This window comes from Pseudomonas fungipugnans, from assembly GCF_029955235.1.
In the GTDB taxonomy this organism is placed as follows: Bacteria; Pseudomonadota; Gammaproteobacteria; order Pseudomonadales; family Pseudomonadaceae; genus Aquipseudomonas; species Aquipseudomonas fungipugnans.
Window position 1 is genome coordinate 1,437,898 of record NZ_JARBWL010000002.1, and the last position, 56,792, is coordinate 1,494,689.

Consider the following 56,792-nt stretch of genomic DNA (forward strand, 5'->3'; position numbering starts at 1 on the left):
GTGCGTTCGGCTCTTGCGCAGGAACTGCTCGCGGTCGTTCTTCAACAGGCCGTTCAAGCGTTTCAGGTAGAGCTGTTCGGTGGAGGGCTTTTGCTCCGGCACCAGTGCGGTATCGGTGTTGAACAGATGATGGCCAATCTGATTGAGATAGTTTTTTATCTCGTCAAAAGACGGTTTGGTCGAGGGCGTGCTCATCGGCACAGTCTCCATGCGGGTGGAAAGAATCGGCAGCATGGAGTGAGAGGGAAGGAGTTTGGCGGTATATAAGTATCGCCTGATGATGTTTTTAGGCGTGTATGGTTTAGGCGCAGGCCTCTCTATGAAATGTGCGCTTACGCATTTAGCGCTGATTTGAAAAAAAATTAATTCATATACATATATATCGTACTGGTTGCTCCTTGTTTCCATACATTTCCCTATCGGCTGAGCAATAGAGGCAATTGTTATCGTTAACGGGGTTGCCAGGTTGCTCTGCTTTCAAGGCAAAAATAATGTGGTTAGGGAGTTTTTAATGTCAGGTAACGGAATTACGCTTGCGGCGACGGTGGTGCGCCCAGATAAGCAGGATGAGTATATACACTATCTGGGTTCTGGCGATGGTTCGGGGCCAGACATGGATTTTGCTCCGCTGAATGAAATATTGGAAATGTAGATTGTTTATAAGGAATTGTCCATCAATATTGCCAATATCGTGGAAGTTGAACTTGCGCAAGTCAGGGCTGAGGGGGATACAAGTGTATTGCCCCCCTTGGAGACAATGGCGCGCGAAATGCGTTTCAGAGAATCGCTGATTGCCAGAAAGTTCGGCTCCCTGCTATCGGCGAGGGATATCGCCTTTCAGAGGTTTAGCCATACACAGGTAGAAAGATTTTTTGACAGTGGCCGCTTGCCGCAGATCAATCGTCGTGTGACGGGTGTCAATACGCGTCAAGCCTTTACGGCGTTGTTCAACGCGAAGTTGCTGGTTGAAGGTATTGGGCTGTTGAACAGCCAATCCGATACGGTCAGGGGCGTGATTGCCATTGTGCAGGCACAGGAGGCCGATCGGATCGCACAGGCGCAATCTCGACTGGCGGCGGAGCACGCCAGGCAGGTCGCGCTGGAACAGACCCGTATTGCACAGGAGCAAGCCCGAAGACTGGCCGAAGAGTTGGCGCGCGTTGCCGCTGAAAACGAAGCCAGACGAGTGGCGCAAGAGCAGGCTCGTATCGCCGCGCAGATGCTCGAACAACAACGGGCCGAAGAACATGCCCGGCTTGAGGCCGCCGAGCAAGTGAAGCGTTTGCTTGAAGAGCAACGACAGCGTCGAGACCAGGCTTTCAGAGCCGCCAATACCTACCTGATGCGAGGCGGTACTGCGCACGCCCAGCTGGTGTTTACGACTGCAAATGGCGCCGTCGCCGTTGCCGAAGGGGCGATGGCAGGCCTGCAAGCGGCGATTCGCTCCGCTATTGCTGCGTTATCCGGCCTTGTCGCAGGAACGGCAACGGGGTTCATGGTTGGCGTTGGCGCGTTGATCTATTCACCCGAGCTGGCCAATGGCGAGTTGCCTGAACGGTACATGTTCAGTTATCCGTTGGCGGACCTCACGAACGGTCCCTTGCCCGACCTTGACCAACTGGCAAGGAACGGCGGTCTGCTAGACGTACCGGTACGTTTCACTTCCAGAGCCACGGAGCAGGATCAGTCGGAGTTGCTGGTGGTTCCGGTCGGTGGCAACCATCTGCCTTCGGGCGTGCCGGTGGTGGCTGCGGCCTACAACGCACAGACGAAAACTTACGACGCCATCATTCCGGATGTTCCTCCCAGGACGTTGATATGGACGCCGCTGGCGACGGCGGATAATAGTTCGACTGAACTGCTGGTCGAGGAGCCGAATCCTGCTCCGTATACGGGTGGCTTCCTCATCCGAACGAAGGACGAATCGACAGCCATCCGGAGGTAGGCGAAACCGGCTTCGACGATTACATTATTGTTTTCCCGGCGCAATCCGGCCTGCCCTCGCAGTACGTGATGTTCCGCGATCCTCGCGAGGGAGCCGGCGTCGTCAGCGGGTATGGAGAACCGGTTGCCGACAGGTGGCTGGACGCTGCTTCGCAAGGTAATGGCGCACCTGTTCCAGCGCAGATTGCCGCTCAGATGAGGGGCAAGCGATACAGCAGTTTCAGGGCGTTCAGAAGGGCGTTTTGGAGAGCGGTTTCTCAAGATATGGACTTGGCCAAGTCTTTCAATCAGGCGAGTTTGAATGAAATGGGGAAAAAGCGGGCTCCGTTTGTAAAAATGGCTGATACCTCAGGAAAGCGGTTAAAAGTTGAACTGCATCACAACACTGCGCTGGAAAACGGTGGGGAATTATATGATATGGATAACCTCCGTTTGCTAACTCCAAAAAATCATATAGAAGTTCATAGGAGTCATTGATGAGTCAGTTGATCAGTGAAATGTCTGAAGAAGAGTTCTTGGGATTTGTACGAAAAATATATCAATCTGAATACGTTACTGAAGAGCAACAGATTGATGCGGTTCTGGAGTTTAGGCGGCTGTCTGAACATCCTTCTGGATCTGACTTGTTGTATTTTCCGGATCCGGGAAAGGACGGTCCGGAAGCAGTAGTCGCGGAGGTGAAAAGTTGGCGTGCCGCCAATGGCAAACCCGGCTTCAAGCAATAATATTAATCAGTAGCGATTTGTTTGTTGATTCGGGTAGATGTGAGGCCCGCAGGAGTAACTGAAAAGACAAAAGCCCGTTGAACCGGTAATGGTCAGCGGGCTTCAGTTATTGCGTTGTCATTGCCGGCCTCTTCGCGAGCAGGCTCAGACGCTGATGATCTAAACCTTGGCACTCACCTCGCCACGACTCACCAACGCCGCCAGCGCCCCGGTCAGGTTCGCGGCCTTGTCGCCGATCAGCAGGTGCCACACACCGCCGTCCAGCTGGCTGACGCCCTGGCAACCCAGCGCCTTCAGATCACTTTCCGACAAGCCTTTGCCATCGGCCAGTTGCAGTCGAATCCGGGTCATGGCAATGCAGTCCATTTGCAGCACATTGTCGCTGCCGCCCAATGCGCTCAGCCATTGCTGCGCTTCCGGCGCCGCTACGGTTTTCGGCGTGTCGATCACCACCGCATCCGCAATGACCACCGCCGTGCGGCCCAGCGCGGGCATCGCCAGGCGAATCTCGTCGGCAATGCTGTCAGCCATCGGCCCGACCACCACCTGCAAACTGCCGCCCTTGCCCGGACGCACCACCGCCATTGCGCCCAGTGTCTTCAATTCGGCATCGTTGGCCTTGTTGCGGTCCACCATGTCCAGTCTTAAGCGCGTGGTGCAGGCGCCGACCGTGATCAGATTTGCTGCGCCGCCGAGTGCCTTGATGTAGGCGCCGGCGCGCTCGTTTTCAGCGAACACCACTTTGTCGCCGGTCGCGATGTCCTCACGCCCTGGCGTCTTGAGGTTGAACGTGCGAATGCAAAAATCAAACACGAAGTAGTAGATCGCCGCATACGCCAGCCCCACCGGCACCACCAGCCAGCCGTTGGTGGATTTGCCCCAGCCGAGCACCATGTCGATGAAGCCGCCGGAGAAGGTAAAGCCGAGGTGGATGTTCAGCATGTTGGTAATGGCCATGGACAGGCCGGTCAACAAGGCGTGCAGCAGATACAGCATCGGCGCGAGGAACATGAAGGCGAACTCGATCGGCTCGGTCACACCCGTCAAGAACGAGGTCAGCGCCATCGACAGGAAAATCCCGCCCATCACTTTGCGCCGTTCCGGCAGGGCGTTGCGGTACATCGCCAAACAGGCGGCTGGCAGGCCGAAGATCATCATCGGGAACATGCCGGTCATGAACTGGCCGCCTTTCGGGTCGCCGGCAAAATAGCGCGACAGGTCGCCAGTGACGACGGCGCCGGTGGTCGGGTCGGTGAAGTTGCCGAAGACGAACCACGCCATGTTGTTGAGGATGTGGTGCAGCCCGGTGACGATCAGCAGGCGGTTGAACACGCCGAAGACGAACGCGCCGAAGCTGCCGCTTTCCATCATCAACGCACCGAAACTGTTGATGCCTTGCTGGATCGGCGGCCAGATCAGGCCAAACACCAGCCCCAGGCCAACAGCGCTGAACCCGGTGACGATCGGCACGAAACGTCGGCCACCAAAGAACGCCAGGTACTCCGGCAGCTTGATGTCCTTGAAGCGGTTGTACAGCGCGCCGGCCATCAAGCCGCTGACGATCCCGGCGAGCATGCCCATGTTGATGCTGGCATCCAGCACCTTGAGGGTGGAGATCATCACCAGATAGCCGATCACCCCGGCCAGCCCGGCGGTGCCGTTATTGTCCTTGGCGAAACCGACCGCGATGCCGATCGCGAAGATCATCGCCAGGTTGGCGAAAATCACCTGGCCGGCGTCGTGGATGATCGCGATGTTCAGCAGGTCGGTGTCGCCCAGACGCAGCAGCAGGCCGGCAATCGGCAGGATCGCGATTGGCAGCATCAGCGCGCGGCCGAGGCGTTGCAGGCCTTCGATGAAATATTGGTACATGGCGTTTCTCCCTGACTTCTTGTTGTTTTAGCGCAGAGGCCAATGTTGTTGGCAGGCGTGACGTACCGCGCTGGCGCTGCTCAACCTGAGCAGGTCGCGACTGACGCTTCGGCATTGCCTGGCGTCCAGATGACGGACGCGGTCCTTGATTTCACCGATCTGCACCGGGCTGACGGACAACTCGCTGACCCCAAGACCGATCAGAACCGGCGTGGCCAGCGGATCGGAGGCCAGTGCACCGCACACCCCGACCCAGCGTTTGTGCACCGCCGCACCGGCACAGGTCTGGGCGATCAGCCGCAGCAATGCCGGGTGCAATGCGTCGACACGGGAGGCCAGGCCCGCGTGGTCGCGGTCCATGGCCAGGGTGTACTGGGACAAGTCGTTGGTGCCGATGGACAGGAAGTCCGCGTGCTCTGCCAGCTGTTCGGCCAGCAACGCGGCGGCGGGCACTTCGATCATCACCCCCAGTTCCGGTCGCTGGTTCAGGCCCAGTTCACTGCACAATTCATCAAGACGCTGGCGGATGTGCAGCAGCTCGTCCACTTCAGTGACCATCGGCAACAGGATGCGGCAACGGGACAGCGGGCTGACATGCAGCAAGGCGCGCAACTGCTGATCGAGGATGTCGGGACGAGCCTGCGCCAGCCGAATACCCCGCAAGCCGAGTACCGGATTGGCTTCCACCGGCAGCGGCAAATAGTCGAGTTGCTTGTCGCCACCCACGTCGATGGTGCGGATGATCACCGACTTGTCGCCCATGGCATCGAGCACGGCTTGATAGGCCAGGCGTTGTTCCTGTTCGTCGGGCGCGGTGCTGCGGTCGACAAACAGAAACTCGGTGCGCAACAGGCCGACGCCATCGGCGCCATTGGCCAGCGCATCGGCGGCCTCAAGGCTGGAGGCCACGTTGGCGGCGATTTCGATGTGCACGCCATCAACGGTCAAGGCCGGGGTATGGGCTTGAGCCTGTTGCCGAGCGCGGCGTTGCTGATGATCGAGTTGCGCCTGCCGAACCTCGGCCAGGCGTTCGGCAGACGGCGTCAGTTCAAGGCGACCACCGTCGGCATCCAGCACCACCACCTGGCCTTGCGGCTGATCCAGCAGCGCCGATCCCAGCGCCACCATGCACGGCAAGCCTTTGCCCCGCGCCAGAATGGCCACATGGGACGTCGCGCCACCTTCAGCCATGCACAACCCGGCAACACCTTGCTGGCTCAGTTGCAGCAGGTCGGAGGGGGTCAGTTCATCGGCGGCGACGATGGCACCGGCCGGCACATCGTAGTGCCAGGTTTCGCCGAGCAGGGCGCGCAGTACGCGTTGCTTGAGGTCGCGCAAATCGTTGGCGCGCTCGGCCAGTAGCGTGCTGCCGAGTTGCTGCAGCACCTCGCACTGCACGTCGATGGAATGGCTCCAGGCATGTGTCGCGGCCATGCCCTGATCAATTGAAAGCGCGGCGGCATCGAGCAAGGCCGGGTCTTCGAGCAGGGCGAGGTGGGCGGCGAAGATCGCTTCTTCGTCAGTGTGTTTGTGTCTTTTGGCTTGAATCAGTGTGCCGTCGATTTCGCTGCGCACCTGCGTCAGTGCCTTGTCGAGGACTTGCAACTGTTGTTCGGCATCGTGATTGCCGGCATCCGCCGGCAAGTTGATCGCGTTCAGGCGAAACAATGGGCCCGCCACCAGGCCGGGTGCAGCGCAGACACCGTGTAACACGCCCGCTTCGGCTGGGCGTTGACGTTGGGTGACGGGTACAGGTGCGGCGGCGTGGCTGTCTTCGGCCAGCGCTGTGGATAACGCGGCCAACAGCGCTTGCAGTGCGGCTTCGGCGTCCGGTCCCTGGGCGCTGACCTGAATCTGGTCCTGCTCGCCGATCGCCAGGCTCATCAAACCGATCAGGCTGTTGCAGGAGGCCGATTTACCGGCGAAATGCAGCTGCGACTTGCTCTTGAAACCCTGTGCCGTCTGCCGGATCAGCGCCGCCGGACGCGCATGCAAGCCGCCTCGATGAGCGATGCGCACCTCGGCGCGAACCTCGATACCGGTCGCTTCAGTCTCGACCTGGGCGCCGTTGTTCAGGCGCGCCACGATGTGCAGGAGTGGCTCGCCGACCCGCACCGATTTCAGGGTAATGGGCCGCGCCTGAAACGCCTGGCTGTTGGTCAGAATGATCAAGCTCACCAGGCTTTTGCATTGCTGCGCGACCTTGTCCAGGTCATAGCGCAGCAAGGGCTGGCCATTACTGACCCGGGCGCCTTCCTTGACCAGCACCCTGAAACCTTCGCCCTGCAGCTCGACGGTGTCGAGGCCCAGGTGCAGCAGCAATTCGGCGCCGTTGTCGGCACGCAAGGTGATCGCGTGCCCGGTGCGGGCGACATGGATGACCACGCCGGCGCAAGGTGCATGCAAGGTGTCGTTCAACGGGTCGATGGCGATCCCGTCGCCCATGGCACCGCTGGCGAACACCGGGTCCGGGACTTTGGCGAGCGTGAGCACCGGGCCGCTGAGCGGGGCGCTTAAAGTCAGCTCTTTATTGTTGTTGTGCATGGCTCGGTACTCATCAGGAAAACGGTCGGTTTCGACTCAGTGGGTGCGGGTCACTTTGCTCAGGTGTCGTGGCTGGTCCGGGTCCATGCCGCGGGCGACGGCCAGACCGGCGGCCATCACGTAGAAACTCTGGATCGCCAGGATCGGGTCAAGGGCCGGGTGTTCGGCGCGGGTCAGGGTCAGGTCGCGTTCGCTGACATCGTCCGGGGCGGCCAGCAATACGCGGGCACCGCGCTGGCGCATGTCGGCGGCGAGGCTCAACAAGCCGGCCTGCTCGGCGCCGCGCGGGGCGAACACCAACAGCGGGTATTGCTCGCCGATCAATGCCATCGGGCCGTGACGGACTTCGGCGCTGCTGAAGGCTTCGGCCTGGATTGCCGAGGTTTCCTTGAATTTCAGTGCCGCTTCCTGAGCGATGGCAAACCCGGCGCCACGGCCGATCACCATCAGGCGCTGGCAATCGCGCAGGGCGTCGATGGCCAGGCTCCAGTCCTGTTGCGCCGCGTCTCGCAGACCTTCTGGCAGGGCATTGCCGGCTTCGAGCAGTTCCACGTCGTCTTTCCAGTGGGCGATCAGCCGGGCGCTGGCGCTGAGGGTGGCGATAAAACTCTTGGTCGCGGCGACGCTACTTTCAGTGCCGGCCAACAGTGGCAGGCTGAACTCACACGCGGCTTCCAATGGCGAGTTTTCGGCGTTGACCATGGAAATGCTCAGGGCGCCGCGCTTGCGCAACAGACGCAGGCTGTTCACCAGGTCCGGACTCTGCCCAGATTGCGAGAAAGCGAACGCCACCTGGCCGCTGACCTTCAACGGTGCCTGCTGCATGGTCACCACCGACATTGGCAGCGACGCCACCGGGATGCCCAGTTGCTGCATGGTCAGGTAGGCGAAATAGCTGGCGGCATGGTCGGAACTGCCGCGAGCGATGGTCATTGCCACTTGCGGCGGCTGACGGCGCAGGCGCCCGGCGATCTCGATCATCTGCGGGTCGAGTTGCTGCAGTTGCGCTTCTACGGCCTCGAACGAGGACAGCGCCTCTTCAAGCATTTTTGAAGTCAATGTCTTCTCCTTCGACCATGACGGCGGTCAGTGTGAGTGAGCGGTCCAGCCGCACGCAGTCGGCCCAGGCACCCGGTGCCAGGCGCCCGCGTTCGGTGATGCCGAGGTAGTCGGCGGGAAATTGCGAAAGACGTTGCGAGGCTTCGGCAATCGGCAAACCGATCTTCACCAGATTGCGCAACGCCTGATCCATGGTCAGGGTGCTGCCCGCCAGGGTGCCGTCGGCCAGGCGTACACCGCCCAGACATTTGGTCACGGTGTGGCTGCCGAGCTTGTATTCACCGTCGGGCATGCCAGCGGCGGCGGTCGAATCGGTGACGCAATACAGGCACGGGATCGAACGCAGGGCCACGCGCATGGCGCCGGGGTGAACGTGCAGCAAGTCGGGAATCAATTCTGCGTATTTGGCGTGGGCCAGCGCCGCGCCGACGATCCCTGGCTCGCGGTGATGCAGTGGGCTCATGGCGTTATAGAGGTGGGTGAAACTGGTGGCGCCGGCTTCCAGCGCGGCGACGCCTTCCTCGTAGCTGCCGAGGGTGTGGCCTATTTGCATGCGTACGCCGCGAGCGCTGAGGGCGCGGATCAAACCGTCGTGGCCGGCGATTTCCGGGGCGATGGTGATCACGCGGATCGGCGCCAGGGCCAGGTACGCTTCGACTTCGGCCATCATGGCGGTGTGGGCGAAATTCGGCTGTGCGCCGAGTTTTCCGGGGTTGATGTAGGGGCCTTCCAGGTGCACGCCAAGCACTCGGGCGCTGCCTTTTGGCCGCTGCTCGCAGAACTCGCCGACGGCTTTGAGCACGCTGGAAATCTCTTCGCTCGGCGCGGTCATGGTGGTGGCCAGCAGCGAGGTGGTGCCAAAGCGCACATGGGTTCTGGTGATGGTTTCGAAGGCGGGCGCGCCTTCCATGATGTCTTTGCCGCCACCGCCGTGAACGTGCAGGTCGATGAAGCCCGGCAGCAGATAGGGCAGGTCGTTGTCGGCCGGGTCGCAGGGCTCGCCTTCGATGGACACGACCTTGCCGTGTTGGTGAATCAACCGGCCGCGGACCCAGCCGTGGGCAGTGAGGATGTTGTCTTCGGACATGGGCAGTTCTCTCTTTTAGCGGCGCAGCTTTCTAGCGGCGAAGCTCTGCGACAAAGTCGTAGTAGTCGTTGCGGCAATAAGTGTCGGTCACTTCGATGGGCGTGTTGTCTTCCAGGTAGCCGACCCGGGTCATCAGCAGCATCGCGGTGCCGGGGGCGATGCCGACCAGGGCGGCGAACTCGTCCGAGGCATTGATTGCCTGAATGTGCTGCAGGGCGCGGACGATCGGCTTGCCGATGCCATCGAGGAATTCGTACAGGGAGTCGCCCACCGCTTGTGGCTTGGGGATGATCGAGGCGGGCAGGGTGCTCATCTCGATGGCCATCACCGTGTCGTCCGCCTTACGCAGGCGCTTGAGTCGCGCCACCTTGTCGTTGGGCGAGAGGCCGAGGCGGATCAGTTCTTCGTGGGTCGGCGGGGTGATTTCCCGCTCCAGCCATTGCGAACCGGGCACAAACCCCTTCAGGCGCAGCATCTCGCTGAAACCCGAAAGGCGTGACAGGGGTTGTTCCAGACGCGGGGTGATGAAGGTGCCGGAGCCTTGGTTGCGACGGATCAGCCCCTGGTCGAACAGCACTTCCAGCGCTTTGCGGGCGGTGACGCGGGAAATACCCAGGCGTTCGCTGAGATTGCGTTCCGACGGCATGGCCTGTTCGGCTTTCCACTGGCCGGCGTGGATGGCGGCTTCCAGATTACGCGCCAGCTGCAAATACAGCGGCGTCGGCTGGGTGTCGTCAGGGCGTAGGGCCTGGATGTCATTCATGTAGGTTTGGTCCGATGCGGTTATAGGATTGTTGTCGCACGGTTGTGAGGCTGAAATTAATACCACTTGAATACCATGTCAATGAGACCACTTTGCGCGGGACGCAGGAAAACCGGGCCTTTTGGGTAGGCTCAATAGGGGTTGGTTTGAAGTGGTATTAGAGGTGGGGCTATCAATCGCAAAAATCGCAGTCTGCGGCGGCCCCTGCAGTGGGGAGTGGTATCAACCCTGTAGGCGCTGTCGCAGGTTGCGATTTTTTTGATTTATTTTTTGAAGGGCGACCGAAGGTAGCGGTCATTGCCCGTGACAACGGGTGATGCGGCCCTCGCCACAAAAAGCTTCTCGCACGTGCGGGATAAGGCTACGGGCGAATCTCGATCATCGTGCCATCGGGTACCAGGCCCCAGACTTCGCGCATGTCCATGTTGCGCATGGCAATGCAGCCGTCGGTCCAGTCCAGGGTATGGAACAGGTCTTCGGGCGTGTCCTCGGTGTCGGGTGTGCCGTGGATCATGATCATGCCGCCAGGCGCGACGCCTTCGCGACGCGAGCGTGCGGAATCGCTGATGTTCGGGTAGGAAATGTGCATTGCCAGGTTGAACTTGTCGCTGACCTTGCGCCAGTCAATCCAGTAGAGGCCTTCTGGCGTACGCTTGTCGCCTTCCATCAGCTTCGCGCCACGCGGCTGTTTACCCAGCGAGATGCGGTAGGTTCGCAGCGGCTTGCCGTCGGCAATCACTTGCAGCTGATGGGCCGACTTGAGCACCAGTATCTTTTCGATGGGGCTGACATTCGGGGTGGTCACGGTGGTCACGAATGACGCCTGGGAGACAGTGACGAACGACAGGCAAAGCAGGGCAAGCAACCAGCGCATTGAAACGATTCCCCAAGAGTGTCGCGGATATTGATCAGTTATAGATTATTTTAGGTGATGGCAGGCTGAGCAAGCGGCGGAATCGACTCGGAACGTACCGGGTAGTGCTGTTCCTGCCGGTCAGCGAAGAAGCATTCTAAGGTACGGCCCACCGTGCGGAAAGCCAGCTCGGACCAAGGGATGTCGGCTTCTTCGAAAAGTGCCACTTCCAGGCTCTCGGGGCCGGCGGCGAAGTCCAGGTCCACCAGTTCCGCGCGAAAGAACACATGCACCTGGCTGATGTGTGGCACGTCGATCAGCGTGTAGATGCTCGTGTTGCGTACCCGGGCGCAGGCTTCTTCGGCGGTTTCGCGCACGGCGGCCTGTTCGATGGTCTCGCCGTTCTCCATGAAGCCGGCGGGCAGGGTCCAATAGCCGAGCCGTGGCTCGATGGCACGACGGCACAGCAGCACTTTCGAGCCCCAGGTCGCCACGCAACCGGCGACGATATTGGGGTTCTGGTAGTGAATGGTCTGACAGCTGTCACAGACAAAACGCAGGCGCGAATCGCCTTCGGGAATGCGCTGGGTTACCGGGTTGCCGCACTGGCTGCAAAATTTCATGCTTGGGTTCCTGAATGCTGTGCCTATCTTGGCGTGCGGCGGTGTCTGTCGGCAAGTTGTCGTTTCGCGACATGGCATGGTTTCGGGGCTTGGGCGGTCGATGTGATTGGTGCATGATGCAGGGTAAGGCACAGATCGAGAACACTCATGCTGGACGAGCTACTGCATCGGGTAAGCAACCACACGCCACGCACGCTGGAAACCGACAAGCGTTTCCCCGAGGCCGCCGTACTGGTGCCCATTACCCGCAGTGACCAACCGGAACTGGTCCTGACCCTGCGTGCCAGCGGACTTTCGACCCACGGTGGCGAAGTGGCGTTTCCTGGTGGCCGCCGCGACCCTGAAGATCCCGACCTTGTGTTCACCGCTCTGCGCGAAGCCGAAGAAGAGATCGGCCTGCCGCCCGGGCTGGTCGAAGTGATCGGCCCGCTCAGCCCGTTGATTTCCCTGCATGGCATCAAGGTCACGCCGTATGTCGGTGTGATCCCGGACTTTGTCGAGTATCAGGCCAATGATGCCGAGATCGCCGCGGTGTTCAGCGTGCCTCTGGAGTTCTTTCGCGAAGATCCCCGCGAACACACTCACCGGATCGATTACCAGGGGCGCAGTTGGTACGTGCCCAGCTATCGTTACGGCGAATACAAGATCTGGGGCCTGACGGCGATCATGATCGTCGAGTTGATCAACCTGCTCTATGACGCGAAGATCAGCCTGCATCAGCCGCCCAAGCGTTTTATCAATATCTGAAGCCATCGCTCGTGTGGCCGTAATACTGGCTGTCAGAGCCGTGAGGATAAAAAGAATGAAATACCGCCTGGGCGATGCCCACGTCCAAACCCATCCACAAAGCTGGGTTGCCCCCAATGCCGTGCTGGTGGGCAAGGTCAAGCTGGAGGAGGGCGCCAACGTCTGGTTCAATGCCGTACTGCGCGGCGACAACGAACTGATCCTGATCGGCAAGAACAGCAATGTGCAGGACGGCACCGTGATGCACACCGACATGGGCTACCCGCTGACCATCGGCACCGGCGTGACCATCGGTCATAACGCCATGCTGCATGGCTGCACCGTTGGCGACTACAGCTTGATCGGCATCAACGCGGTGATCCTCAATGGCGCGAAAATCGGCAAGAACTGCATCATTGGCGCCAACTCGCTGATCGGCGAGGGCAAGGAGATTCCTGATGGTTCGCTGGTCATGGGCTCGCCGGGCAAGGTTGTGCGTGAATTGACCGAGCCGCAGAAAAAGATGCTGGAAGCGAGCGCCGCGCACTATGTGCATAACTCGCAACGCTATGCGCGCGATCTGGTCGAGCAGGAACAATGAACGCCACCGAACGACCCGTGCCCTCGCCGTGCGTGAACATTTGTGCGCTGGATGAGGCGGATATCTGCACCGGGTGTCAGCGTACGGTGGAGGAGATCACGCGTTGGAGCCGGATGGACAATGAAGAGCGACGCGGGGTGTTGGCGCTGTGTCATGAGCGGGCCAGGTCCAGTGGGTTGATCTGGATGTTGCCGACTAAAACCGTTAATTGAATAGTGTGGGGCTTTTGTGGCGAGGGAGCTTGCTCCCGCTGGGCTGCAAAGCAGCCCCAAACGTGCAGATACCTTACTTGCGACACACCGCGCCCGCCGATGTCGGGGCCGCTTTGCGCCCCAGCGGGAGCAAGCTCCCTCGCCACAGGTTATTTATCAGGTGAAGATCAAGTAATCTGCTCACCAAATTGACAGGTATTTCCACACCTCATGCTCTTCCTGATCACCTACATCAGCAGCGTCGTGCTGATCAACTACGCCTTTTCCACTGCCCCGCATCTGGACCTTATCTGGTCGGCCTGGGGTGGGCTGGTATTTGTGCTGCGCGACATGGTGCAGACCCGTTTCGGCCATGGTGCCATCGCGGCGATGTTGGCGGCGCTGGTGCTGTCTTATATCACCTCCGATCCGTCCATCGCCCTGGCCAGCGCCACGGCGTTCGCGGTGTCGGAGTGCATCGATTGGCTGGTATTCAGTATTACCAAACGGCCGTTGCACGATCGCCTGTGGATAAGTTCGGCACTCAGCATTCCCCTCGACACGTTCATCTTTTTCGGCATGATCGACGCTTTTACGCCGGGCGTGATCCTGACCGCCATGGGCTCCAAGTTCGCCGGCGTGACGGCCGTCTGGCTGATCATGGCCTGGCGCTTGCGCAAACAGGCTGTCGCTGGCTGAAGCCAAACCCTGCGGTTCATGTAAAATGCCGCGCTTTCTCCCCATGGGAAGCGCGCATGGCGACGCATCCCTCGATGATCCGCTTCTTTGAGGACCTTCAGATGACCCGTATCGGAACTCCATTGTCGCCAACCGCGACCCGCGTAATGCTGTGTGGCTGTGGTGAGTTGGGCAAGGAAGTGGTGATCGAGCTGCAACGCCTGGGCGTTGAAGTGATTGCCGTGGACCGCTACGCCAATGCGCCGGCCATGCAAGTCGCCCATCGCAGTCATGTGATCAACATGCTCGACGGCGCGGCCCTGCGTGCGGTGATCGAGGCCGAGAAGCCGCACTTCATCGTGCCGGAAATCGAAGCCATCGCCACCGCCACCCTGGTCGAGCTGGAAGCCGAAGGCTTCACCGTGATCCCGACCGCTCGCGCCACGCAGTTGACCATGAACCGCGAGGGCATCCGCCGTCTGGCCGCTGAAGAGCTGGACCTGCCGACGTCGCCGTACCACTTTGCCGACACCTTCGAGGACTACAGCAAAGCGGTCCAGGATCTGGGTTTCCCATGTGTGGTCAAGCCGGTCATGAGCTCCTCGGGCAAAGGCCAAAGCCTGCTGCGCAGCGTCGAAGACGTGCAGAAGGCCTGGGATTACGCTCAGGAAGGCGGTCGCGCCGGCAAAGGCCGAGTGATCATCGAAGGCTTTATCGACTTCGATTACGAAATCACCCTGCTGACCGTGCGCCACATCGGCGGCACGACATTCTGCGCACCGGTCGGTCACCGTCAGGAGAAGGGCGACTATCAGGAATCCTGGCAGCCACAAGCCATGAGCCCGATTGCCCTGGCTGAATCCGAACGTGTTGCCAAAGCGGTAACCGAAGCGTTGGGTGGGCGTGGTCTGTTTGGCGTCGAGTTGTTCATCAAAGGTGATCAGGTGTGGTTCAGCGAAGTCTCGCCGCGTCCGCATGACACCGGTCTGGTGACCCTGATTTCCCAGGATCTGTCGCAGTTCGCGCTGCACGCACGGGCGATCCTGGGCCTGCCGATTCCATTGATTCGTCAGTTCGGGCCATCGGCATCGGCGGTGATTCTGGTGGAAGGGCAGTCGACCCAGACGGCGTTCGCCAATCTGGGCGCTGCGTTGAGCGAGCCGGATACGGCGTTGCGTCTGTTCGGCAAGCCTGAGGTCAATGGCCAGCGCCGCATGGGTGTGGCGCTGGCGCGGGATGAGTCGATTGAAGCGGCTCGTGCCAAGGCAACTCGTGCTGCTCAGGCTGTCGTGGTAGAGCTGTAACCGAGGCGCGGCTATTGCGAGCAAGCTCGCTCCCACAGGGTTGTTGGTTGTCCACAGAATGTGTGTACACCCATGGGTCCCATGTGGGAGCGAGCTTGCTCGCGATGTCGGTCTGTCAGGCCACCCGATTCAAATCGTTATGACGTGTCTCTTTCAGGCACAGCACTGCCAACAAACTCAGCACTGCCGCCCCTGATACATATCCCCCGACATAGCTCAAACCCCCCATCGCCACCAGTTTCTGCGCAAAGAACGGCGCCGCCGAGGCTCCGACAATACCGCCCAGGTTGTAAGCCGCCGATGCACCCGTGTAGCGCACGTGGGTCGGAAACAGCTCAGGCAGCAGCGCGCCCATCGGCGCAAACGTCACGCCCATCAGAAACAGTTCGATGCACAGGAACAGCGCCACGCCCCAGGTCGAGCCGTGGGTCAGCAAGGGCTCCATCAGGAAACCGGACAATATCGCCAGCACGCCGCCGACGATCAGCACCGGTTTGCGCCCGTAGCGGTCGCTGGCCCAGGCCGACAAGGGGGTCGCCGCCGCCATGAACAACACGGCGAAGCACAGCAGACCGAGGAACGTTTCGCGGCTGTAGCCGAGCGTCGACACGCCATAACTCAGCGAAAACACCGTCGAGATATAGAACAGCGCGTAGCACACCACCATCGACCCTGCACCCAGCAGCATGGGCGCCCAGTACTGGCTGAACAGCTCGACCAGCGGGATCTTCACTCGTTCCTGCCGGGCCATGGCGTTGGCAAATACCGGTGTTTCATGAAGTTTGAGGCGCACGTACAGGCCGACCATCACCAAGGCAGCGCTGAGCAGAAACGGAATGCGCCAGCCCCACGAGCGGAACTGCTCGTCGTTCAGGGTCATCGCCAGCGTCAGAAACAGGCCGTTGGCCGCCAGAAAGCCGATCGAAGGGCCGAGCTGTGGAAACATGCCGTACCAGGCACGCTTGCCCTTGGGCGCATTCTCCGTCGCAAGCAGCGCTGCGCCGCCCCATTCGCCGCCCAGTCCCAGGCCCTGGCCGAAGCGCAGCACGCAGAGCAGGATCGGCGCCCAGGCACCGATGCTGTCGTAACCCGGCAATACACCGATCAGCGTCGTGCACACGCCCATCAATAGCAGCGAAGCGACCAGGGTCGATTTGCGCCCTATGCGGTCGCCGAAATGGCCGAACAGTGCCGAACCCAGAGGCCGTGCGAGAAAGGCGATGCCGAAAGTCAGGAACGCCGACAACATTTGTGCGGTGCCGGAGGTTTGAGGAAAGAACACCGGACCAATCACCAGTGCGGCGGCAGTGGCATAGACGTAGAAGTCGTAGAACTCGATGGCGGTGCCAATGAAGCTCGCCGTGGCCACCCGGGTGGCGGAGTTGGTCGGCTGGGCGGGTGTGGTATCGCTATAGGCAGTACTGGTTGTCATGCGGTTATCCCTGACAGTCATGTGCTCCAGTGGAGCGAATTATTATGGTCGAACACCCAGGGATGTGGGATGAGGCGCGGTCGCTGTTCCAGGTAGGAACAATCGCCGGTGTGAATAGGACAATATCGATGGTCTTGCCGGAACTTGCGGGGTGCGGGGTAAGCACCGGGTTCGGCGAGGCTTGGGTAAGCGGGTTCGATTATAGGAAGGTGGCTGACAATTCAACAAGCCGCTTGGGTGGATCGATGGTTTGTGGCGAGGGAGCTTGCTCCCGCTCGGGCGCGCAACGGCCGCAAAATGACTGGCGGCGTTCTTTCAGAGCTGTCGCGATATCGGCGGTTGGGCCTGCCTCGCATTCCAGCGGGAGCAAGCTCCCTCGCCGCAGGTGATTCCCCCGGATGCAGGGGGCATGGGGTCAGGTTTTGGAGAGCGCCGGCACCGAGCTTGTGTGCCAGACCAGCACGCGAGTCACCCGATTATCCTCGGTCTCGAGAATCTCCAGCCGATAACGCCCGATCTTCAGGCACACCGCGCTTTCCGGAATCGTCTCCAGCGCCTCGGTCACCAAGCCGTTCAGGGTTTTTGGCCCATCGCTGGGCAGGTGCCAGCCCAGGCTCTTGTTCAACTCACGAATCGACGCCGCGCCATCGATCAGCAGTCGCCCGTCGGCTTGTGGGTGGACGTGCGGGTTGTCGAGGCTGTGCTCGCTCTCAAATTCGCCGACGATCTCTTCGAGAATGTCTTCCAGCGTGACGATGCCGAGTACTTCGCCGTACTCGTCCACCACCATGCCCAAGCGCCGCTGCTGCTTGTGAAAGTTCAGCAACTGCAGCTGTAGCGGGGTGCTTTCCGGGACGAAGTACGGTTCGTGGCAGGCGGCCAGCAATGCCTCCAGCGTCAGTCTGCCATCGGGCAGCATGTGCAGGATATGCCGGGTATTGAGTACCGCTTCGACCTGGTTGATGTCGCTGTGGAACACCGGCAGGCGGGTGCGCCGGTTTTTGCGCAGTTGCTCGATGATTTCCTCGATGGAGTCGTCGAGGTTGATCCCGTCGACGTCACTGCGTGGCACCAGAATGTCATTGACGGTGATGTTGTCCAGCGCATGGATACCTGACAGCGCGTGCGGGCGGCAGGATGCGTGTTCATGGTCGTCGTGACGCTCGGCCGGGGTTTCGTCTTCGCTCTGCTGCACCACGTTGACCTTGCGGGCAAACGGTCGCATCAGCAGCAGGCTGACACCGTTGAGCAGCCAGGCGAGTGGGTAGAGGATTTTCAGTGGTGCGCCCAGCAGCGTGTTGCCCAGGTTGAGGATCGCATCGGGGTAGCGGATGGCGAGCGTGCGCGGCAGGTAGTCGGCAAACACCAGCAGCGTCGCGCCGGCGCCCACGCAGGCTGCCCACGGGCCGTTGCCGGCCCAGGTGAAAATTGCCAGCAAGGTGCTGATCACCACCACCAGTGCGCGGCACAGGGTGTTGCACAGGATCAGGCTGGCCAGCGGGAAGTTGAGCCTGGCGAGCGGCTTGTCGCTCGAGCGCGTGGCCGTGCGTTGGGCCAGCAGGTGCTGCTGTGCTGCCTCGATGGCCGTAAACAGCCCCGACCATAAAATCAGCAGGGCCAATACCGCGAACATCGGCCCTATGGGCAAGTCGTCCATTATTGCCGCCCGTCAGATGTGCAGAATGTATTCACGAACCAGCTTGCTGCCGAAATAGGCCAGCATCAGCAGGCAGAAACCGGCGAGGGTCCAGCGGATCGCTTTATGCCCACGCCAGCCGAGACGATTACGTCCCCATAGCAATACGCTGAATACGATCCAGGCCAGGCAGGCCAGCAAGGTTTTGTGCACAAGGTGTTGGGCGAACAGGTTTTCGACGAACAGCCAGCCGGAAATCAGCGACAGCGACAACAGCGTCCAGCCGGCCCAGAGGAAGCCGAACAGCAGGCTTTCCATGGTTTGCAGCGGCGGGAAGTTCTTGATCAGCCCGGACGGGTGCTTGTTTTTGAGCTGGTGATCTTGCACCAGCACCAGCAAGGCCTGGAACACTGCGATGGTGAACATGCCATACGCCAGAATCGACAACAGGATGTGGGCGAGAATGCCTGGCTCCTCGTCGATGATCTGCACTGTGCCGGCCGGGGCAAACTGGGCCAGCAGCACCGTGGCGGCGCCCAGCGGGAACAGCAGCACCAGCAGGTTTTCCACCGGAATCCGCGAGCAGGCCAGCAGGGTCAGGGCAATCACCGCGGCGGCGATCAGGCTGGCGGCGCTGAAGAAATCCAGGCCCAGGCCGATCGGCGTCAGCAGGTGGGTCAGCAGGCTGGCGCTGTGGGCGAGCACGGCCAGTACGCCGAGCGAGACCAGCAGGCGCTTGTTCGCCTTGGCGCCTTTGGCCAGACGAGTGCCCTGATAGAGGGTCGCAGCGGCATACAAGCAGGCGGCGGCGAGGGTAGTCAGCAAACTGGGTGACAAGGGGAGCATAAATCCTGTTAGGCAAGCCCGAAAGGCGCTGAGTTTGGCATAGAACCCACATGGCACGAAAGACCATAGAACCTGACAGCGAGGTGTCCGCCAGGCGCAGTCTTCGCTATAATCCGCGACCTGCCCTAGCCGCAGGCTCGCCGAGCACCTGTTTATTACGCTCTGGGCCGCCATTATCCCGGTCTGTACAGGGCCTGAAAGGATCGCGCAATGTTTGAAAACTTAACCGACCGTCTCTCGCAGACGCTGCGCCATGTCACCGGCAAGGCCAAGCTGACCGAAGACAACATCAAAGACACGCTGCGCGAAGTGCGCATGGCGTTGCTCGAAGCCGACGTCGCCCTGCCGGTGGTCAAGGACTTCGTCAATTCGGTCAAGGAACGCGCCGTCGGCACTGAAGTGTCGCGCAGCCTGACGCCGGGCCAGGCCTTCGTGAAGATCGTCCAGGCCGAACTCGAAAGCCTGATGGGCGCGGCCAACGAAGACCTGAACCTGAGCGCCGTTCCGCCTGCTGTCGTCTTGATGGCCGGTTTGCAGGGCGCGGGCAAGACCACCACCGCCGGCAAACTCGCGCGCTTCCTTAAAGAGCGCAAGAAGAAGTCGGTCATGGTCGTGTCTGCCGACGTTTATCGTCCTGCGGCGATCAAACAGCTGGAAATGCTCGCCGGTGAAGTCGGTGTCACGTTCTTCCCCTCCGACCTGAGCCAGAAGCCGGTCGAGATCGCGCAAGCGGCTATTAAAGAAGCCAAGCTGAAATTCATCGACGTGGTCATCGTCGATACCGCCGGTCGTCTGCACATCGACGAAGAGATGATGGGCGAGATCAAGGCGCTGCACGCCGCGATCAACCCGGTCGAAACGCTGTTCGTGGTCGACGCCATGACCGGCCAGGACGCCGCCAACACGGCCAAGGCCTTCGGCGACGCGCTGCCGCTGACCGGTGTGATCCTGACCAAGGTCGACGGTGATGCCCGTGGCGGTGCCGCGCTGTCGGTTCGCGCCATCACCGGCAAACCGATCAAGTTCATCGGTATGGGTGAGAAGAGCGAAGCGCTCGAACCGTTCCACCCTGAGCGTATCGCGTCGCGCATCCTCGGCATGGGCGACGTGCTCAGCCTGATCGAACAGGCTGAAGCGACCCTCGACAAGGACAAGGCCGACAAGCTGGCCAAGAAGCTGAAGAAGGGCAAGGGCTTCGACCTCGAAGACTTCCGCGATCAGCTGCAACAGATGAAAAACATGGGCGGCCTCGGCGGCCTCATGGACAAACTGCCGAACATCGGCGGTGTGAACCTGGCGCAGATGGGCAACGCCCAGGGCGCGGCAGAGAAACAGTTCAAGCAGATGGAAGCCATCATCAATTCCATGACCCCGGCCGAGCGCCGCGACCCTGAGCTGATCAGCGGTTCGCGCAAACGCCGGATCGCCATGGGTTCGGGCACCCAGGTGCAGGACATCGGTCGCTTGATCAAGCAACACAAACAGATGCAGAAGATGATGAAGAAATTCTCCGCGAAAGGCGGAATGGCCAAAATGATGCGCGGCATGGGCGGTATGTTGCCCGGCGGCGGCATGCCGAAGATGTAAAGAATTTGCGCAAGGGCTTGCTCTTGCGCTGCCCACAGCAATGTGGGATCTCCAGCAAACCCGCGCTTGGCGGGAGCTGACTGGCCGTTTTCAACGACGGCTCTATAGCAAATCTGGATGACGACCGAAAGGCCGTCGGAAAAAGACATTTGCAAAAGTCCGGATATTCCTTAGAATATGCGGCCTTTCGGGCACCTATGCCCGCTGTGCCTTTAGATTTGCAGCACCGACTACAGGAACGATGTTCACATGCTAACAATCCGTCTTGCCCTTGGCGGCTCCAAAAAGCGCCCGTTTTACCACTTGACCGTAACCGACAGCCGCAACCCGCGCGACGGTTCGCACAAGGAACAGGTTGGTTTCTTCAACCCTGTTGCTCGTGGTCAAGAAGTACGTCTGTCCGTGAACCAAGAGCGCGTAGCCTACTGGCTGAGCGTTGGTGCACAGCCTTCTGAGCGCGTTGCTCAGTTGTTGAAGGATGCATCTAAGGCTGCGGCCTGAGCAATATGAACGCGACGCCTGCCATTGCTGATGATTTGATCGTTATCGGCAAGATTTATTCTGTTCACGGCGTTCGCGGCGAAGTGAAGGTTTACTCCTTTACTGATCCGACTGAAAACCTGTTGCAATACAAAACCTGGACGCTCAAGCGCGAAGGCAGCGTTAAACAGGTTGAGCTGGTCAGTGGACGTGGGAACGACAAGTTCCTGGTCGCAAAGCTCAAAGACCTTGATGACCGTGAAGAAGCTCGTCTTCTGGCCGGTTATGAGATCTGCGTGCCGCGCAATCTGTTCCCTGAATTGACCGACGGCGAGTACTACTGGTATCAGCTGGAAGGTTTGAAGGTTATTGACCAACTCGGGCAATTGCTTGGGAAGATCGATCATCTTCTGGAAACCGGCGCCAATGATGTAATGGTGGTCAAGCCTTGCGCTGGCAGCCTGGACGATCGCGAACGCCTGCTGCCCTATACGGAGCAATGCGTGTTGGTTGTCGACCTTGCCGCAGGCGAGATGAAGGTGGAATGGGATGCGGACTTCTAAGCGTGGCTAACTTGCGCGTAGAAGTGATCAGTTTGTTTCCCGAGATGTTCTCCGCCATCAGCGAGTACGGCATCACCAGTCGGGCGGTGAAACAGGGGCTGTTGCAGCTCACCTGTTGGAATCCGCGAGACTACACGACGGATCGACATCACACTGTGGATGATCGCCCATTTGGCGGTGGTCCGGGCATGGTGATGAAGATCAAGCCCCTGGAAGATGCTCTGGTTCAGGCCAAGGCAGTAGCCGGGGAGGCGGCGAAGGTAATTTACCTGTCCCCCCAAGGCCGTCAACTGACTCAGTCGGCGGTGCGCGAGTTGGCGAATCTGGATGCATTGATCCTGATTGCCGGCCGCTATGAAGGCATTGACGAGCGTTTTATTGAAGCTCATGTCGATGAAGAGTGGTCGATTGGCGACTATGTACTGTCTGGCGGCGAGCTGCCGGCGATGGTCCTGATCGATGCGGTTACACGACTGCTGCCTGGAGCTTTAGGGCATGCGGACTCCGCCGAGGAAGATTCCTTTACGGACGGTCTGCTGGATTGCCCGCACTACACCCGACCGGAGGTGTATGCGGATCAGCGTGTTCCCGACGTGTTGCTAAGTGGCAATCACGCGCATATCCGGCGTTGGCGTTTACAGCAGTCCCTTGGTAGGACCTTTGAACGACGCGCCGATCTTCTGGAAAGCCGCTCGCTTTCTGGAGAAGAGAAGAAGCTGCTCGAGGAATACATCCGCGAGCGGGACGATAGTTAACAACGTATCGATGGTAAATCCGACGATTTACCTTAGGAGCACAGCATGACTAACAAAATCATTCTTGCACTCGAAGCAGAGCAGATGACCAAAGAGATCCCTACCTTTGCCCCGGGCGACACTATTGTCGTTCAGGTGAAAGTGAAGGAAGGCGACCGTTCGCGTCTGCAAGCGTTCGAAGGCGTTGTAATCGCCAAGCGTAACCGCGGCGTTAACAGTGCATTCACCGTTCGTAAAATCTCCAACGGTGTTGGCGTAGAGCGTACTTTCCAGACCTACAGCCCGCAAATCGACAGCATGGCCGTTAAACGTCGCGGTGACGTACGTAAAGCCAAGCTGTACTACCTGCGTGACCTGTCCGGTAAAGCAGCTCGCATCAAGGAAAAACTGGCTTAAGTCCAGCTTCCGATGCAGAAAAAAGCAGCCTTCGGGCTGCTTTTTTGTTGCCTGCGATTTACCGGTAGGGGCGTGGCTTGCCCTTGAATCGATCTATCAAGCGCGTGTTTACATCAGGCTCTATAAAGCCACGGCAGGCTATGAAAGACTTGCGCTCAGTTTTCCAGTGACCTGAGCCTCTATGCCCGCCATCGACCACCCTCTGATAGATCAATTCCTTGACGCGTTGTGGCTGGAAAAAGGCCTTTCCGATAACACCCGCGATGCCTATCGCAGCGACCTGGCACTGTTCAACGGCTGGATACAGGAAAAAAACCTGGAGCTGATCAACGCCGGTCGAGAGTTGATTCTCGATCACCTGGCCTGGCGTCTGGAGCAAAACTACAAACCCCGTTCCACTGCACGATTTCTCTCCGGTGTTCGTGGCTTTTATCGCTATCTGTTGCGGGAAAAGCTGATTACGCTCGATCCGACCTTGCGCGTTGATATGCCGCAACTTGGCAGGCCGTTGCCTAAATCCTTGTCGGAAGCGGATGTGGAAGCTCTATTAAAAGCCCCGGACTTGAGCGAGGTGATCGGCCAGCGTGATCGCGCCATGCTCGAAGTACTGTACGCCTGCGGCTTGCGGGTGACGGAGCTGATCAGCCTGACCCTGGAGCAGGTTAATTTGCGACAGGGTGTGTTGCGGGTCATGGGCAAGGGCAGCAAGGAGCGGCTGGTGCCGATGGGCGAGGAGGCGATTGTCTGGGTCGAGCGCTACATGCGCGACGCCCGTGGCGAACTGCTCGGTGGTCGCCCCAGCGATGTGCTGTTCCCCAGCCAGCGCGGTGAGCAGATGACCCGCCAGACCTTCTGGCACCGCATCAAGCACCAGGCCAAGGTCGCCGGGATCGGCAAGTCGCTGTCGCCGCACACCTTGCGGCACGCCTTCGCCACACACCTGCTCAACCACGGCGCCGACCTGCGCGTGGTGCAGATGCTGCTAGGCCACAGCGACTTGTCGACCACCCAGATCTACACCCACGTCGCCCGCGCGCGCTTGCAGGATTTGCACGCCAAACACCATCCACGCGGCTAGCGGATCCTTTTTTGATCGGCTGTGGCCTTGTGGCGAGGGCGCTTGCTCCCGCTGGGCGGCGAAGCGTCCCCCAAACCGGCAACCGCACTCTGGCAGACAACTGCGTTGTCTGCTTTGCGACTGCTGCGCAGTCGAGCGGGAGCAAACTCCCTCGCCACAATGAGTATTGCCCATTGCGCATTGTGTTTTCTCGGGCCGCCGCCGAATTCGGCCGCACGGGCCTTATGTGGTAGGCTTTGCGGGTTTGCACGATGGGCGTTTATGACCCGGTGTTTCGGCACTGGCGTTCTGATCGTTCCATTTGTCCGCCTTCAGGAGTTCTCATGCGTCTGACCCAGATTTTCGCCGCCGCCGCCATTGCGTTGGTCAGCACCTTTGCCGTTGCCGATGATGCGGCCGACAAAGCCATTCGTAAAAGCCTGGAAACCCTCCAGCTCGATACCCCGGTAGAAAGCATCACCGCCAGCCCGCTGCCGGGCATGTACGAAGTCAAACTCAAGGGCAGCCGTGTGCTGTACGCCAGTGCCGATGGCCAGTACATCGTTCAGGGCTACCTGTTCCAGCTCAAGGACGGCAAGCCGGTCAACCTGACCGAGAAAGCTGAACGCCTGGGCATTTCCAAACTGATCAACGATATTCCCGTGGCAGAAACCGTGGTGTATCCGGCGATTGGTGAAACCAAGTCGCACATCACCGTGTTCACCGACACCACCTGCCCGTACTGCCACAAGCTGCACGCCGAAGTGCCTGAGCTGAACAAGCGCGGCATCGAAGTGCGTTATGTGGCGTTCCCGCGTCAGGGCCTGGGTTCGCCAGGTGACGAACAGCTGCAAGCGGTCTGGTGTTCCAAGGACAAGAAAGCCGCCATGGACCAGATGGTCGATGGCAAGGAAATCAAGGCCGCCAAGTGCGATAACCCGGTTTCCAAGCAGTTCGCCCTTGGTCAGTCGATCGGTGTGAACGGCACGCCGGCCATCGTTTTGGCCGACGGTCAGGTCATTCCGGGCTACCAGCCCGCGCCGCAAGTCGCCAAACTCGCACTGGGCGCGAAATAATTCGAATCGTCACAGTCAGCCTTTGACGATCATGATCCGCCGCCTGCGTGCGTCGGGTCATCAATAGAGAGCCGCGTGCATGCGGTTGTTTTCACGGCCGGCCTTGAGTCGGCCGTTTTATGGGGAGTTCACAGTGAAACCGGTCAAAGTAGGCATCTGTGGGTTAGGGACCGTCGGTGGCGGTACCTTCAACGTACTTCAGCGCAACGCCGAGGAAATTGCTCGTCGTGCCGGGCGTGGGATCGAAGTGGCACAAATTGCCATGCGCACGCCAAAGCCTCAGTTCCAGACGACCGGTATTGCGATTACCAACGATGTCTTCGAAGTGGCCACGAACCCTGAGATCGACATCGTCATAGAGCTGATGGGCGGCTACACCGTTGCCCGCGAGCTGGTACTCAAGGCCATCGAGAATGGCAAGCATGTGGTCACCGCGAACAAGGCACTGATTGCCGTTCACGGTAATGAGATTTTCGCCAAGGCTCGCGAGAAGGGCGTGATCGTTGCGTTCGAAGCCGCCGTGGCCGGTGGCATCCCGGTGATCAAGGCGATCCGTGAAGGCCTGTCGGCCAACCGTATCAACTGGGTCGCGGGCATCATCAACGGCACCGGCAACTTCATCCTCACCGAAATGCGCGAGAAGGGCCGTACCTTCGAAGACGTTCTCGCCGAGGCACAAGCCCTGGGCTATGCCGAAGCCGATCCGACCTTCGACGTGGAAGGCATCGACGCGGCGCACAAGCTGACGATTCTGGCGTCCATCGCGTTCGGCATTCCGTTGCAGTTCGACAAGGCCTACACCGAAGGCATCACCCAGCTGACCACTGCCGATGTGAACTACGCCGAAGCACTGGGTTACCGCATCAAGCACCTCGGTGTGGCGCGTAGCACAGCCGCCGGCATCGAGTTGCGCGTGCACCCGACGTTGATCCCGGCCGATCGTCTGATCGCCAACGTCAACGGCGTGATGAACGCAGTGATGGTCAACGGTGATGCGGCAGGTTCGACCCTGTTCTACGGCGCTGGCGCCGGCATGGAGCCGACCGCTTCGTCGGTGATCGCCGACCTGGTGGACGTGGTTCGCGCGATGACCTCGGACCCGGAAAACCGCGTGCCGCACCTGGCCTTCCAGCCGGATTCGTTGTCGGCTCATCCGATCCTGCCGATCGAAGCCTGTGAAAGCGCCTACTACCTGCGTATCCAGGCCAAGGACCATCCTGGTGTGCTGGCTCAGGTGGCGAGCATCTTGTCGGAGCGTGGCATCAACATCGAATCGATCATGCAGAAAGAGGTCGAAGAGCATGACGGTCTGGTGCCGATGATCCTGCTGACGCACCGTGTGCTGGAGCAGCACATGAACGACGCAATCGCCGCCCTGGAAGCCCTCGCGGGCGTGGACGGTCCGGTGGTCCGGATCCGTGTCGAGCACCTGAACTAAGCCGTTTCTGTTCACCGGGCCCGCGACAGGGCCCGGATTCGTGAACACTGTCTATTGGAGCCAGTCATGCGTTATATCAGTACCCGCGGCCAGGCACCGGCCCTGAATTTCGAAGACGTCCTGCTGGCAGGTCTTGCCACCGACGGCGGTCTGTACGTCCCGGAAAACCTGCCACGTTTCACTCAGGAAGAAATCGCTTCCTGGGCCGGCCTGCCGTATCACGAGCTGGCCTTTCGAGTGATGCGCCCGTTTGTAACCGGCAGCATTCCAGATGCCGATTTCAAAAAAATTCTTGAAGAAACTTACGGCGTGTTCTCGCACAACGCCGTTGCCCCGTTGCGTCAGTTGAACGGCAACGAATGGGTGCTGGAGCTGTTCCACGGCCCAACCCTGGCGTTCAAGGACTTTGCCCTGCAACTGCTCGGTCGCCTGCTTGATTACGTGCTGGAAAAGCGCGGGGAGCGCGTGGTGATCGTCGGCGCCACCTCCGGCGACACCGGCTCGGCGGCTATCGAAGGCTGCAAGCACTGCGAAAACGTCGACATCTTCATCCTGCACCCGCACAACCGTGTGTCCGAAGTGCAGCGTCGCCAGATGACCACCATCTTCGGCGAGAACATCCACAACATCGCCATCGAAGGCAACTTCGATGACTGCCAGGAAATGGTCAAGGCCAGCTTCGCCGACCAGAGCTTCCTCAAGGGCACCCGCCTGGTCGCCGTGAACTCGATCAACTGGGCGCGGATCATGGCCCAGATCGTCTACTACTTCCACGCAGCCCTGCAGTTGGGCGGCCCGGCACGTTCAGTGTCGTTCTCGGTGCCGACGGGCAACTTCGGTGACATTTTTGCCGGTTACCTGGCGCGCAACATGGGCCTGCCGATCAACCAGTTGATCGTCGCCACCAACCGCAACGACATCCTGCACCGCTTCATGAGCGGCAATCAGTACGTCAAGGAAACCCTGCACGCCACGCTGTCGCCGTCGATGGACATCATGGTGTCGTCGAACTTCGAACGTCTGCTGTTCGACTTGCACGGGCGCAACGGCGCTGCGATTGCCGGCCTGATGGACAGCTTCAAACAGGGTGGCGGTTTCAGCGTCGAACAGGAGCGCTGGACCGAAGCCCGCAAGCTGTTCGACTCGCTGGCCGTGGACGATGCGCAAACCTGTGAGACCATCGCCCAGGTCTATGAGCAGACCGGTGAGCTGCTGGATCCGCACACCGCCATCGGCGTCAAGGCTGCCCGCGAATGCCGCCGCAGCCTGGATATTCCGATGGTGATCCTGGGCACCGCCCATCCGGTCAAATTCCCGGACGCCGTGGAAAAAGCCGGTGTAGGAAAAGCTCTCGAACTACCTGCACATCTTTCTGATTTGTTTGAGCGAGATGAGCGCTGCACCGTGTTGCCAAATGACCTGAAAGCCGTGCAGGCCTTTGTCAGTCAGCATGGCAACCGTGGCAAGCCTCTGTAACCGCTAAAAGCTGTCACATTTTGAAGCCCGTCTCCTGACGGGCTTTCTCGTTTCTGCATGCCACACTTGCCAGGTTTCGCCCTTGAAGGACGGGCGAGTGGATCTTGAAGGATGTGGCAATGCTGTTTTTTAGAGGGTTGAAACCAGCCGCGTGCTGGGTATTTCTGGTGTGGGCGTTCGGGCTCGGACAATGGTCGTTTGCGGCGCCGTTGATCACCCATGAGGGCAGGGGCTCGATGGTCGTCGGCGCAATTGAACTTGATGCGCAGGAGCGCCAATGGATTCGCGATAATCCTAAGGTGATTGTCTCCTCGACCCAATACCCGTTGTATTTGTTCAAGGACGAACAAGGTCATTGGGCTGGCTTGAACAATGACCTGCTCAATCGCATCAGTGCGATGACCGGACTGCAGTTCGTCCATGAAGAGTCATTCTCCACCGCCGAGACGCTTGTGCGACTGGAAAACGGTGCGGTGGACATGAACACGACACTGGCGCTGACGGAGGAGCGCAAGACGTTTCTGGATTTTAGTCATGCGTTCGGCGGATCTGGCTGGGCCATGGTGGGGCGGACCGGGGCGCCGCTGCTGCAATCGTTGGATCAGCTCTCGGAAAAGATCCTGGTGTTACCGGCCAGGCATGCCCTGGAGGCGGTCATTCGGCGCGACTATCCCACGATCGAGTTGCACCTGGTCAAGACCTATGCCGAGGCCAGAGCCTTGATCGAAAGCGGTGAGGCGTATGCCACCATCGAAAACGAAGTCGGCGCACGTCTCTATCCCTCCGGGCAACTGCAGGTAGGGCGAACCGTTGAGGGCTGGTGGGAGCCGGACCATCTCGCGATTCGCAAAGGTCAGCCGCAGTTACTGAGCATTCTCAACAAGGCGCTTGAGGCTTTCCCTCCCGCCGAGTTACGGGCCATTCGCACGAAATGGCTCGATGGGATTGTCCCCACACCCACTCCCACTGTGTGGCAGCGAGCCACGCAATGGGGCTGCTGGGGGGGCGCCATCATCAGTCTGTTCGGCCTGCTTTCCCTGTTATGGAACCGGCGCCTGACGACGCTGATCAAGCAGCGCCTTGCGGCTGAAAAAGACCTCAGTGACCAGCTCGCTTTTCAGCATGCGCTGATTGACGCAATGCCCGAGCCGATGTTTGTCCGTGATCTGGAAGGACGCTTGATCATGTGCAACAAAAGCTACGAAGAAGGTCTTTCGACCCGTTTCGATCAAGTGCGGGGGCGGCAACTGATCGAAGTGGATCTGTTTCCAGCGCAGACCGCTGAACTGTTGCATGCGGAATTCATGGCGCAACTCGCGACACGTAAACCGCGCTTCAGCAAGCGTCAGTTGATGTTCAATACGGGGCTGCGGGATATCTATCAATGGACGGTGCCGTTCTACAGTGCTGATGGACAACTGCGCGGCCTGTTGGGCGGCTGGACCGACATTGAGCGCAGAAGCGGCGTGGAGGAGTGCCAGTGTCCCCGATAAATGTCAGGTAATGGCTGGCTGCTCACCGTCGCAGCCGTCGGTCGCCGCGGCCAGGGTGCGCGGCGGGCTGTTTTTTTCCTGTCATCCAGGCGGTGCATGCTTTGTCGAACAGCGACGCAGAGTCGCTGTAATCAGTATTCAGAACTTTCTTCTCGGGCCGGTGGTCATTAATACACACGCCGCAGGCACTTTGTTTTCGGACTATTGAGTGGTGATCGGGATGGAAAGTATCAGTCTATTGCTCGGTGAGGCTCTGAGCCCGTATCAGGTTACGTTGACCCCTTCTGGTATCGGAGGCGAGCGCCTGGTGACCTTGAAGAGTGCGACCGGCGCTATCGTGATAGAGCGAGTATTCAATCACGCGCAATTGACCGACAAGCGACTTCTAACCGATGTCGTCGACGGCTTGCATCGTGACTTGCTGATTGCCGAGGGGCGACTGGAGCCCTGTGTCATCGCGGCCTTGCGCAATGCCGCGCAGGACAAGATGTTGGCTAGTCGAAATTGATTTGAAGGGTGTGGGAACCTTCTTGCAGATAGGTCGGTCAGATTTTGTAACAGCAGGATCAAGCATTGTGCTCCGGTGCTTGTAGCTTGCTGCCACTGGTCTTTATGTAGGCCACGTTTAACCCCGAGTCGTCTCCCCACTTCTCGGGGTTTCTTTTGTCTGCGATTTATCGGTGCCCGGCTTGCTGCTGGAAAAAAGCCCCGGTTTCTTCCAGATACCTGTCGCGGCTTTGCGGGTCCAGCCAGGCGGCGTAGGCCTGATTCAAGCGTTCGTGGGGCAGGGTGCGCAGTACCTGGTTGATCTCGGTGATCGCCTGTCGGCCCTGAGCGGTATTGGTGCAACCGATGTAGCCGGACAGGTATTTTTCCGCGCCGCGAATCGGATAGAACTGCAATTCATCCTTGGCGATTCCTTGTAGCTCAGCCTGATAGCGGATTTCCGGGGCATAACCCAACAGCAGTCGCAAACGCCCCAGCCGTTGCATTTGCAACAGGCTGCCCAAGGCGTCGTTGCCGTAGTGCAGGGTCAGTGCGTTGGCCGGTGCCTGTTTGAGCAAACCATCGAGATATTCCCCGTAATTGCGCTCGGCAATAATGCCCAGCTTCTCGCGACCGCTGGCCAGCAGGGCCGCGAGGTCCACTTCACCGTCCGTGATGAACGGCGTCAGCATCTCTCGATCAATGCGACGCACCGCCAAGCCGTTGTTCATGGCCTGAAACACCGGGATGGAAAACGTGATCCAGCGCTCGCGCTCCTCGCTCCGATTCAGCGCCGCGTCGCACGTCAGCGAAGGCTCATGGAGCATTTGCAGGCCTCGGGCGCGATTGACCCGCAGCACGCTGTGTTGATATTGCGGCATACCGGCGATCAGTAGCGGCAACAGTTGATCAATGACTCCCTGACCTTTTTTCGGTCCTTCGAAAATCGTCAGTGGCGGAAGGTCGCGCACCAACCAGATCAGAGTTGGCCTGGGCTGCGCTTGCGCCGAATCGGCCTGGCCGATGAGCAACGATACCGCCGCCAATACGCACAACAGCCGCCCGCCATGGGACAGGCTGTGGCTGATGAGCCGCTCAAGCAAACGCTTCAGCTTAGATGGCTCCGTCTTTGCGCAGTTGTGCGATCTGCTGCGGGTCATAACCAAGGTCGTTCAATACCTGCGCATTGTGTTCGCCCAGTTGTGGTCCGACCCATTCGGAGCTACCGGGTGTATCAGATAGTTTCGGCACGATGCCCGGCATCTTGAAGTCTTTGCCACCGGGTAGCTTGGCTTGCAGAAACATTTCCCGCGCCAGGTATTGCGGGTCGCTGAACATGTCTTCGGCGCTGAAGATTCGGCTGGCGGGTACTTCGGCCTGATTCAGTTGCTCGATGAGGGTGTCCAGCGGCAGTGAATTGACCCAGCGATCAATCACGCCATACAGCTCATCACGCCGGGTGTCGCGACCATCGTTACTGGCCAGTTCCGGGTCGTTCGCCAGGTCTTCCCGGCCGATGATCAGCATGAAGCGTTTGAAAATGGCATCGCCATTGGCGCCGATCTGCACATGCTTGCCGTCGGCGCTGGTATGGATGGAGGAGGGCGTGATGCCGGGCATGATGTTGCCGGTGCGTTCGCGAATGAAGCCGAAAACGTCGAACTCCGGGACCATGCTTTCCATCATCGCGAAGATCGCTTCGTACAGCGCCACGTCCACCACTTGTCCGAGGCCGCCATTGACTTCGCGATGACGCAAGGCCATCAACGCCCCAATCACGCCCCAGAGCGCGGCAATCGAATCGCCGATGGAAATCCCGGTGCGCACCGGCGGGCGATCCTCGAACCCGGTGATGTAGCGCAGGCCGCCCATCGATTCTCCGACCGCGCCAAAACCGGGTTGGTCCTTCATCGGCCCGGTCTGGCCAAAGCCCGACAGACGCACCATCACCAGTTTTGGATTCAGGGCGTGGATAACGTCCCAGCCCAGCCCGAGCTTTTCCAGCACACCTGGACGAAAATTCTCGATCAGGATGTCCGCCTCGCCGAGCAGCTTTTTCAGAATCGCCAGGCCTTCCGGGTGTTTGAGGTTCAGGGTCAGAGACTTCTTGTTGCGTGCCTGGACGAACCACCACAACGAGGTGCCTTCATACAGCTTGCGCCATTTTCGCAACGGATCACCGCCGTCCGGGGATTCGATCTTGATGATTTCGGCACCGAATTCGCCGCAAATGCGCGAGGCAAACGGCCCGGCGATCAACGTACCCAATTCAATGACTTTCAGACCGGACAGGGGTTTGGCGGTGAGTGGCATGCGTGATCCTGTAGGACAAGGGGTGAGCCGATAGAGCGTTTTAACATAGCCCGGCGTCCATCGCCCAAGGTTGTATGGTCGCGAATTCGTTGATTGCCTGCTGCATCGGTTAGACTTGCCGCCTTTCCCCGTATCAAGAAGCCCGTTCATGGCCCAGCCGTCCACGACCTACAAGTTTGAACTGAACCTCACCGACCTCGACCGCAGCGTGTACGAAAGCGTGAAGCAGACCATCGCCCGTCATCCTTCGGAAACCGAAGAGCGCATGACCGTACGGCTGCTGGCCTACGCCTTCTGGTACAACGAGCAGCTCGCTTTCGGGCGTGGTCTGTCAGACGTGGATGAACCTGCCCTGTGGGAAAAGAGCCTGGACGACCGCGTGCTGCACTGGATCGAAGTTGGCCAGCCGGACGCCGATCGCCTGACCTGGTGCTCGCGTCGTACCGAACGCACCAGCCTGCTCGCCTACGGCAGCCTGCGCGTTTGGGAAGGCAAGGTGATCCCGGCGATCAAGACCCTGAAAAACGTCAACATCGCTGCCGTGCCGCAGGAAGTGCTGGAAACCCTGGCCAAGGACATGCCCCGCGTTATCAAGTGGGACGTGATGATCAGCGAAGGAACGATTTTCGTCACCGACGACCGTGGTCAGCACGAAGTCCAGTTGCAGTGGTTGCAGGGCGAGCGCGGCTGATTTTTCACCGCCCGCTGCACCCCCCGGTTTTATCCTGAATATCCAAGAGAAGTCCCTGTCACCCCATGCGCATCGAACCTCGCCTGTTGCCCGACACCCTGCCATTCCTCGGTGATCTGCCGCCGCTGCTGACCCGTCTGTATGCGGCGCGGGGCGTGCAGTCCGAAGCGGAACTGGATAAAAGCCTGGCGCGGCTGATTCCGTTTCAGCAGCTCAAGGGCATTGATGCTGCCGTGGATTTGCTGGTGATTGCTCTGGAGCAACGCCAGCGGATCCTGATCGTCGGCGACTTCGATGCCGATGGCGCGACGGCCAGCACCGTGGGCATGCTCGGGTTGCAGCTGCTGGGGGCGGCTCATGTCGATTATCTGGTGCCGAATCGTTTCGAGTATGGCTACGGCCTGACGCCGGAAATCGTCGAAGTGGCGCTGACCCGCACGCCGCAATTGCTGATTACTGTGGATAACGGTATTTCCAGCGTCGAGGGCGTGGCGGCGGCGAAGAAAGCCGGGCTCAAGGTGCTGGTCACTGACCACCACCTGCCCGGCGATGAACTGCCGCAGGCCGACGCCATCGTCAACCCGAACCAGCCGGGCTGCGGGTTCCCGAGCAAGGCGCTGGCGGGCGTCGGGGTGATCTTCTATGTGCTGATGGCCTTGCGTGCGCGTTTGCGCAGCCTGGGCTGGTACGAGAGCCGCACGCAGCCGAACATCGGCGAACTGCTTGATCTGGTGGCGTTGGGCAGTGTTGCCGACGTGGTGCCGTTGGATGCCAACAACCGGATTCTGGTGCATCAGGGCCTGGAGCGGATTCGCGCCGGGCGCGCGCGACCGGGGATCAAGGCGATCCTCGAAGTGGCCAAGCGTGACCATGCACGCATCACCTCGACTGATCTGGGGTTTATCGTCGGCCCACGCCTGAATGCGGCGGGGCGTCTGGACGACATGAGCCTGGGCATCGAATGCCTGCTTACCGAAGACGCAGGCCTTGCCCGTGAGATGGCCGCCCAGCTCGACGGCATGAACCAGGACCGTAAATCCATCGAGCAGGGCATGCAGCGTGAGGCGCTGGCCCAGCTCAAGGACCTGCCAGTGGAGTCGATGCCGTTCGGCTTGTGCCTGTTCGACCCGGAATGGCACCAGGGCGTCATTGGCATCCTCGCCTCACGGATGAAAGAACGCTATTTCCGCCCCACCATTGCCTTTGCCGATGCTGGCGACGGCCTGCTCAAGGGCTCGGGGCGTTCGGTTCAGGGCTTTCATATTCGCGATGCCTTGAGTGTGGTGGCGGCGCAACATCCGAACCTGATCGCCAAGTACGGCGGCCACGCCATGGCCGCCGGTCTGACCCTGGCGCAAGAGAATTTTCCGTTGTTCGCCGAAGCGTTTGATGCCGAAGTGCGCAGGCAATTGCGCGAAGAAGACCTGACCGGACGGTTGTTGTCGGACGGCACCCTGGCGGTCGAGGAGTTTCACCTGGAACTGGCTCGTGCCTTGCGCCATGCCGGGCCTTGGGGCCAGCACTTTCCGGAGCCGTTGTTTCACGGGGTGTTCCAGTTGGTCGAGCAGCGAGTGGTGGGCGAACGGCACCTGAAAGTGGTGCTGAAAAGCGAATGTGGTTCGGTGAAGCTGGACGGTATTGCGTTCGGTATTGATCGGGATATCTGGCCGAACCCGACCATCAAGTGGGTGGAACTGGCTTATAAGCTCGACCTCAACGAGTTTCGTGGAAACGAGACCGTGCAGTTGATGATCGCCCACATCGAACCGCGTTAAGCCGTCGCGAGCAGGCTCGCTTCCACAGCAATTATGCAGACACTGTGGGAGCGAGCCTGCTCGCGAAGCGATCTCCTTCACGCCAAATCTTTCGGAACGCTCCTTCATTCGCCGTTGTCGACTAGGCTCTAAGCACTGCTTGATTGGCCTTGTGACGTCTTGTCGATTTTTTTACCCGCGGGGGCGGGTGTTGCACCTTTTCCTGTCACTCGTCGACTTTTCAAACAGAACCCTGGAGCCTGCCCACTGATTCGAGAGGTGCCCCATGAGTCTGCTGCTGGAACCCTATACCCTTCGTCAATTGACCCTGCTCAACCGCATCGCCGTGTCGCCGATGTGCCAGTACTCCAGCGTCGATGGCCTGGCCAATGACTGGCACCTGGTCCATCTCGGCAGCCGTGCGGTGGGCGGGGCCGGGCTTGTGTTCACCGAAGCCACGGCGGTCACTGCCGACGGCCGCATTACCGCTGAGGACCTCGGTCTGTGGAATGACGAACAGATCGAACCCTTGCAACGCATTACGCGTTTCATCGCAGCCCAAGGCGCGGTATCGGGCATTCAACTGGCCCACGCCGGGCGCAAGGCCAGCACCCACCGGCCATGGATCGGCAAGCATGGCAGCGTCAAGGTCGAAGACGGCGGCTGGCCCACGGTCGGCCCTTCGCCGATAGCCTTCGATCCGCAGCACGCGGCCCCCAAACAGCTGGATGAAAACGAGATCGCAGAAGTGGTTCAAGCTTTCGTCGAGTCGGCAAAGCGTGCGCTGACTGCCGGCTTCAAGGTGGTGGAAATCCATGCCGCTCACGGTTACCTGCTGCACCAGTTCCTGTCGCCCCTGAGTAATCAGCGCCGCGATCAATACGGTGGTTCGTTCGACAACCGCATTCGGCTGGTGCTGCAGGTCACCGAAGCCGTGCGGGCGGTGTGGCCCGAAGAGCTGCCGTTGTTCGTGCGTGTGTCGGCCACCGACTGGGTGGAGGACGGCTGGAACCCGGACGAAACCGTGGAGCTGGCGCGGCGCCTCAAGGCGTTGGGTGTTGATTTGATCGATGTCTCGTCAGGCGGTACGGCGGCCAATGCCGAGATTCCGACCGGGCCGGGCTACCAGACCCGTTTCGCCGAGCGGGTGCGCAAGGAGTCAGGCATCGCCACCGGCACCGTAGGCATGATTACCGAACCCGCGCAGGCCGAGCACATCCTGCGCACCTGCCAAGCCGACGTCATCTTTCTCGCCCGTGAGCTGCTGCGTGATCCGTATTGGCCGCTGCATGCCGATGACGACCTGGGCGGACGCAAGGCGGTATGGCCGGCGCAATACCAGCGTGCGACCCACCGCGATCAGCCGATTCATGAGTCGGATTTGCGCGATTGAACGACCTTGCGCAGGCATAGGGCTGCGGTTAACGTTGAGTAGCCCGAAAAACCCGCCCTGAACCGGTGGGTTTTTTCTTGCCTGCCATCGGCAAAACGCAAAAGGAGAAGCCCATGTCGCCTAACGAACTCAAGCCGGATAACGAGACATTGCTGCATCTGATCTGCGGGAAAATTGCGTCCGGCAAATCAACGCTGACCGGGCAATTGGCCTTGGCACCGAAAACCCTGCTGCTCAGTGAGGATGAGTGGTTATCGCGGCTCTATCCCGGGCAGATCAATAGCCTGGGTGATTATGTGCGGTGCACGGGACTGCTGCGCGATGCACTGTCCGCTCATGTGGTGGCGCTGTTGAAGGCGGGGATTTCGGTGGTGCTGGATTTTCCGGCCAATACTCAGGCCAGCCGGCGGTGGATGCGTTCATTGTTCGAGGCCGGTGGGGTGAATCATCGGCTGCACTATCTCGACGTTCCCGACGAGGTCTGCAAGGCGCGTCTGCGCTCGCGCAACGCCGCTGGAACCCATGCATTCGAAACCAGTGACGAGCAGTTTGAGCTGATCACCGGGTATTTCGAGGCGCCTTCGCCGGCTGAAGACTTCAACGTTGTGCGATATGACGCCCGCCAGCCTGCGCCCACCGAATAAAAAAATGGCCAGGGAGTACGCTCCCTGGCCATCGGTTTGGCATTATCGATCAAGCATCACGCGTACTTGCGCTTGTCCGGCGCTGGCGGGAAATACTGGTACAACCAGGTCTCGCTCAGCGTGCGGTCCTGGGTGCGGATGAACAACCGCAGCTCCACGGGCGCCACGCTGTCGTTGGTCGGATACCAGTCGAAGGTGATCCGATAGCCCTTGATGTCATCGAGCACCAGTACGTTGAAGTCTTTCACCTCACCGTTGGAGCAGGTCACCACCGGCTCGATGCCGGCGCCCTCGGGCAAGCGGTCCAGACCACCACCGGCGAAATCCACGGCAAAGCGGCGAGCCCAGACTTCAGGATAATGCTCGCCCGGAGCCCAGCCTTCGGTAAAGCCGCCCATGCCTGAGCGAGTCGCGCTGACCCGCGCCAATGGCGTGCCGACCGGCGGCAGGGCGCTCCAGTAGAGTTTGTAGCCGTAGTTCAGCGAGTCGCCCGGCGCCACCGGTTTTTTCGGTGTCCAGAAGGCCACGATGTTGTCGAGCGTTTCACCGGTTGTAGGAATTTCCAGCAGATCGATGGAGCCTTCGCCCCACGCGGTTGTAGGTTCTACCCACAGGCTTGGGCGCTTGCTGTACCAGTCGACAGTGTCCTGATAGCTGGCGAACTCGTGATCAGTCTGCACCAGGCCAAAGCCTTTCGGATTGGTATCGGCAAAGGCATTGAATTGCAGGGTGGCCGGGTTGTTCAGCGGACGGCAGATCCATTCGCCATTCCCGCGCCACATGGCCAGGCGGTCCGAGTCGTGGATCTGCGGGTGAATGGTGTCGCACATGCGCCGCTCGTGGGTGCCGCAACTGAACATGCTGGTCATCGGGGCGATGCCCAGTTGTTCGATAGCGGTGCGGGCGTTGATGTGGGCGTCGACCGCCATCACCACGCGTTCGGCCTGACAGTCGATGTCGAAGCGATAGGCTCCGGTGGCACTCGGTGAATCCAGCAGGGCATAGACCACGAATTGCGTGCTTTCCTTGTCCGGGGTCTCGAACCAGAACTTGGTGAAATCGGGAAACTCTTCACGTTTTTTGGCATAGGTGTCGATCGCCAGGCCACGGGCGGACAAACCGTACTGACCAGTGGCGTCCACCGCGCGGAAGTAGCTGGCGCCGAGGAAAGACAGCACGTCGTGCCGGTCCAGCTCCGGCGCCTTGAACAGTTTGAAGCCGGAAAAACCCAAGTCGCCGGTCAGTTGTTTGGTATCGACCGTGGTTTTTTCATAGTTGAACAGCGAAGGGCGGAAATGCACCTCGCGCGCCTGGCGGGTTTTCGGGTCGACGCTGTACATGCGTACTGGCTGTTTGAAACCCATGCCGACGTGGAAAAACTGCACATCCAGCTGACCGTTCAAGTCATTCCACAGCGAGTGCTTGCCGTCGTACTGGATCGCATTGAAGTTCTGCGGCGTCATCGTTGCCAACGTGGGCGGTAACACCTGCTTGGTGTCCTGATAACGACTGCCGGCGAGTTGTTTGGCCTGGATCTTCAGCGCTTCGAAGTCGAATGCCTGGGCCTCGCCATCAGCGGCGCCATTGCCCGCCCATGCGCGAGCCGCCAGCAGCCCGGTGGCCGACAGACCGGTATAAGCCGCAATGGCCATGGACGCTTTGAGCAAATTCCTGCGGTGCATAAATACAACCTGTCGTGAACAATCCCGCGCCGTTCCTGGCACGTGCTGGATCAGAAGTGGAGGTTCGGACATGCCTTCGGCCAAACGCAACGGACATTAAACAGATACCAAATAGCTTAAACCGTTCGGTTACAGAGAAAAAATGATTGGTTGCACAATGCCTGCCCGGTAATGAAACGAGAGATGTCGGTACACGTTTCCCACAGTGTTTTCTGATTTAGAGGGCATATCTGCTTTTTTCGACTAATTACTCTAAAAGTCCCTGTTCAGCGACGGATTAATTTCTATTCTATGAACATGACCGGTTTCGGCCCTTGAGGCCGGTGGTTTCAGCGGGCACCAGGTGACGGCTGAAAGTGGTAGGGCGATGCAGTTTTTGGAGTTTTCTTTGACGTATAGAAGGACATCGTCCATGTCGAAAGTACAAGGCATCAGCGAACTGTTAGGCATCTTTCCCTGCCTGGGAATCGGGCGCCGCAGGCGTCGGCTCAACTCGGAGGAAATGAAGTTGGTGGAGCGCTATCGAGAACTGTCGGAGAGTGACCGGATCGCGATGCGCTATCTGGTGGATGCGATGCGCAGTGTTTCGAGGTTTTGAAGAGGAGGGAAATTGAATAATCCTGAAAAAATGAAATGGACGGTCTGTGCAAACAGCCCGTCCATTTTTTCTCGGCGTCAGAGGAGTGCGCTTAACGACTGACTTTCCAGGCATCCCCCGCAGGCGCCATACCGTGGTCATACGGTTTGGCCAGCCACATGTAGAGCAGGCCCAGGCCGATGACGATGGCGGTGCTCAGGACCATGGCGTAGTTGATGTACCACGCCGCATCCGGTGTGCGCGGCCAGGCCATGTTGATGATGGCACTTACGCCATAGACCAGCGCCCCGATGTTGACCGGCCAGCCCCAGGCACCGAGGGTGAATTTGCCGCTGGGCTTCCAGCCCTTCGACCGCGCGTAGAGCGCCGCCAGGACGATCATCTGGAATGCCAGGTAGATGCCGATAGCGGCGAAGCTGACGATGGTTGCCACGGCGTCTTGCAGGAAAAATCCGAGAGCGATGATCACGGCCGGCAGCACGCCGGACACAAACAACGCCGCCACCGGCACCTGGGTTGTAGGAGAAATCTTTTTCAGTACAGAGCTGCCGATGACCATTTCATCCCGTGCATAGGAATACAAAAGACGACTCGCCGCCGCTTGCAGGCTGATGACGCAGGAGATGAAGGAAATCATCACCACACCCATCACCACTTTCGAACCCACCGGGCCGAAAGCGTTGTTGAGGATGGTCGTGACTGGGTCCTTGTCGGTGCCGTTGATCACTGCCTGCATGTCCGGCACGGCCAGAATCAGCGCCAGGCAGGCGAACATCGCCGCAATGCCGCCGATGTAGATGGTCATGCGCATGGCCACCGGGATCTGCTTGCTCGGGTTCGGGGTTTCTTCGGCCACATCGCCGCAGGCCTCGAAGCCGTAGTACAGGAACATCCCGGCCAGCGATGCGGTAAGGAAGGCCGGCAGATACGAGCCGTCGACGCGGATATCAAAGGTATTGAACAACACACTGAGCGGTTGATGACGCTCGAACACCAGCAGGTATACGCCGACGATCACCGCGCCCACCAGTTCGCAGAGGAAGCCGAACATGGCAATCCGCGCCAGCACCTTGGTGCCGCTGAGATTGACCAGCGTGGCGAACAGCGTCAGCACCAGGGCGATGACGATGTTGGTGTTGTTACTCGGTTCAAAGCCCATCATCGCGGCCAGGTACGGGCCGGCACCGACGGCCACGGCGGCAATGGTCACGCACAAGGCGATGGAGTAGATCCAGCCGACCATCCATGCCCAACGCTTGCCCACCAGCCGACGGGCCCACGGGTAGACGCCGCCGGAAATCGGGAATTGCGACACCACTTCGCCGAAGATCAAGCACACCAGCAACTGGCCACAGCCGACCAGCAGATAGGCCCAGAACATCGGTGGGCCGCCAGCGGCGAGGCACAGGCCGAACAGGGTATAAACCCCTACGACCGGCGAGAGATAAGTGAAGCCCAGGGCGAAGTTTTCCCACAGGCTCATGCTGCGATTGAAGTTCGAGGTGTAGCCCAGCTTGCGCAGTTGCTCGGCATCGCTGTCGGCGATGGCGGCAGAGAGATCGGGTGATGCACTCATGGCGTATTAGCTCCGGAAAATCGGCAGATTTCGGATGTCCGAAACCGTGGCGGGGCTGTGGCAGCGCCGCCCGGATCGGTGGTTATTGTTTTTGGGTGTTTGGGGTGCAGCCTGGTGGTGCGTATTACCGGATCGTCCTTGAGGTCGAGGTGACACCTTCGCGAGCAGGCTCGCTCCCACATTCGACCGCATTCCAATGTGGGAGCGAGCCTGCTCGCGAAGCTTTTAGTGCTTGAACATCACATGCCGCACGGTGGTGTAGTCCTCCAGCCCATACATGGACATGTCCTTGCCGTACCCGGACAACTTCTGACCACCGTGGGGCATTTCGCTGACGAGCATGAAGTGTGTGTTCACCCAGGTGCAGCCGTACTGCAAACGTGCTGCCAGGCGGTGCGCCCGGCCCACGTCCGAAGTCCAGACCGACGACGCCAGGCCGTAATCCGAGTCGTTGGCCCAGCCCAGCACCTGCGCTTCATCGTTGAATTTAGTCACCGAGACCACAGGCCCGAACACCTCGCGCCGCACGATCTCGTCGTCCTGTTGCGCATCAGCCAGCACCGTCGGCTCGAAGAAAAACCCATTGCCGTCCACCGCTTTACCACCAGTGATCAGGCGGATGTGCGACTGCGCCACAGCGCGTTCGACAAACCCCGCCACACGGTCACGATGCTGCGCGGTAATCAACGGCCCGAGTTCGGTGGCCGGGTCGTCCTGCAAGCCGTACTTGATGGTGCTGACCGCAGCGCCAAGCTTCTTGACGAATTGTTCGTAGATGCCGGCTTGGGCGTAGATGCGGCAAGCGGCGGTGCAATCCTGGCCGGCGTTGTAGAACCCGAAAGTGCGAATGCCCTCCACGGCGGCGTCGATGTCGGCGTCGTCGAAGATGATCACCGGCGCCTTGCCGCCCAGTTCCATGTGCATGCGTTTGACGCTGTCGGCGGTGCTGGAAATGATATTCGCGCCGGTGGCGATGGAGCCGGTCAGCGAGACCATGCGTACTTTGGGGTGCGTGACCAGCGGGCTGCCCACGGTAGGACCGCGGCCGAAGACGAGGTTGAGTACGCCGGCCGGGAAAATATCCGACACCAGTTCAGCCAGACGCAACGCCGTCAGCGGTGTCTGTTCCGACGGCTTGAGTACCACGGTATTACCGGCAGCAAGGGCCGGGGCGATTTTCCAGGCGACCATCATCAGCGGGTAGTTCCACGGCGCGATGGAGGCGATCACGCCCACCGGGTCACGGCGGATCATCGAGGTGTGGCCGGGCAGGTATTCACCGCCCGCCGAACCGCTCATGCAACGGCTGGCGCCAGCGAAGAAGCGGAACACGTCGGCAATTGCCGGAATCTCATCGTTCAGCGCGGCGCTGTAGGGCTTGCCGCAGTTATCGGATTCGAGTTTGGCCAGTTCCTCGGCATGGGCTTCGATGGCGTCGGCGAGTTTGAGCAGCAGCAACGAGCGGTCTTTCGGCGGTGTCTGCGACCAGCTTTCGAATGCATTGTCGGCGGCGCGAACGGCAGCATCGACCTGGGCTTCGCTGGCTTCCTTGATTTCTACCAGTACCCGGCCAAGCGCGGGGTTGAACACTGGTTGGGCGGGGCCTTCGCCGTCGATCAGATGGCCGTTGATCAAGAGTTTGGTTTGCATGGTCTTTCCTCTTCGAAACTATTGTTTTTTCTGTGGAAACTGCCCCCTGTGGGAGCGAGCAGGCTCGCTCCCACAGGGGGGCACAGCGTTCGTCGGTAATTGATTTATTTGCCGCCACTGCCCGCCACACTCTCGCCACCCCGGGTCAGGTAATAGGCGCCGAGGATCGGCAGCATGGTCACCATCATCACCAGCATCGCCACGACGTTGGTCACCGGCACGTCCCGTGGGCGGCTGAGCTGGTTGAGCAGCCACAGCGGCAGGGTGCGCTCGTGGCCGGCGGTGAAGGTGGTGACGATGATCTCGTCGAACGACAGCGCAAACGCGAGCATGCCGCCAGCCAGCAACGCCGAACCGAGACTCGGCAGGACGATATAGCGAAAGGTCTGCCAGCCGTCGGCGCCGAGGTCCATCGAGGCCTCGATCAGACTGTGCGAAGTGCGGCGCAAACGGGCGATGACGTTGTTGTAGACGATCACCACGCAGAAGGTCGCATGGCCGACGATGATGGTGAACATCCCAGGCTCGATCCCCAGCGTCTTGAAGGTCGCCAGCAGCGCGATCCCGGTGATGATCCCCGGTAGCGCAATCGGCAGGATCAGCATCAGCGAAATGCCTTGCTTGCCGAAGAAGTCCCGGCGATATAGCGCCGCCGAAGCGAGCGTGCCAAGCACCATGGCAATCAGCGTTGCGATAGCGGCGATCTGCAACGACAGCTTGATTGCCTCCAGCACGTCTGGCCGTGAAAACGCCACGCTGAACCAGTGCAGCGTGAAGCCCTGCGGCGGAAAGCTGAAGGCGGCTTCTTCGGTGTTGAAGGCGTACAGGAAGATGATGAGGATCGGAAAGTGCAGAAACACCAACCCGCCCCAGGCGGCGATTTTAAGGCCCAGGGATGCTTGATCGCCCTGCTTTTCTGGCTTAGAGCGCATCGAAAGCCCCCAGACGTTTGACGATGGACAGGTAAACGGCGATCAACACAATCGGCACCAGCGTGAAGGCCGCTGCCATCGGCATGTTGCCGATCGCACCTTGCTGGGCGTAGACCATGCTGCCGATGAAGTAGCCCGGCGGCCCCACCAGTTGCGGCACGATGAAGTCGCCCAGCGTCAGGGAAAAAGTGAAGATCGAACCGGCGGCAATACCCGGAATCGACAACGGCAGAATCACCTGCATGAACGTCTGGCGCGGCTTCGCGCCGAGGTCGGCCGAGGCTTGCAACAGCGATGGCGGCAGACGTTCCAGCGAGGCCTGGATCGGCAGGATCATGAACGGCAGCCAGATGTAGACAAACACCATGAAACGTCCCAGGTGCGAGGTCGAGAGGGTGCTGCCACCGACGCCTGGAATTCCGAGCACCAGCTGTAGCACCGGCTCCAGCCCCAGGTGCTGAACAAACCACTGCGCGACGCCACCCTTGGCCAGCAATAGCGTCCAGGCATAGGCCTTGACGATATAACTGGCCCACATCGGCATCATCACTGCGATGTAGAAAAATGCCTTGGTCTTGCCGGTGGTGTAGCGCGCCATGTAATAGGCAATCGGAAACGCGACGATGGCACTGGCAATCGACACGACGATGGCCATGCCCAAGGTGCGCAGAATGATGTCGAAATTCGACGGCTGAAACAGCGCCGTAAAATTGGCCAGGGTCAGGTCGGGCGTGACCGCCATGGTGAAGTCGTCGAAGGTGTAGAAACCCTGCCACAACAAGGTCAGCAGCGAACCCAGATAGATTGCGCCGAACCAGATCAGCGGCGGCACCAGCAGCAGCGACAGGTACAGGTTGGGGCGTCGATACAGCAGGTTGGAAAATCGGCGCAACGGTGAACTGCTGGCTGACGTTTGGGTGAGGGCCACGCTGTTCATCTCACACTCCGCCCACAACGTTGTCGTGCAGCGCGATCATCGCCTCGCGTGCCCAGCGGGCGCTGATGCGCTGCCCGGTCTGGTGCTGAGCGCTGCTGTCGATCCACTGGGTGTTGGCCTGGCTGATGTTCAGGGTCTGGCCGTTTTCCAGTTTCACTTCATAGCGGGTGGCGCTGCCCTGGTACTGGATGTCGTACAGCAGGCCGCTGACTTCGATTTCATGACTGGCCAACGGGCCGTGGGCGAAACGCACGTGTTCCGGGCGGATCGAAAACGGTTGTGGATTGCCGCTCAACTGTCTTGCCAGATCGCCACGAATCACGTTCGAGGTGCCGACGAATTCCGCGACGAAGGTGGTCGCCGGTTTCATGTACAGATTGCGTGGCGTATCGACCTGTTCGATACGGCCCCTGTTGAAAACGGCCACGCGGTCAGACATCGACAGCGCTTCGGTCTGGTCGTGGGTGACAAAAATGAAGGTGATGCCGAGCTGGCGTTGCAGCTTCTTGAGCTCGCTCTGCATTTGCTCGCGCAGTTTCAAATCGAGCGCGCCCAACGGTTCGTCGAGCAGCAGTACGCGGGGGCGATTGACCAGGGCGCGAGCCAGCGCCACACGCTGACGCTGACCACCGGAAAGTTGCACCGGTTTGCGCTCGCCGTAGCCGCCGAGGGCGACCATCTCCAGGGCTTCTTCGGCACGTTTGTGGCGTTCGGATTTGCCGACGCCTTTGACTTTCAAACCGTAGGCGACGTTGTCGCGCACGTTCATGTGCGGGAACAGCGCGTAGTCCTGGAACACGGTATTGACGTCACGCTGATACGGCGGCAGCCCGGCGGCTTCCTCGCCGTGAATGCGGATCGAGCCTGCGCTCGGTTGTTCGAAACCGGCGATCAGGCGCAGGCAGGTGGTTTTGCCCGAGCCGGAAGGGCCCAGCATGGAAAAGAACTCGCCGTCCTGGATATCGATGGAAACCCGGTCAACGGCCTTCACTTCGCCGAACTGCCGGGAAACGTTGGTGAACTGGACTGCAAGCGTCATGGTGCGGTGCTCCGAAAACAAAAAACATAAAAGCTTCGCGAGCAGGCTCGCTCCCATTGGGGAATCCGATTAAATGTGGGAGCGAGCCTGCTCGCGAAAAGGGCTTAACGCCCACCCATGATCGCGATGTAATCCTGGGTCCAGCGGCTGTATGGCACGAACTTGCCGCCTTCAGCTTGCGGGGTTGTCCAGAAGGCAATCTTCTCGAACTGGTCGAAACCGTTGGTCTTGCAGCCCTCGGCGCCCAGCAATTCACTGCCGGTGCACGCCGCCGGCACCGCCGGCAAAGAACCAAACCACGCCGCCACATCACCCTGGACTTTCGGCTTCAGCGACCAGTCCATCCACTTGTAGGCGCAGTTCGGGTGCTTGGCCTCGGCGTGCAGCATGGTGGTGTCGGCCCAACCGGTGGCGCCTTCTTTGGGAATGGTCGAAGCGATCGGCTGTTTCTCGTTCACCAGGCCGTTGACCTGATATGGCCAGGCGCTGGACGCGACCACGCCTTCGTTCTTGAAGTCACTCATCTGCACGGTGGTGTCGTGCCAATAGCGGTGGATCAACGGCTGCTGGGCGCGCAGCAGATCGAGCACGGCTTTGTATTGCGTTTCGGTCAGCTCGTACGGGCTCTGAATGCCCAGTTCCGGCTGGGTGGCCTTGAGGTACAGCGCCGCGTCGGCGATGTAGATCGGGCCGTCATAGGCCTGCACGCGGCCCTTGTTCGGTTTGCCGTCCGGCAGGTTCTGCGCGTCGAACACCACGTTCCAGCTGGTGGGCGCGGTCTTGAACACGTTGGTGTTGTACATCAGCACGTTTGGGCCCCACTGATACGGGGTGCCGTAGGTCTGCTTGTTGACCACGTACCACGGCGCATCCTTCAGGCGCGGATCGATGCTTTTCCAGTTCGGTATCAGATCGGTATTGATCGGTTGCACACGCTTGCCGACGATCAACCGCAACGATGCATCGCCGGACGCGGTGACCAGGTCGTAACCGCCCTTGGCCATCAGGCTGACCATCTCATCCGAGGTGGCGGCGGTTTTCACGTTGACCTTGCAGCCGGTTTCCTGCTCGAAACCGGTCACCCAGTCGTAGGCCTTGTCGCTTTCACCCCGTTCGATGTAACCGGGCCAGGCGACGATATCCAGCTGGCCTTCGCCAGCACCCACGGCCTTCAGCGGTTCGGCGGCCTGAATACTGGCACTGGCCAGCAACGCCGTGGTGATGGCACTGAGCAGCGCGGTCTTGTGCACGAACATGGGGTTTCCCTCTTCTTTAATTATGGTCGGGGCAGTTTTTGAACGTGGCGAAGCGTGCCGTTATCGGCTTGTTGTCAGCGTAGTCAGAGATGTTGCCCGTGGCGGGCCATGATGTGCCGCACCACGCTGTAGTCCTGAAGCGAATCGCTGGATAAGTCTTTGCCGTAACCCGAACGTTTCAGGCCGCCGTGGGGCATTTCGCTGACCAGCATGAAATGGCTGTTGATCCAGGTGCAGCCGTACTGCAAGCGCGCCGCCACCTGCATCGCCTTGTCCAGGTTCTGCGTCCAGACCGAAGAGGCGAGGCCGTATTCCGAGTCGTTGGCCCAGTCCACCGCCTGTTCCAGTTCATCGAAACGGGTCACGGTGACCACCGGCCCGAATACTTCACGCTGGACGATTTCATCGCTCTGTTTGCAGCCGGCCAGCAGCGTCGGCTGGTAATAGAAGCCGGCACCGGAGTGCACCGCCGCACCGGTGATGCGTTCGATGTGCGGCTGACCGAGGGCGCGCTCGACGAAACTCGCCACGCGATCGCGCTGGCGGGTACTGATCAGCGGACCGATTTCGTTGTCGGCATCGCGTTTGCCGGCAAAGCGCAAGCTGCTGACGGCGGCGCCCAATTGAGCCACCAACCTGTCGTGAATCCCGCCCTGCGCGTAAATACGGCAGGCCGCGGTGCAGTCCTGACCGGCGTTGTAATAGCCGTAGGTGCGCACGCCTTCGACCACCGCTTGAATATCCGCATCGTTGCAGACGATCACCGGCGCTTTGCCGCCGAGTTCAAGGTGCGTGCGCTTCAGGGTTTTTGCGGCGGCCTGCAAAATTTTCTGCCCGGTGACGATATCGCCGGTCAGCGACACCATGCGCACCTTGGGATGGCTGACCAAGTGACTGCCAACGCCTTCACCGGCGCCGCAAATGATGTTGATCACGCCGCGCGGCAGAATCTCGGCCAGCGCGGGCGCCAGCGCCAGGATCGACAGCGGCGTGTGCTCGGACGGCTTGAACACCAGCGTGTTGCCGGCTGCGAGCGCCGGGGCGATCTTCCACGCGGCCATCATGATCGGGTAGTTCCACGGCGCAATCGAGGCGACCACGCCAATCGGATCGCGGCGCACCATACTGGTGTAACCCGGCAGGTACTCACCGCTGAGCTGCCCGGTCTGGCAGCGCACGGCGCCGGCGAAGAAGCGGAACACGTCCACCGTGGCGCTCAGATCGTCCTGACGGGCCAGGTGCAACGGCTTGCCGCAGTTCAGGGATTCGAGACGGGCGAGCAGGTCGGCGTTTTTTTCGATGGCGTTGGCGATGTCCAGCAGCAGGTTCGAGCGTTGCTGCGGCGTGGTTCGCGACCAGCCAGCAAAGGCGCGGTGGGCGGCGAGGATCGCGGCTTCGACTTGTTCGGTGCTGGCTTCGGCAATATGCGTCAGCACTTCGCCGGTGGCCGGATTGAGGATCGGCTCGACAAAACCCTGACCGGGGACGAGTTCGCCATCAATCAACAACGCGGTGAACAACGGAGTCTGCGCGCCAGCCATTTTTCGGGTTCTCTTTTCTTGTGTGGCCATGGTGCTCCCCGTGACAGGGGGCCGGCCGTCTTATTGATGGAGCAAGACTAGTGCGCGGACCCGAGGTCGACAAATACTAAATACTGAAGGTGGCGTTCGATTAAATAGATGGCTTGCGTCCGCCGTGAGGCTGCTCGCGAGCGACCGTCAGAAACGGGTCCACCAGCGGCGGTCGGGCGGTGCCTCGGCGCCAGGCGAGGCCGACGTCGAGGGTCTGGCTGAGGTCGGCAATCGGGCGGGCTTCAATGATGTCGCCCTCCAGTGACCAGGGGCGGTATGTCATGTCGGGCTGGATCGACACGCCCAGGCCAGCGGCGACCAGACTTCGCACCGCTTCGGTCGAGGCGGTCCTCAGTGTGATGCGCGGCTGCAGGGATGCCGCCGACCACATGCGTTGGGCATTGCGGTCCATTTCATCGACGTTTAGCTGAATCAATGGCTCGCGCGCCACATCAGCAAGGTTGATGCTGTCGTGCTCCAGCAGTGGATGCTGGGCCGGTAGCCATAACCGATGAGGTGAGTGGGTCAGGACCTCGGTCTGCAAGGCATGACGGTCTTCGAGGTTGGAAAGGATCAGCACGCCGACATCAATCTCGCCGCTGACCAGCAAATGCTCGATGTAGGGGCGTTCATCCTCCATGACCCGGATCTCGACGTTGGGGTAGGCGCGCTGGAATCGGGTGAGCAAATCCGCCAGGTAATAACCGGCCACCAGGCTGGTCACGCCGACGATCAACTGCCCGGCGACTTGATCGGTGCTGTGTTGCAGGCTGCGCTTGGCGTTGTCCACGGTGGCCAGAATCAGGTGCGCCTGGCGCAGGAATTGATGGCCCTGGTGGGTCAGGGTCATGCCCTTGGCGTGGCGATTGAACAGGCTGACGCCGATTTCCTGCTCCAGTTGCTGGATCGCCAGGGTCAGGGTCGATTGGGAAATGAACGCGGTCTGCGCGGCGGCGGAGATCGAGCCGGTTTCGGCCACGGCGATGAAATGACGAATCTGACGCAAGGTCATCATGGGGAGCGTACCCGGTGGGCGGTTTTTATAGATTTGTTTGAGTGTATATCTTTTTAATCGATGGCCCTGTCGGCGTGGCCAAGCGCCGCCAGCCACGAGCAACATCTGGAAGCACTCTCGTGGGTCGGCATCGGGCACTTTCGATCTAGGCTACAGGCCCAAGTGTCCGGTTAATCCCTTTCGTGGAGGCGGCAAAATGAACACCCGTGGATTGCTCGATCAGCTACTCAAGTCCGGTCAGGACATGTTGCAGAAAAAGTCCGGCAACACTCAGAACAAATCGTCCACCGGTGGCTTGGGTGGTTTGCTCGGCGGTGCGGCTGGCTCAGATGGCCTCGGCAGTCTGCTTTCCGGTGCGGGGGGCGGAGCGTTGGCGGCGGGTGCCATGGGTCTGCTGCTGGGCAGCAAAAAGGGGCGTAGCGTTGGCGGCAAGGTCCTGACCTATGGCGGTCTCGCGGCGTTGGGCGTGCTGGCCTATAAGGCCTACGGCAACTGGCAGGCCCAACAGGGCACTGCCCCCCGGCGCGAGCCGCAAACCCTTGATCGCTTGCCGCCCGCGCAGGTCGAGCAGCACAGCCAGGCCATTCTCAAGGCACTGGTCGCGGCAGCCAAGGCTGACGGCCACGTTGACGAGCGCGAACGTGCACTGATCGAAGGCGAATTCACCAAGCTGGACAACGACCGTGAACTGCAACACTGGCTGCACGCCGAACTCAACAAACCCCTTGACCCCGCCGACGTCGCTCGAGCCGCCAGCACCCCGGAAATGGCCGCAGAAATGTACATCGCCAGCGTGATGCTGGTGGACGAAGAAAACTTCATGGAAAAGTCCTACCTCGACGAACTGGCGCGGCAGTTGAAGCTGGAGCCGGCGTTGAAAGCCGAGCTGGAGAAGCAGGTGCGTCAGGCGTTGACATAACCCGGGACGGTCGGCATCAGGGTTGTCGCGTCTCCAATAGTGGGAGCGAGCCTGCTCGCGAATGCGGGGTCACCTTCAACATTTTTGCTGGATGATACGCCGTTTTCGCGAGCAGGCTCGCTCCCACAGGTTTTGTGTCAGGGCAACTCATCACTGTTCAAAAATCATCCCCCTGCCTGGCAGCGATGGCATTTCCAACTGTGCACCCTCACCCGACGGCCGATCCACGGTTCGTTTCTGCCGAATCGGCACTAGCCAGCACCCCCTGAGATGACGGAAAGTCCCACTCCAGAGCCCATTCCGGTGTTTTGCGCCAGGATGCGTGCAGGGCAAGCGTCTTATAAATGAAACACCGCCCTCAGCTATACTCCCCAGCATTTGAAAATGGCCTCGAGGACTGACTGTGAAGAACTGGACGTTACGCCAACGCATTTTGGCGAGCTTTGCGGTAATTATCGCCATCATGCTGCTGATGGTGGTCGTCTCGTATTCCCGGCTGTTGAAGATCGAAGTCAGCGAGAAAAGTGTGCGTGACGACGCCGTGCCCGGCGTCTATTTCAGCTCGATGATCCGCAGTGCGTGGGTCGACAGCTACATCCAGACCCTGGAACTGCTGGGCCTCAAGCAGGGGCAGGGCATCAGCGCCGAAGAGGTGGCGGACTTCAAGTCGTTTGAAGCGCGGCTGCAGGAGCAAATGGCCAACTACCGCGCCACCGTCACGACTGCCGAAGACAAGGTTGAATTCGATACCTTCGAAAAGGACCATCAGGACTACAACCGTATCCAGGCCGCAGTGCTGGATTTGCACCAGCGCAATCAGCAAGCCGAGGCCATCAAGCTGTTCAATGAGCAGTTGTCCCCGGCCTGGACCGCAGGCCGCATGAAACTCAACGACATCATTCGTGAAAACAAAGCGGTGGCCGATCACGCCACCACGGCCATTGATGATGCGGTAGTGGCGGCGAAAGCCAGCATGGGCATTTCCCTGTTGATCGCCGTATTGGCGGCCGCAGGCTGTGGCCTGTTGTTGATGCGCGCGATCATGGCGCCGATGAACCGCATCGTGAAAATCCTCGAAATCATGCGCACCGGCGACCTCAGCGGCCGCCTGAATCTGGAGCGCAAGGACGAATTCGGCGCGGTGGAAACCGGCTTCAACGACATGATGGCCGAGCTGACCTCGCTGGTGTCCCAGGCCCAGCGTTCGTCGGTGCAGGTCACGACCTCGGTGACCGAGATCGCCGCGACCTCCAAGCAACAGCAAGCCACCGCCACCGAAACCGCTGCCACGACCACCGAAATTGGTGCGACGTCACGCGAAATCGCCGCCACGTCGCGGGATCTGGTGCGCACCATGACCGAAGTGTCCACCGCAGCCGATCAGGCCTCGGTGCTGGCGGGTTCCGGGCAGCAGGGGCTGGCGCGCATGGAAGACACCATGCACTCGGTGATGGGCGCGGCTGATCTGGTCAACGCCAAACTGGCGATCCTCAACGAGAAGGCCGGCAACATCAATCAGGTGGTGGTGACCATCGTCAAGGTCGCCGACCAGACCAATCTGCTGTCGCTGAACGCCGCCATCGAAGCGGAAAAGGCCGGTGAATACGGTCGCGGTTTTGCCGTGGTGGCGACCGAAGTGCGGCGTCTGGCGGACCAGACCGCTGTCGCCACCTATGACATCGAACAAATGGTCCGTGAGATCCAGTCGGCGGTATCGGCCGGGGTCATGGGCATGGACAAGTTTTCCGAAGAAGTGCGTCGCGGCATGTCCGAGGTGCAGCAGGTGGGCGAGCAGTTGTCGCAGATCATCCATCAGGTGCAGGCGTTGGCGCCGCGGGTGCTGATGGTCAATGAGGGCATGCAGGCCCAGGCCACCGGTGCCGAGCAGATCAACCATGCGCTGGTGCAACTGGGCGATGCCAGCAGCCAGACCGTCGAGTCCCTGCGTCAGGCCAGTTTTGCTATCGACGAACTGAGCCAGGTGGCCGTCGGGCTGCGCAGCGGCGTTTCGCGATTCAAAGTCTGATGAGCGAACTCGCGGCCAAACGCAGCGCTGTGAAACCGACGGCGCAGTCGTTGTTTCTGGTGTTTCGCATCGGCAACCAACGCTATGCCTTGCAGGCCATCGAGGTGGCGGAGGTGCTGCCGCGCCTGCCGTTGAAACCGATTGCCCGGGCGCCGGCGTGGGTGGCCGGGGTGTTCGCCTATCGCGGTGCGGTGGTGCCGGTGATCGACCTCAGCGCACTGACCTTCGGCGAGCCGGCACAGGCCCGTACCAGCACACGTCTGGTGCTGGTCAATTACCGTCCCGTCGACAGTGCCGAGGCACAATTGCTCGGGCTGATTCTGGAGCAGGCCACCGATACGTTGCGTTGCGATCCAGCGGACTTTCAGCCCTATGGCCTCGACAATCGTCAGGCGCCGTATCTGGGCCCGGTACGCGAAGACGTTCAGGGATTACTGCAATGGGTGCGAGTTGCCGACTTGCTGGATGATCAGGTGCGTGCGCTGCTTTTTCCGTCACCGCCCCTGAGCCCGGCGCTGCTTGAGGAGCAGCGATGAGCAGCGACCAGCGGTTTTTCGATTTTCTCAAAGAGCGCATCGGCCTCGATGTGACGTCGGTTGGCCCGGCGATCATCGAGCGTGCCGTACGCCAGCGCACGACGTTGTCCCAGGCGGTGTCTGCCGATGAGTACTGGCACATCCTGCAAGGTTCGCGGGATGAGCAGCAGGCGCTGATCGAAGCGGTGATCGTTCCCGAAACCTGGTTTTTCCGTTATCCGGAGTCCTTCGCCACCCTGGCGAAACTGGCGAGCAAGCGCCTGGCCGAGATCAACAACATGCGCGCCCTGCGGATTCTCAGCCTGCCATGCTCAACCGGCGAAGAGCCTTATTCCATCGCCATGGCGCTGCTGGACGCCGGGTTCAAGCCGCACCAGTTCAAGGTCGAAGGCATGGACGTCAGCCCGCTGTCGGTGGAAAAAGCCAAGCGCGCGCTGTACGGCAAGAACTCGTTTCGCGGCCAGGACATCGCCTTTCGCGAGCGGCACTTCACTGAAGAAAGCGATGGTTATCGCCTCAGCGAACGGGTGCGTGAACAAGTGCGGTTGCAGGTCGGCAATCTGCTGGATCCGGCATTGCTGGGCAGCGAACCGCCTTACGACTTCGTATTCTGCCGCAACCTGCTGATCTATTTTGACCAGCCGACCCAACAACAAGTCTTTGAAGTGCTCAAGCGCCTGACCCATGTCGACGGTGTGCTGTTTATCGGCCCGGCCGAGGGCAGTTTGCTCGGGCGCTTTGGCATGCGCTCGATTGGCATCGCGCAGTCGTTTGCTTTCCACCGCCAGGCTGCGCCAGAACCCGCGCCGCTGCCGGCCTTTGTGCCGACGCCGCTGCCGGTGCGCCAACCGGTGCGCAATGCCGTACCGTCACCTGTACGTAGTCGGCCTTTTGCCGCGGTGTCGCCGCTGCCGGTCACGGTGAAATCCGCCAACCCGGACGCCGCCACACTGCTGGCAAACATCGCCGCCCTGGCCAACGAGGGCAAAAGCGCCGAAGCCCGCGCCGCGTGCGACCTCTATTTGCGCAGCCATGAACCGGTAGCGCAGGTGTTTTACTGGCTGGGACTGCTCAGCGATGTCGCCGGTAGCGCGCTCCAGGCTCAGGGTTTCTATCGCAAGGCGTTGTACCTCGAACCGCAACATTCCGACGCGTTGATGCACCTGGCAGCCTTGCTGCAATCCCAGGGCGACACGGCGGGTGCCCGACGATTGCAGGAGCGTGCCGCCCGCAGCGAACGCGCCGTGGACAGTGAGCGTAAACGATGAGCCTCGCCGACTCCTTGAGCGTGACCCATGAAGATGCCCAGGCCATCGACGACTGCTGGAACCGTATCGGTATCCATGGTGATAAATCCTGTTCGCTGCTGATCGAGCACATTCATTGCCGTAACTGCGCGGTGTATTCGGCGGCGGCAACGCGTTTGCTGGACCGTTATGCATTGCAGCAGGACGATCGTGTGCAGGTATCGGCAGCGGTTGAAGTCGATGTGAAAACCCGTTCACTGCTGATGTTCCGGCTCGGCGAAGAATGGCTGGGCCTGGCCACTCGCACCTTGGTGGAAGTGGCGCCGATGCAAGCCATTCACTCGTTGCCGCACCAGCGCTCCCGGGCTTTGCTCGGTGTGGCAAATGTACGCGGCGCGCTGGTGGCCTGCCTGTCGCTGGTAGAATTGCTCGGCCTCGATGCGACCGTCGGTGTGGTCTCTGGTGCGCGGGTCATGCCACGCATGCTGATCATCGCCGCTCAGGGCGGTCCGGTGGTGGTGCCGGTGGACGAGGTGGACGGGATTCATGCCATCGACGAACGCATTCTGGACGCCGCCTCGCAGTCCGGCGTGCAGGCCAGTGCGAAGTACACGCGCGGTGTGTTGCAGTTCAAGGGGCGAAGCCTGCGTTGGCTGGACGAAGAACAATTGCTGTCCGCCGTGACCCGGAGCCTCACATGACCCCCGAGCAAATGCGCGACGCTTCTTTGCTGGAGCTGTTCAGCCTGGAAGCCGAGGCCCAGACCCAGGTGCTGAGCACCGGCCTGTTGGCGTTGGAGCGCGACCCGACCCAGGCCGATCATCTGGAGTCGTGCATGCGCGCGGCGCACTCGCTCAAGGGCGCGGCGCGGATCGTCGGCGTCGATGCCGGGGTCAGCGTTGCGCACGTGATGGAAGATTGTCTGGTCAGTGCTCAGGAAGGGCGACTGTACCTGCGGCCCGAGCACATCGACGCGCTGCTGCAAGGCACCGATTTGCTGATGCGTATCGCCACGCCGAGTAGCGCTCCGGCACCTGTGGAGATCGACGCTTATGTGGCGTTGATGGGGCATTTGCTCGATCCGATGGCCGCTGCACTGGCCAGCCAATCAATGGCGCCGGTGATGGCCGAGTTGCAGATGGAAGCGCCCAGGCTCAAAGACGAGCTCCCCATCCCGGTCCCGGTCGTCGAGCCGGTAATGCCGACAGAGCCACTGAAAAAATCCAGGCGCACCACCGAGAACGGTGAGCGCGTGCTGCGGGTCACGGCTGAACGCCTGAACAGCCTGCTCGATCTGTCGAGCAAATCGCTGGTGGAAACCCTGCGTCTGAAGCCGCATCTGGCGACCATGCAGCGCCTCAAGCGTATGCAGGGCAACGGTTTGCGGGCACTGGAAAATCTCAATGTGCACCTCAAGGAACACGCCTTGAGCCTGGAAGCCCAGGAGGCGCTTGAAGACGCCCGCCGTCTGCTCGCTGAAACTCATCACCTGCTGGCGGAAAAGAACGCCGAACTCGATGAATTTGCCTGGCAGGCCAGTCAGCGCGCGCAAGTGTTGTACGACACGGCGCTGGCCTGTCGCATGCGGCCGTTTGCCGATGTGCTGAGCGGACAAGTGCGCATGGTCCGCGACCTGGGTCGCAGCCTTGGTAAACAGGTGCGTCTGGAGATCGAAGGGGAAAAGACCCAGGTCGATCGTGACGTGCTGGAAAAACTCGAAGCGCCGCTCACGCACCTGCTGCGCAATGCCGTGGATCACGGTATCGAAACCCCGCAGCAACGGCTGTTGGCCGGCAAGCCTGAAGAAGGCTTGATCCGCCTGCGCGCCTCGCATCAGGCCGGGCTGCTGGTACTGGAATTGAGCGACGACGGCAATGGGGTGGACCTGGAAAAAGTCCGCCGCAGCGTCGTCGAACGGCAATTGTCCCCCACTGAAACAGCGGCTCAACTGAGCGAAGAAGAGCTGCTGACGTTCCTGTTCCTGCCGGGTTTCAGCCTGCGCGATACGGTCACCGAAGTCTCGGGCCGCGGCGTCGGTCTCGATGCGGTGCAGCACATGGTCCGCCAGTTGCGCGGCGCCGTGGTGCTGGAACAGACGGCGGGCGAGGGCAGTCGTTTCCATCTGGAAGTGCCGCTGACCTTGTCGGTGGTGCGCAGCCTGGTGGTGGAAGTCGGCGACGAGGCCTATGCCTTCCCACTGGCTCACATCGAACGGATGTGCGACCTGGAGCCGGACGACATCGTCCAGCTCGAAGGCCGTCAGCATTTCTGGCACGAAGGCCGGCATGTCGGGTTGGTGGCCGCCAGTCAGCTGTTGCACCGTCCCGCGAGCCAGAGCAGCCAGGCGACCCTCAAGGTCGTGGTGATTCGTGAGCGCGAGGCGATTTACGGGGTAGCCGTCGAGCGCTTTGTTGGTGAGCGGACCTTGGTCGTGTTGCCGCTGGATGAGCGGCTGGGCAAGGTGCAGGACATTTCCGCCGGGGCGTTGCTGGACGACGGTTCAGTGGTGCTGATCGTCGATGTTGAAGACATGCTGCGCTCGGTGGACAAACTGTTGAACACCGGCCGGCTGGAGCGTATTGCCCGTCACAGCCAGCAAACGGTGGAAGCGGCACGCAAACGGATTCTGGTGGTGGACGATTCGCTGACGGTGCGCGAGTTGCAACGCAAGCTGCTGCTCAATCGCGGCTACGACGTGGCGGTGGCGGTGGATGGCATGGATGGCTGGAATGCCCTGCGTTCGGAGGATTTTGACCTGTTGATCACTGATATCGACATGCCGCGCATGGATGGCATCGAACTGGTGTCGTTGCTGCGCCGGGACAATCGCCTGCAATCGCTGCCGGTGATGGTGGTGTCCTACAAGGACCGCGAAGAAGATCGCCGTCGTGGACTGGACGCCGGGGCCGACTATTATTTAGCCAAGGCCAGTTTTCATGACGATGCCCTGCTCGACGCCGTGGTCGAGCTTATCGGAGGTGCGCGGGCATGAAAATCGCAATCGTCAACGACATGCCCATGGCGGTGGAAGCCCTGCGCCGTGCCCTGGCCTTCGAGCCGGCACATCAGGTGATCTGGGTCGCGGCCAATGGTGCCGAAGCGGTACAACGCTGTGCCGAACACACCCCGGACCTGATCCTGATGGACCTGATCATGCCGGTGATGGATGGTGTGGAGGCAACCCGGCAGATCATGGCCGAAACGCCGTGCGCGATTGTCATCGTCACCGTCGACCGCCAGCAGAACGTGCACCGGGTATTCGAAGCCATGGGTCACGGCGCGCTGGACGTGGTCGACACACCGGCCATTGGGGCCGGCAATG

General features: G+C 60.4%; 53 protein-coding genes and 1 pseudogene (2 of these 54 only partly in view). 32 read left to right on the forward strand and 22 right to left on the reverse strand.

Going from position 1 to position 56,792, the window contains the following annotated elements; genetic code table 11:
- Window positions 1-195 carry the 5' end (the start) of a membrane-targeted effector domain-containing toxin gene (locus POF45_RS21310; RefSeq protein ID WP_282316657.1) on the reverse strand. It extends 5,556 nt beyond the left edge of the window, so only the first 195 of its 5,751 coding nucleotides appear in the window; it begins with the start codon at window positions 193-195; the stop codon falls past the left edge of the window.
- Window positions 196-511: 316 nt separating this feature from the next.
- Here POF45_RS21310 and POF45_RS21315 point away from each other — a divergent pair, with 316 nt between their 5' ends.
- The 4 genes and pseudogenes from POF45_RS21315 (at window position 512) to POF45_RS21330 (ending at window position 2,669) form a co-directional block, all read left to right on the forward strand.
- Complete coding sequence (locus POF45_RS21315) at window positions 512-652, forward strand: hypothetical protein (RefSeq protein WP_282316658.1); 141 nt, start codon at window positions 512-514, stop codon at window positions 650-652.
- A 909-nt stretch (window positions 653-1,561) separates the two neighbouring features.
- Window positions 1,562-1,956: pseudogene (locus tag POF45_RS29930) on the forward strand (S-type pyocin domain-containing protein); the annotation flags it as partial.
- 57 nt (window positions 1,957-2,013) lie between these two features.
- Window positions 2,014-2,421: a hypothetical protein gene (locus tag POF45_RS21325; RefSeq protein WP_282316660.1), complete on the forward strand. Its 408-nt coding sequence runs from the start codon at window positions 2,014-2,016 to the stop codon at window positions 2,419-2,421.
- Complete coding sequence (locus tag POF45_RS21330) at window positions 2,421-2,669, forward strand: bacteriocin immunity protein (protein ID WP_282316661.1); 249 nt, start codon at window positions 2,421-2,423, stop codon at window positions 2,667-2,669. Before POF45_RS21325 ends, POF45_RS21330 begins: the two co-directional genes overlap by 1 nt.
- Window positions 2,670-2,828: 159 nt before the next feature.
- Here the strand turns inward: POF45_RS21330 and nagE are convergent, their stop codons facing one another.
- From nagE to POF45_RS21365, 7 genes are all read right to left on the reverse strand, one after another.
- Window positions 2,829-4,541, reverse strand: a complete 1,713-nt coding sequence (gene nagE, locus POF45_RS21335) for an N-acetylglucosamine-specific PTS transporter subunit IIBC (protein ID WP_259499675.1) — start codon at window positions 4,539-4,541, stop codon at window positions 2,829-2,831.
- Window positions 4,542-4,568: 27 nt separating this feature from the next.
- Window positions 4,569-7,085 carry a phosphoenolpyruvate--protein phosphotransferase gene (ptsP, locus tag POF45_RS21340; RefSeq protein WP_282316662.1) on the reverse strand — a complete coding sequence of 839 codons (2,517 nt, stop codon included), beginning with the start codon at window positions 7,083-7,085 and terminating at the stop codon, window positions 4,569-4,571.
- A 36-nt stretch (window positions 7,086-7,121) separates the two neighbouring features.
- A complete protein-coding gene (locus POF45_RS21345) occupies window positions 7,122-8,144 on the reverse strand; it encodes an SIS domain-containing protein (RefSeq protein WP_282316663.1) in 1,023 nt (340 codons plus the stop codon).
- Window positions 8,125-9,231, reverse strand: coding sequence for an N-acetylglucosamine-6-phosphate deacetylase (nagA, locus tag POF45_RS21350; protein WP_259499681.1), 1,107 nt, complete (start codon window positions 9,229-9,231; stop codon window positions 8,125-8,127). The genes POF45_RS21345 and nagA overlap by 20 nt, the downstream gene beginning before the upstream one ends.
- A gap of 31 nt (window positions 9,232-9,262) precedes the next feature.
- On the reverse strand, window positions 9,263-9,994 hold the full coding sequence (locus POF45_RS21355) for a GntR family transcriptional regulator (RefSeq protein WP_259499683.1): 732 nt from the start codon (window positions 9,992-9,994) through the stop codon (window positions 9,263-9,265).
- 361 nt (window positions 9,995-10,355) lie between these two features.
- Entirely contained in the window at window positions 10,356-10,868 is a 513-nt protein-coding gene (locus POF45_RS21360) for a L,D-transpeptidase family protein (RefSeq protein WP_259499685.1), read from the reverse strand.
- A gap of 50 nt (window positions 10,869-10,918) precedes the next feature.
- Window positions 10,919-11,470, reverse strand: a complete 552-nt coding sequence (locus POF45_RS21365; protein WP_259499687.1) for an NUDIX hydrolase — start codon at window positions 11,468-11,470, stop codon at window positions 10,919-10,921.
- Window positions 11,471-11,617: 147 nt separating this feature from the next.
- Between POF45_RS21365 and POF45_RS21370 the strand changes: the two genes are divergently transcribed.
- From POF45_RS21370 to purT, 5 genes are all read left to right on the forward strand, one after another.
- The gene (locus tag POF45_RS21370) at window positions 11,618-12,217 is read left to right on the forward strand and encodes a CoA pyrophosphatase (RefSeq protein ID WP_259499689.1); all 600 of its coding nucleotides are present in this window, start codon (window positions 11,618-11,620) and stop codon (window positions 12,215-12,217) included.
- A 55-nt stretch (window positions 12,218-12,272) separates the two neighbouring features.
- A complete protein-coding gene (locus tag POF45_RS21375; protein WP_259499691.1) occupies window positions 12,273-12,797 on the forward strand; it encodes a gamma carbonic anhydrase family protein in 525 nt (174 codons plus the stop codon).
- Window positions 12,794-13,009, forward strand: a complete 216-nt coding sequence (locus POF45_RS21380; RefSeq protein ID WP_259499693.1) for a DUF1289 domain-containing protein — start codon at window positions 12,794-12,796, stop codon at window positions 13,007-13,009. Before POF45_RS21375 ends, POF45_RS21380 begins: the two co-directional genes overlap by 4 nt.
- Window positions 13,010-13,219: 210 nt before the next feature.
- A complete protein-coding gene (locus POF45_RS21385) occupies window positions 13,220-13,687 on the forward strand; it encodes a VUT family protein (RefSeq protein WP_259499695.1) in 468 nt (155 codons plus the stop codon).
- A 101-nt stretch (window positions 13,688-13,788) separates the two neighbouring features.
- Window positions 13,789-14,970: a formate-dependent phosphoribosylglycinamide formyltransferase gene (purT, locus tag POF45_RS21390; RefSeq protein ID WP_282316664.1), complete on the forward strand. Its 1,182-nt coding sequence runs from the start codon at window positions 13,789-13,791 to the stop codon at window positions 14,968-14,970.
- 115 nt (window positions 14,971-15,085) lie between these two features.
- Here the strand turns inward: purT and POF45_RS21395 are convergent, their stop codons facing one another.
- The 3 genes from POF45_RS21395 to POF45_RS21405 all read right to left on the reverse strand — a co-directional run bounded on the left by POF45_RS21395 (window position 15,086) and on the right by POF45_RS21405 (window position 18,884).
- Window positions 15,086-16,402, reverse strand: coding sequence for an MFS transporter (locus POF45_RS21395; protein ID WP_259499698.1), 1,317 nt, complete (start codon window positions 16,400-16,402; stop codon window positions 15,086-15,088).
- Window positions 16,403-16,817: 415 nt separating this feature from the next.
- On the reverse strand, window positions 16,818-18,059 hold the full coding sequence (locus POF45_RS21400) for an HlyC/CorC family transporter (RefSeq protein ID WP_259499699.1): 1,242 nt from the start codon (window positions 18,057-18,059) through the stop codon (window positions 16,818-16,820).
- 12 nt (window positions 18,060-18,071) lie between these two features.
- Entirely contained in the window at window positions 18,072-18,884 is an 813-nt protein-coding gene (locus tag POF45_RS21405; protein WP_259499700.1) for a cytochrome C assembly family protein, read from the reverse strand.
- Window positions 18,885-19,094: 210 nt separating this feature from the next.
- On the opposite strand from POF45_RS21405, the gene ffh reads away from it, so the two are divergent.
- The 11 genes from ffh to POF45_RS21460 all read left to right on the forward strand — a co-directional run bounded on the left by ffh (window position 19,095) and on the right by POF45_RS21460 (window position 29,713).
- A complete protein-coding gene (ffh, locus tag POF45_RS21410) occupies window positions 19,095-20,471 on the forward strand; it encodes a signal recognition particle protein (protein WP_017340267.1) in 1,377 nt (458 codons plus the stop codon).
- Between the two features lie 249 nt (window positions 20,472-20,720).
- Window positions 20,721-20,972 carry a 30S ribosomal protein S16 gene (gene rpsP, locus POF45_RS21415; RefSeq protein ID WP_010463010.1) on the forward strand — a complete coding sequence of 84 codons (252 nt, stop codon included), beginning with the start codon at window positions 20,721-20,723 and terminating at the stop codon, window positions 20,970-20,972.
- A gap of 5 nt (window positions 20,973-20,977) precedes the next feature.
- A complete protein-coding gene (gene rimM / locus POF45_RS21420) occupies window positions 20,978-21,514 on the forward strand; it encodes a ribosome maturation factor RimM (RefSeq protein ID WP_201195606.1) in 537 nt (178 codons plus the stop codon).
- On the forward strand, window positions 21,496-22,269 hold the full coding sequence (gene trmD, locus POF45_RS21425; RefSeq protein WP_259499701.1) for a tRNA (guanosine(37)-N1)-methyltransferase TrmD: 774 nt from the start codon (window positions 21,496-21,498) through the stop codon (window positions 22,267-22,269). Before rimM ends, trmD begins: the two co-directional genes overlap by 19 nt.
- A gap of 45 nt (window positions 22,270-22,314) precedes the next feature.
- Window positions 22,315-22,665, forward strand: coding sequence for a 50S ribosomal protein L19 (gene rplS, locus POF45_RS21430; RefSeq protein WP_003175895.1), 351 nt, complete (start codon window positions 22,315-22,317; stop codon window positions 22,663-22,665).
- Between the two features lie 181 nt (window positions 22,666-22,846).
- A complete protein-coding gene (xerD, locus tag POF45_RS21435; protein WP_259499747.1) occupies window positions 22,847-23,743 on the forward strand; it encodes a site-specific tyrosine recombinase XerD in 897 nt (298 codons plus the stop codon).
- A 323-nt stretch (window positions 23,744-24,066) separates the two neighbouring features.
- Window positions 24,067-24,798, forward strand: coding sequence for a bifunctional protein-disulfide isomerase/oxidoreductase DsbC (gene dsbC, locus POF45_RS21440; RefSeq protein WP_259499749.1), 732 nt, complete (start codon window positions 24,067-24,069; stop codon window positions 24,796-24,798).
- Window positions 24,799-24,931: 133 nt separating this feature from the next.
- Window positions 24,932-26,236: a homoserine dehydrogenase gene (locus POF45_RS21445; protein WP_259499751.1), complete on the forward strand. Its 1,305-nt coding sequence runs from the start codon at window positions 24,932-24,934 to the stop codon at window positions 26,234-26,236.
- A gap of 66 nt (window positions 26,237-26,302) precedes the next feature.
- Complete coding sequence (thrC, locus tag POF45_RS21450) at window positions 26,303-27,712, forward strand: threonine synthase (protein ID WP_259499753.1); 1,410 nt, start codon at window positions 26,303-26,305, stop codon at window positions 27,710-27,712.
- A gap of 119 nt (window positions 27,713-27,831) precedes the next feature.
- Entirely contained in the window at window positions 27,832-29,205 is a 1,374-nt protein-coding gene (locus POF45_RS21455; RefSeq protein WP_282317450.1) for a transporter substrate-binding domain-containing protein, read from the forward strand.
- Window positions 29,206-29,425: 220 nt separating this feature from the next.
- On the forward strand, window positions 29,426-29,713 hold the full coding sequence (locus POF45_RS21460) for a DUF3509 domain-containing protein (protein WP_259499757.1): 288 nt from the start codon (window positions 29,426-29,428) through the stop codon (window positions 29,711-29,713).
- 166 nt (window positions 29,714-29,879) lie between these two features.
- Here POF45_RS21460 and POF45_RS21465 read toward each other — a convergent pair whose 3' ends face one another.
- Together POF45_RS21465 and POF45_RS21470 are read right to left on the reverse strand one after the other, a co-directional pair.
- A complete protein-coding gene (locus tag POF45_RS21465) occupies window positions 29,880-30,851 on the reverse strand; it encodes a TIGR02285 family protein (protein ID WP_259499759.1) in 972 nt (323 codons plus the stop codon).
- Window positions 30,805-32,004 carry a CaiB/BaiF CoA transferase family protein gene (locus POF45_RS21470; protein ID WP_259499762.1) on the reverse strand — a complete coding sequence of 400 codons (1,200 nt, stop codon included), beginning with the start codon at window positions 32,002-32,004 and terminating at the stop codon, window positions 30,805-30,807. Before POF45_RS21470 ends, POF45_RS21465 begins: the two co-directional genes overlap by 47 nt.
- 148 nt (window positions 32,005-32,152) lie before the next feature.
- Here POF45_RS21470 and POF45_RS21475 point away from each other — a divergent pair, with 148 nt between their 5' ends.
- The 4 genes from POF45_RS21475 to POF45_RS21490 all read left to right on the forward strand — a co-directional run bounded on the left by POF45_RS21475 (window position 32,153) and on the right by POF45_RS21490 (window position 36,486).
- Window positions 32,153-32,695: a YaeQ family protein gene (locus POF45_RS21475; protein ID WP_259499764.1), complete on the forward strand. Its 543-nt coding sequence runs from the start codon at window positions 32,153-32,155 to the stop codon at window positions 32,693-32,695.
- A gap of 65 nt (window positions 32,696-32,760) precedes the next feature.
- On the forward strand, window positions 32,761-34,470 hold the full coding sequence (gene recJ, locus POF45_RS21480; RefSeq protein WP_282316670.1) for a single-stranded-DNA-specific exonuclease RecJ: 1,710 nt from the start codon (window positions 32,761-32,763) through the stop codon (window positions 34,468-34,470).
- A 265-nt stretch (window positions 34,471-34,735) separates the two neighbouring features.
- Window positions 34,736-35,842 carry an NADH:flavin oxidoreductase/NADH oxidase gene (locus POF45_RS21485; protein ID WP_259499767.1) on the forward strand — a complete coding sequence of 369 codons (1,107 nt, stop codon included), beginning with the start codon at window positions 34,736-34,738 and terminating at the stop codon, window positions 35,840-35,842.
- Between the two features lie 113 nt (window positions 35,843-35,955).
- Window positions 35,956-36,486, forward strand: a complete 531-nt coding sequence (locus POF45_RS21490; RefSeq protein WP_282316671.1) for a P-loop nucleotide/nucleoside kinase family protein — start codon at window positions 35,956-35,958, stop codon at window positions 36,484-36,486.
- A gap of 56 nt (window positions 36,487-36,542) precedes the next feature.
- Here POF45_RS21490 and POF45_RS21495 read toward each other — a convergent pair whose 3' ends face one another.
- A complete protein-coding gene (locus POF45_RS21495; RefSeq protein WP_259499771.1) occupies window positions 36,543-38,168 on the reverse strand; it encodes a glucan biosynthesis protein D in 1,626 nt (541 codons plus the stop codon).
- Between the two features lie 412 nt (window positions 38,169-38,580).
- Here POF45_RS21495 and POF45_RS21500 point away from each other — a divergent pair, with 412 nt between their 5' ends.
- Window positions 38,581-38,766, forward strand: coding sequence for a hypothetical protein (locus POF45_RS21500; RefSeq protein WP_282316672.1), 186 nt, complete (start codon window positions 38,581-38,583; stop codon window positions 38,764-38,766).
- A gap of 91 nt (window positions 38,767-38,857) precedes the next feature.
- On the opposite strand, the gene POF45_RS21505 is transcribed toward POF45_RS21500, so the two are convergent.
- The 8 genes from POF45_RS21505 to POF45_RS21540 all read right to left on the reverse strand — a co-directional run bounded on the left by POF45_RS21505 (window position 38,858) and on the right by POF45_RS21540 (window position 48,742).
- Window positions 38,858-40,342, reverse strand: a complete 1,485-nt coding sequence (locus POF45_RS21505) for an APC family permease (RefSeq protein ID WP_259499775.1) — start codon at window positions 40,340-40,342, stop codon at window positions 38,858-38,860.
- Window positions 40,343-40,567: 225 nt separating this feature from the next.
- On the reverse strand, window positions 40,568-41,992 hold the full coding sequence (locus tag POF45_RS21510; protein ID WP_282316673.1) for a gamma-aminobutyraldehyde dehydrogenase: 1,425 nt from the start codon (window positions 41,990-41,992) through the stop codon (window positions 40,568-40,570).
- A 104-nt stretch (window positions 41,993-42,096) separates the two neighbouring features.
- Window positions 42,097-42,924 (reverse strand): ABC transporter permease, encoded by an 828-nt coding sequence (locus tag POF45_RS21515; RefSeq protein ID WP_259499778.1) that lies wholly within the window; start codon window positions 42,922-42,924, stop codon window positions 42,097-42,099.
- Window positions 42,914-43,861 carry an ABC transporter permease gene (locus POF45_RS21520; protein ID WP_259499780.1) on the reverse strand — a complete coding sequence of 316 codons (948 nt, stop codon included), beginning with the start codon at window positions 43,859-43,861 and terminating at the stop codon, window positions 42,914-42,916. Before POF45_RS21520 ends, POF45_RS21515 begins: the two co-directional genes overlap by 11 nt.
- Before the next feature lies 1 nt (window position 43,862).
- A complete protein-coding gene (locus POF45_RS21525; RefSeq protein WP_259499782.1) occupies window positions 43,863-44,900 on the reverse strand; it encodes an ABC transporter ATP-binding protein in 1,038 nt (345 codons plus the stop codon).
- 104 nt (window positions 44,901-45,004) lie between these two features.
- Complete coding sequence (ydcS, locus tag POF45_RS21530; RefSeq protein ID WP_259499784.1) at window positions 45,005-46,156, reverse strand: putative ABC transporter substrate-binding protein YdcS; 1,152 nt, start codon at window positions 46,154-46,156, stop codon at window positions 45,005-45,007.
- Between the two features lie 83 nt (window positions 46,157-46,239).
- On the reverse strand, window positions 46,240-47,697 hold the full coding sequence (locus POF45_RS21535) for a gamma-aminobutyraldehyde dehydrogenase (protein ID WP_259503098.1): 1,458 nt from the start codon (window positions 47,695-47,697) through the stop codon (window positions 46,240-46,242).
- 130 nt (window positions 47,698-47,827) lie between these two features.
- Window positions 47,828-48,742, reverse strand: coding sequence for a LysR family transcriptional regulator (locus tag POF45_RS21540; protein ID WP_259499786.1), 915 nt, complete (start codon window positions 48,740-48,742; stop codon window positions 47,828-47,830).
- Between the two features lie 196 nt (window positions 48,743-48,938).
- On the opposite strand from POF45_RS21540, the gene POF45_RS21545 reads away from it, so the two are divergent.
- The 7 genes from POF45_RS21545 to POF45_RS21575 all read left to right on the forward strand — a co-directional run.
- Window positions 48,939-49,661, forward strand: a complete 723-nt coding sequence (locus POF45_RS21545; RefSeq protein ID WP_282316674.1) for a tellurite resistance TerB family protein — start codon at window positions 48,939-48,941, stop codon at window positions 49,659-49,661.
- Window positions 49,662-50,064: 403 nt separating this feature from the next.
- Window positions 50,065-51,687 carry a methyl-accepting chemotaxis protein gene (locus POF45_RS21550; protein ID WP_259499789.1) on the forward strand — a complete coding sequence of 541 codons (1,623 nt, stop codon included), beginning with the start codon at window positions 50,065-50,067 and terminating at the stop codon, window positions 51,685-51,687.
- Window positions 51,687-52,223: a chemotaxis protein CheW gene (locus POF45_RS21555; RefSeq protein ID WP_259499791.1), complete on the forward strand. Its 537-nt coding sequence runs from the start codon at window positions 51,687-51,689 to the stop codon at window positions 52,221-52,223. The genes POF45_RS21550 and POF45_RS21555 overlap by 1 nt, the downstream gene beginning before the upstream one ends.
- Window positions 52,220-53,491 (forward strand): CheR family methyltransferase, encoded by a 1,272-nt coding sequence (locus POF45_RS21560; protein ID WP_259499793.1) that lies wholly within the window; start codon window positions 52,220-52,222, stop codon window positions 53,489-53,491. The genes POF45_RS21555 and POF45_RS21560 overlap by 4 nt, the downstream gene beginning before the upstream one ends.
- Window positions 53,488-54,171 (forward strand): chemotaxis protein CheW, encoded by a 684-nt coding sequence (locus POF45_RS21565; RefSeq protein WP_259499795.1) that lies wholly within the window; start codon window positions 53,488-53,490, stop codon window positions 54,169-54,171. The genes POF45_RS21560 and POF45_RS21565 overlap by 4 nt, the downstream gene beginning before the upstream one ends.
- The gene (locus tag POF45_RS21570) at window positions 54,168-56,462 is read left to right on the forward strand and encodes a hybrid sensor histidine kinase/response regulator (RefSeq protein ID WP_282316676.1); all 2,295 of its coding nucleotides are present in this window, start codon (window positions 54,168-54,170) and stop codon (window positions 56,460-56,462) included. The genes POF45_RS21565 and POF45_RS21570 overlap by 4 nt, the downstream gene beginning before the upstream one ends.
- Window positions 56,459-56,792: the 5' portion of a chemotaxis response regulator protein-glutamate methylesterase gene (locus tag POF45_RS21575; RefSeq protein WP_259499799.1), read on the forward strand. It continues 677 nt past the right edge of the window; 334 of the gene's 1,011 nt are visible here — the first part of the coding sequence; the start codon lies at window positions 56,459-56,461; its stop codon lies beyond the right edge, outside the window. Before POF45_RS21570 ends, POF45_RS21575 begins: the two co-directional genes overlap by 4 nt.

Coding starts and splice junctions, on each gene's coding strand:
- ffh (WP_017340267.1), top strand. CDS start 19,095: ATGTTTGAAAACTTAACCGACCGTCTCTCGCAGACGCTGCGCCATGTC.
- trmD (WP_259499701.1), top strand. CDS start 21,496: ATGGGATGCGGACTTCTAAGCGTGGCTAACTTGCGCGTAGAAGTGATC.
- POF45_RS21315 (WP_282316658.1), top strand. CDS start 512: ATGTCAGGTAACGGAATTACGCTTGCGGCGACGGTGGTGCGCCCAGAT.
- POF45_RS21325 (WP_282316660.1), top strand. CDS start 2,014: ATGTTCCGCGATCCTCGCGAGGGAGCCGGCGTCGTCAGCGGGTATGGA.
- POF45_RS21470 (WP_259499762.1), bottom strand. CDS start 32,004: ATGCCACTCACCGCCAAACCCCTGTCCGGTCTGAAAGTCATTGAATTG.
- rplS (WP_003175895.1), top strand. CDS start 22,315: ATGACTAACAAAATCATTCTTGCACTCGAAGCAGAGCAGATGACCAAA.
- xerD (WP_259499747.1), top strand. CDS start 22,847: ATGCCCGCCATCGACCACCCTCTGATAGATCAATTCCTTGACGCGTTG.
- ptsP (WP_282316662.1), bottom strand. CDS start 7,085: ATGCACAACAACAATAAAGAGCTGACTTTAAGCGCCCCGCTCAGCGGC.
- POF45_RS21405 (WP_259499700.1), bottom strand. CDS start 18,884: ATGCTCCCCTTGTCACCCAGTTTGCTGACTACCCTCGCCGCCGCCTGC.
- nagE (WP_259499675.1), bottom strand. CDS start 4,541: ATGTACCAATATTTCATCGAAGGCCTGCAACGCCTCGGCCGCGCGCTG.
- ydcS (WP_259499784.1), bottom strand. CDS start 46,156: ATGTTCGTGCACAAGACCGCGCTGCTCAGTGCCATCACCACGGCGTTG.
- POF45_RS21565 (WP_259499795.1), top strand. CDS start 53,488: ATGAGCCTCGCCGACTCCTTGAGCGTGACCCATGAAGATGCCCAGGCC.
- POF45_RS21375 (WP_259499691.1), top strand. CDS start 12,273: ATGAAATACCGCCTGGGCGATGCCCACGTCCAAACCCATCCACAAAGC.
- POF45_RS21535 (WP_259503098.1), bottom strand. CDS start 47,697: ATGGCTGGCGCGCAGACTCCGTTGTTCACCGCGTTGTTGATTGATGGC.
- nagA (WP_259499681.1), bottom strand. CDS start 9,231: ATGTCCGAAGACAACATCCTCACTGCCCACGGCTGGGTCCGCGGCCGG.
- POF45_RS21360 (WP_259499685.1), bottom strand. CDS start 10,868: ATGCGCTGGTTGCTTGCCCTGCTTTGCCTGTCGTTCGTCACTGTCTCC.
- POF45_RS21485 (WP_259499767.1), top strand. CDS start 34,736: ATGAGTCTGCTGCTGGAACCCTATACCCTTCGTCAATTGACCCTGCTC.
- POF45_RS21355 (WP_259499683.1), bottom strand. CDS start 9,994: ATGAATGACATCCAGGCCCTACGCCCTGACGACACCCAGCCGACGCCG.
- POF45_RS21380 (WP_259499693.1), top strand. CDS start 12,794: ATGAACGCCACCGAACGACCCGTGCCCTCGCCGTGCGTGAACATTTGT.
- POF45_RS21370 (WP_259499689.1), top strand. CDS start 11,618: ATGCTGGACGAGCTACTGCATCGGGTAAGCAACCACACGCCACGCACG.
- POF45_RS21555 (WP_259499791.1), top strand. CDS start 51,687: ATGAGCGAACTCGCGGCCAAACGCAGCGCTGTGAAACCGACGGCGCAG.
- POF45_RS21505 (WP_259499775.1), bottom strand. CDS start 40,342: ATGAGTGCATCACCCGATCTCTCTGCCGCCATCGCCGACAGCGATGCC.
- POF45_RS21400 (WP_259499699.1), bottom strand. CDS start 18,059: ATGGACGACTTGCCCATAGGGCCGATGTTCGCGGTATTGGCCCTGCTG.
- dsbC (WP_259499749.1), top strand. CDS start 24,067: ATGCGTCTGACCCAGATTTTCGCCGCCGCCGCCATTGCGTTGGTCAGC.
- POF45_RS21455 (WP_282317450.1), top strand. CDS start 27,832: ATGCTGTTTTTTAGAGGGTTGAAACCAGCCGCGTGCTGGGTATTTCTG.
- POF45_RS21465 (WP_259499759.1), bottom strand. CDS start 30,851: ATGACCCGCAGCAGATCGCACAACTGCGCAAAGACGGAGCCATCTAAG.
- POF45_RS21515 (WP_259499778.1), bottom strand. CDS start 42,924: ATGCGCTCTAAGCCAGAAAAGCAGGGCGATCAAGCATCCCTGGGCCTT.
- POF45_RS21560 (WP_259499793.1), top strand. CDS start 52,220: ATGAGCAGCGACCAGCGGTTTTTCGATTTTCTCAAAGAGCGCATCGGC.
- POF45_RS21460 (WP_259499757.1), top strand. CDS start 29,426: ATGGAAAGTATCAGTCTATTGCTCGGTGAGGCTCTGAGCCCGTATCAG.
- POF45_RS21475 (WP_259499764.1), top strand. CDS start 32,153: ATGGCCCAGCCGTCCACGACCTACAAGTTTGAACTGAACCTCACCGAC.
- POF45_RS21395 (WP_259499698.1), bottom strand. CDS start 16,402: ATGACAACCAGTACTGCCTATAGCGATACCACACCCGCCCAGCCGACC.
- POF45_RS21570 (WP_282316676.1), top strand. CDS start 54,168: ATGACCCCCGAGCAAATGCGCGACGCTTCTTTGCTGGAGCTGTTCAGC.
- POF45_RS21495 (WP_259499771.1), bottom strand. CDS start 38,168: ATGCACCGCAGGAATTTGCTCAAAGCGTCCATGGCCATTGCGGCTTAT.
- POF45_RS21490 (WP_282316671.1), top strand. CDS start 35,956: ATGTCGCCTAACGAACTCAAGCCGGATAACGAGACATTGCTGCATCTG.
- recJ (WP_282316670.1), top strand. CDS start 32,761: ATGCGCATCGAACCTCGCCTGTTGCCCGACACCCTGCCATTCCTCGGT.
- POF45_RS21540 (WP_259499786.1), bottom strand. CDS start 48,742: ATGATGACCTTGCGTCAGATTCGTCATTTCATCGCCGTGGCCGAAACC.
- POF45_RS21525 (WP_259499782.1), bottom strand. CDS start 44,900: ATGACGCTTGCAGTCCAGTTCACCAACGTTTCCCGGCAGTTCGGCGAA.
- POF45_RS21510 (WP_282316673.1), bottom strand. CDS start 41,992: ATGCAAACCAAACTCTTGATCAACGGCCATCTGATCGACGGCGAAGGC.
- POF45_RS21385 (WP_259499695.1), top strand. CDS start 13,220: ATGCTCTTCCTGATCACCTACATCAGCAGCGTCGTGCTGATCAACTAC.
- POF45_RS21365 (WP_259499687.1), bottom strand. CDS start 11,470: ATGAAATTTTGCAGCCAGTGCGGCAACCCGGTAACCCAGCGCATTCCC.
- POF45_RS21545 (WP_282316674.1), top strand. CDS start 48,939: ATGAACACCCGTGGATTGCTCGATCAGCTACTCAAGTCCGGTCAGGAC.
- POF45_RS21330 (WP_282316661.1), top strand. CDS start 2,421: ATGAGTCAGTTGATCAGTGAAATGTCTGAAGAAGAGTTCTTGGGATTT.
- thrC (WP_259499753.1), top strand. CDS start 26,303: ATGCGTTATATCAGTACCCGCGGCCAGGCACCGGCCCTGAATTTCGAA.
- purT (WP_282316664.1), top strand. CDS start 13,789: ATGACCCGTATCGGAACTCCATTGTCGCCAACCGCGACCCGCGTAATG.
- rimM (WP_201195606.1), top strand. CDS start 20,978: ATGAACGCGACGCCTGCCATTGCTGATGATTTGATCGTTATCGGCAAG.
- POF45_RS21520 (WP_259499780.1), bottom strand. CDS start 43,861: ATGAACAGCGTGGCCCTCACCCAAACGTCAGCCAGCAGTTCACCGTTG.
- rpsP (WP_010463010.1), top strand. CDS start 20,721: ATGCTAACAATCCGTCTTGCCCTTGGCGGCTCCAAAAAGCGCCCGTTT.
- POF45_RS21500 (WP_282316672.1), top strand. CDS start 38,581: ATGTCGAAAGTACAAGGCATCAGCGAACTGTTAGGCATCTTTCCCTGC.